Source organism: Roseicella aerolata (assembly GCF_020523605.1).
GTDB lineage: Bacteria > Pseudomonadota > Alphaproteobacteria > Acetobacterales > Acetobacteraceae > Paracraurococcus > Paracraurococcus aerolatus.
On the sequence record NZ_JAJAQI010000032.1, the window covers coordinates 1 to 57671 of the forward strand.

General features: G+C 70.6%; 44 protein-coding genes and 1 tRNA gene (1 of these 45 running past the window's edge). 22 read left to right on the plus strand and 23 right to left on the minus strand.

Translation table 11 applies throughout. The features are described 5' to 3' along the window. Window positions 1–96: 96 nt before the first annotated feature. The 9 genes from LHA35_RS18940 to LHA35_RS18980 all read right to left on the minus strand — a co-directional run bounded on the left by LHA35_RS18940 (window position 97) and on the right by LHA35_RS18980 (window position 14793). Window positions 97–648, minus strand: coding sequence for a hypothetical protein (locus tag LHA35_RS18940; protein WP_226610969.1), 552 nt, complete (start codon window positions 646–648; stop codon window positions 97–99). 35 nt (window positions 649–683) lie between these two features. Further along, window positions 684–2726 carry a protease Lon-related BREX system protein BrxL gene (gene brxL, locus LHA35_RS18945; protein WP_456316087.1) on the minus strand — a complete coding sequence of 681 codons (2043 nt, stop codon included), beginning with the start codon at window positions 2724–2726 and terminating at the stop codon, window positions 684–686. Window positions 2727–2731: 5 nt separating this feature from the next. Beyond that, window positions 2732–5032: a BREX-1 system phosphatase PglZ type B gene (gene pglZ, locus LHA35_RS18950; RefSeq protein WP_226610972.1), complete on the minus strand. Its 2301-nt coding sequence runs from the start codon at window positions 5030–5032 to the stop codon at window positions 2732–2734. After that, the gene (locus LHA35_RS18955; RefSeq protein WP_226610974.1) at window positions 5029–6159 is read right to left on the minus strand and encodes a hypothetical protein; all 1131 of its coding nucleotides are present in this window, start codon (window positions 6157–6159) and stop codon (window positions 5029–5031) included. Before LHA35_RS18955 ends, pglZ begins: the two co-directional genes overlap by 4 nt. Further along, window positions 6146–9472, minus strand: coding sequence for a BREX-1 system adenine-specific DNA-methyltransferase PglX (locus LHA35_RS18960; RefSeq protein WP_226610976.1), 3327 nt, complete (start codon window positions 9470–9472; stop codon window positions 6146–6148). The genes LHA35_RS18955 and LHA35_RS18960 overlap by 14 nt, the downstream gene beginning before the upstream one ends. Window positions 9473–9479: 7 nt before the next feature. Beyond that, window positions 9480–12914 (minus strand): BREX system P-loop protein BrxC, encoded by a 3435-nt coding sequence (brxC, locus tag LHA35_RS18965; RefSeq protein ID WP_226610978.1) that lies wholly within the window; start codon window positions 12912–12914, stop codon window positions 9480–9482. Window positions 12915–12948: 34 nt separating this feature from the next. Then, window positions 12949–13482, minus strand: coding sequence for a BREX protein BrxB domain-containing protein (locus LHA35_RS18970; RefSeq protein ID WP_226610980.1), 534 nt, complete (start codon window positions 13480–13482; stop codon window positions 12949–12951). Further along, window positions 13469–14299 (minus strand): hypothetical protein, encoded by an 831-nt coding sequence (locus LHA35_RS18975; protein ID WP_226610982.1) that lies wholly within the window; start codon window positions 14297–14299, stop codon window positions 13469–13471. The genes LHA35_RS18970 and LHA35_RS18975 overlap by 14 nt, the downstream gene beginning before the upstream one ends. A gap of 403 nt (window positions 14300–14702) precedes the next feature. Further along, a tRNA-Ser gene (locus LHA35_RS18980) sits at window positions 14703–14793 on the minus strand. A 172-nt stretch (window positions 14794–14965) separates the two neighbouring features. On the opposite strand from LHA35_RS18980, the gene LHA35_RS18985 reads away from it, so the two are divergent. Further along, window positions 14966–16057: a TRAP transporter substrate-binding protein gene (locus LHA35_RS18985; RefSeq protein WP_226610984.1), complete on the plus strand. Its 1092-nt coding sequence runs from the start codon at window positions 14966–14968 to the stop codon at window positions 16055–16057. A gap of 40 nt (window positions 16058–16097) precedes the next feature. On the opposite strand, the gene LHA35_RS18990 is transcribed toward LHA35_RS18985, so the two are convergent. From LHA35_RS18990 to LHA35_RS19020, 7 genes are all read right to left on the minus strand, one after another. After that, window positions 16098–17486, minus strand: coding sequence for an HlyD family type I secretion periplasmic adaptor subunit (locus LHA35_RS18990; RefSeq protein ID WP_226610986.1), 1389 nt, complete (start codon window positions 17484–17486; stop codon window positions 16098–16100). Beyond that, window positions 17470–19167, minus strand: a complete 1698-nt coding sequence (locus LHA35_RS18995) for an ATP-binding cassette domain-containing protein (RefSeq protein ID WP_226610988.1) — start codon at window positions 19165–19167, stop codon at window positions 17470–17472. Before LHA35_RS18995 ends, LHA35_RS18990 begins: the two co-directional genes overlap by 17 nt. Further along, entirely contained in the window at window positions 19164–20894 is a 1731-nt protein-coding gene (locus LHA35_RS19000) for an ATP-binding cassette domain-containing protein (RefSeq protein WP_226610990.1), read from the minus strand. Before LHA35_RS19000 ends, LHA35_RS18995 begins: the two co-directional genes overlap by 4 nt. Before the next feature lie 5 nt (window positions 20895–20899). Then, window positions 20900–21610, minus strand: coding sequence for a hypothetical protein (locus LHA35_RS19005; protein WP_226610992.1), 711 nt, complete (start codon window positions 21608–21610; stop codon window positions 20900–20902). 112 nt (window positions 21611–21722) lie between these two features. After that, on the minus strand, window positions 21723–22979 hold the full coding sequence (locus LHA35_RS19010) for a glycosyltransferase family 4 protein (protein ID WP_226610994.1): 1257 nt from the start codon (window positions 22977–22979) through the stop codon (window positions 21723–21725). Further along, complete coding sequence (locus tag LHA35_RS19015) at window positions 22979–25192, minus strand: glycosyltransferase (protein WP_226610997.1); 2214 nt, start codon at window positions 25190–25192, stop codon at window positions 22979–22981. Before LHA35_RS19015 ends, LHA35_RS19010 begins: the two co-directional genes overlap by 1 nt. A 67-nt stretch (window positions 25193–25259) precedes the next feature. Next, window positions 25260–26261 carry an NAD-dependent epimerase/dehydratase family protein gene (locus LHA35_RS19020; protein WP_226610999.1) on the minus strand — a complete coding sequence of 334 codons (1002 nt, stop codon included), beginning with the start codon at window positions 26259–26261 and terminating at the stop codon, window positions 25260–25262. A 163-nt stretch (window positions 26262–26424) separates the two neighbouring features. On the opposite strand from LHA35_RS19020, the gene LHA35_RS19025 reads away from it, so the two are divergent. Continuing rightward, window positions 26425–27807, plus strand: a complete 1383-nt coding sequence (locus LHA35_RS19025; RefSeq protein WP_226611001.1) for a nucleotide sugar dehydrogenase — start codon at window positions 26425–26427, stop codon at window positions 27805–27807. Between the two features lie 101 nt (window positions 27808–27908). Here the strand turns inward: LHA35_RS19025 and LHA35_RS19030 are convergent, their stop codons facing one another. After that, on the minus strand, window positions 27909–28289 hold the full coding sequence (locus LHA35_RS19030; RefSeq protein WP_226611003.1) for a nuclear transport factor 2 family protein: 381 nt from the start codon (window positions 28287–28289) through the stop codon (window positions 27909–27911). A gap of 133 nt (window positions 28290–28422) precedes the next feature. On the opposite strand from LHA35_RS19030, the gene LHA35_RS19035 reads away from it, so the two are divergent. Next, window positions 28423–28734 (plus strand): DUF1244 domain-containing protein, encoded by a 312-nt coding sequence (locus tag LHA35_RS19035; protein ID WP_226611005.1) that lies wholly within the window; start codon window positions 28423–28425, stop codon window positions 28732–28734. A 134-nt stretch (window positions 28735–28868) separates the two neighbouring features. Further along, a complete protein-coding gene (locus LHA35_RS19040; RefSeq protein WP_226611007.1) occupies window positions 28869–29168 on the plus strand; it encodes a DUF2312 domain-containing protein in 300 nt (99 codons plus the stop codon). 96 nt (window positions 29169–29264) lie between these two features. Here the strand turns inward: LHA35_RS19040 and cysK are convergent, their stop codons facing one another. Next, on the minus strand, window positions 29265–30179 hold the full coding sequence (gene cysK, locus LHA35_RS19045) for a cysteine synthase A (protein WP_226611010.1): 915 nt from the start codon (window positions 30177–30179) through the stop codon (window positions 29265–29267). A 605-nt stretch (window positions 30180–30784) separates the two neighbouring features. Between cysK and LHA35_RS19050 the strand changes: the two genes are divergently transcribed. From LHA35_RS19050 to LHA35_RS19060, 3 genes are all read left to right on the plus strand, one after another. Then, a complete protein-coding gene (locus LHA35_RS19050; protein WP_226611012.1) occupies window positions 30785–32404 on the plus strand; it encodes an NADH-ubiquinone oxidoreductase-F iron-sulfur binding region domain-containing protein in 1620 nt (539 codons plus the stop codon). After that, complete coding sequence (fdhF, locus tag LHA35_RS19055; protein WP_226611014.1) at window positions 32401–35289, plus strand: formate dehydrogenase subunit alpha; 2889 nt, start codon at window positions 32401–32403, stop codon at window positions 35287–35289. Before LHA35_RS19050 ends, fdhF begins: the two co-directional genes overlap by 4 nt. Window positions 35290–35391: 102 nt before the next feature. Beyond that, on the plus strand, window positions 35392–36288 hold the full coding sequence (locus LHA35_RS19060; RefSeq protein WP_226611016.1) for a sterol desaturase family protein: 897 nt from the start codon (window positions 35392–35394) through the stop codon (window positions 36286–36288). A gap of 199 nt (window positions 36289–36487) precedes the next feature. On the opposite strand, the gene LHA35_RS19065 is transcribed toward LHA35_RS19060, so the two are convergent. The 3 genes from LHA35_RS19065 to LHA35_RS19075 all read right to left on the minus strand — a co-directional run bounded on the left by LHA35_RS19065 (window position 36488) and on the right by LHA35_RS19075 (window position 39384). After that, a complete protein-coding gene (locus tag LHA35_RS19065; RefSeq protein WP_226611018.1) occupies window positions 36488–36709 on the minus strand; it encodes a hypothetical protein in 222 nt (73 codons plus the stop codon). Window positions 36710–36782: 73 nt separating this feature from the next. Beyond that, window positions 36783–37244 carry an MgtC/SapB family protein gene (locus LHA35_RS19070; protein ID WP_226611021.1) on the minus strand — a complete coding sequence of 154 codons (462 nt, stop codon included), beginning with the start codon at window positions 37242–37244 and terminating at the stop codon, window positions 36783–36785. A gap of 364 nt (window positions 37245–37608) precedes the next feature. After that, window positions 37609–39384, minus strand: a complete 1776-nt coding sequence (locus LHA35_RS19075) for an AMP-dependent synthetase/ligase (RefSeq protein ID WP_226611023.1) — start codon at window positions 39382–39384, stop codon at window positions 37609–37611. 85 nt (window positions 39385–39469) lie between these two features. Here LHA35_RS19075 and LHA35_RS19080 point away from each other — a divergent pair, with 85 nt between their 5' ends. The 5 genes from LHA35_RS19080 (at window position 39470) to LHA35_RS19100 (ending at window position 46093) form a co-directional block, all read left to right on the plus strand. Next, on the plus strand, window positions 39470–41362 hold the full coding sequence (locus tag LHA35_RS19080; RefSeq protein WP_408902360.1) for a M3 family oligoendopeptidase: 1893 nt from the start codon (window positions 39470–39472) through the stop codon (window positions 41360–41362). Beyond that, window positions 41359–42720: an ABC1 kinase family protein gene (locus LHA35_RS19085; RefSeq protein WP_226611026.1), complete on the plus strand. Its 1362-nt coding sequence runs from the start codon at window positions 41359–41361 to the stop codon at window positions 42718–42720. Before LHA35_RS19080 ends, LHA35_RS19085 begins: the two co-directional genes overlap by 4 nt. A 378-nt stretch (window positions 42721–43098) precedes the next feature. After that, on the plus strand, window positions 43099–44256 hold the full coding sequence (locus LHA35_RS19090) for a Re/Si-specific NAD(P)(+) transhydrogenase subunit alpha (protein ID WP_226611029.1): 1158 nt from the start codon (window positions 43099–43101) through the stop codon (window positions 44254–44256). Between the two features lie 12 nt (window positions 44257–44268). After that, the gene (locus tag LHA35_RS19095; protein WP_226611031.1) at window positions 44269–44682 is read left to right on the plus strand and encodes an NAD(P) transhydrogenase subunit alpha; all 414 of its coding nucleotides are present in this window, start codon (window positions 44269–44271) and stop codon (window positions 44680–44682) included. A 4-nt stretch (window positions 44683–44686) separates the two neighbouring features. Further along, a complete protein-coding gene (locus LHA35_RS19100; RefSeq protein WP_226611033.1) occupies window positions 44687–46093 on the plus strand; it encodes an NAD(P)(+) transhydrogenase (Re/Si-specific) subunit beta in 1407 nt (468 codons plus the stop codon). Between the two features lie 52 nt (window positions 46094–46145). On the opposite strand, the gene LHA35_RS19105 is transcribed toward LHA35_RS19100, so the two are convergent. Continuing rightward, window positions 46146–46832, minus strand: coding sequence for an isochorismatase family protein (locus LHA35_RS19105; protein WP_226611051.1), 687 nt, complete (start codon window positions 46830–46832; stop codon window positions 46146–46148). Window positions 46833–47116: 284 nt separating this feature from the next. Between LHA35_RS19105 and LHA35_RS19110 the strand changes: the two genes are divergently transcribed. From LHA35_RS19110 to LHA35_RS19135, 6 genes are all read left to right on the plus strand, one after another. Next, entirely contained in the window at window positions 47117–48301 is a 1185-nt protein-coding gene (locus tag LHA35_RS19110) for an ABC transporter substrate-binding protein (protein ID WP_226611053.1), read from the plus strand. A gap of 217 nt (window positions 48302–48518) precedes the next feature. Beyond that, on the plus strand, window positions 48519–49379 hold the full coding sequence (locus LHA35_RS19115) for a branched-chain amino acid ABC transporter permease (RefSeq protein WP_226611056.1): 861 nt from the start codon (window positions 48519–48521) through the stop codon (window positions 49377–49379). Continuing rightward, a complete protein-coding gene (locus tag LHA35_RS19120; protein WP_226611058.1) occupies window positions 49376–50308 on the plus strand; it encodes a branched-chain amino acid ABC transporter permease in 933 nt (310 codons plus the stop codon). Before LHA35_RS19115 ends, LHA35_RS19120 begins: the two co-directional genes overlap by 4 nt. Further along, window positions 50305–51060, plus strand: coding sequence for an ABC transporter ATP-binding protein (locus LHA35_RS19125; protein ID WP_226611060.1), 756 nt, complete (start codon window positions 50305–50307; stop codon window positions 51058–51060). The genes LHA35_RS19120 and LHA35_RS19125 overlap by 4 nt, the downstream gene beginning before the upstream one ends. Beyond that, on the plus strand, window positions 51053–51766 hold the full coding sequence (locus LHA35_RS19130; RefSeq protein ID WP_226611064.1) for an ABC transporter ATP-binding protein: 714 nt from the start codon (window positions 51053–51055) through the stop codon (window positions 51764–51766). The genes LHA35_RS19125 and LHA35_RS19130 overlap by 8 nt, the downstream gene beginning before the upstream one ends. A gap of 11 nt (window positions 51767–51777) precedes the next feature. Then, window positions 51778–52869 carry a 5-methyltetrahydropteroyltriglutamate--homocysteine S-methyltransferase gene (locus LHA35_RS19135; protein WP_226611067.1) on the plus strand — a complete coding sequence of 364 codons (1092 nt, stop codon included), beginning with the start codon at window positions 51778–51780 and terminating at the stop codon, window positions 52867–52869. A 40-nt stretch (window positions 52870–52909) separates the two neighbouring features. Here the strand turns inward: LHA35_RS19135 and LHA35_RS19140 are convergent, their stop codons facing one another. Beyond that, the gene (locus tag LHA35_RS19140; RefSeq protein ID WP_226611069.1) at window positions 52910–53176 is read right to left on the minus strand and encodes a hypothetical protein; all 267 of its coding nucleotides are present in this window, start codon (window positions 53174–53176) and stop codon (window positions 52910–52912) included. A gap of 362 nt (window positions 53177–53538) precedes the next feature. On the opposite strand from LHA35_RS19140, the gene LHA35_RS19145 reads away from it, so the two are divergent. From LHA35_RS19145 to LHA35_RS19160, 4 genes are all read left to right on the plus strand, one after another. After that, complete coding sequence (locus LHA35_RS19145) at window positions 53539–55485, plus strand: elongation factor G (protein WP_226611071.1); 1947 nt, start codon at window positions 53539–53541, stop codon at window positions 55483–55485. Between the two features lie 198 nt (window positions 55486–55683). After that, window positions 55684–56883 carry a CaiB/BaiF CoA transferase family protein gene (locus LHA35_RS19150; RefSeq protein ID WP_226611073.1) on the plus strand — a complete coding sequence of 400 codons (1200 nt, stop codon included), beginning with the start codon at window positions 55684–55686 and terminating at the stop codon, window positions 56881–56883. Window positions 56884–56990: 107 nt separating this feature from the next. Further along, complete coding sequence (locus tag LHA35_RS19155; RefSeq protein ID WP_226611076.1) at window positions 56991–57242, plus strand: hypothetical protein; 252 nt, start codon at window positions 56991–56993, stop codon at window positions 57240–57242. A gap of 139 nt (window positions 57243–57381) precedes the next feature. Continuing rightward, window positions 57382–57671, plus strand: partial view of an FAS1-like dehydratase domain-containing protein gene (locus tag LHA35_RS19160; RefSeq protein WP_226611078.1) — the start only. 559 nt of this gene lie beyond the right edge of the window; only the first 290 of its 849 coding nucleotides appear in the window; the start codon lies at window positions 57382–57384; the stop codon falls past the right edge of the window.

Here is a 57671-nt window from a genome sequence, read left to right on the forward strand (position 1 = left end):
CGCCATGTCCAACACTCCCACCGCCCCCGACCAAAGGCCCGAGGCTAGCGTCCGAACATGGGTCAACTCTCAGTGGCAACTTAACCCCAAACCGGGTCAGCTCTCAGTGGCAATCAACAGCACCGGCGTCTGAACCTCGGATGGCGCATTACGGATGTAGCGAAGAGCGTCTGCTCTCTGATCGGCATTCAGCTCTTCCAGGTACCGAACGGCCGCTGCCGTGGAGAACGCCTCCCCTCGGGCCGATCTCTCCGCGAAATTGCTTTCCAGGGCTGTCCAAATCACCGCACCGTAGTGATGCTCGACGGCCCACTCGCTGATCTGGTCGACAAAGCTAGCGTGCCGCTGCTTCGCAGCGTTGCCACCGTCACCCCGAAGATCGACGATACCAATATTGGCTCTCGTAGTGACCTCGCGCATACGCAGGTCCGCGACGGCTGAAGCGAGATCGCCAAAGGCACTGACGGCCGAATAAGTCACGGAGCGCGTGCCGAAGTCCTCGGTCAGCACGAGAGTGAGGCGGCCGTCGTTGGAAATCCGACAGAACTCGACTGGCAACCGCGGGCCAGTTGGCGTGAACGCTTCGCTTGTCTTCAGAGTGCCGGGGTTCCAGATGAGCGAGCCCCAGCCGAGTACGGCAATCCTCATCGCAGCACTTCCAGACTGAACGGCATCAGATTCGGCTATCCGTCATGCAGGGCTTTCCGCAGTGCATCAGCGGGATCGAGGTAGAACACGATCTGCACTCGTGCGGCGGCCTCGTCAGACAGGTCGACAAGTTGGCGCCGGCACGCCACCGGCATCAGTATGGTCGCCGCTCCCTTTTCCATGGCAAGTTCAACCACGTCGATTGGGTTGTGGACGGTCTCGACCGAGCCGCCGAGATTCAGTCCGCCAATGATGGCGAGGCCGCCCTTCAACGGACGAGCGAGCAATGCCGAGCACAGCGCTACAAGCGCGGCGATGCCTAGGTCCGCGCCGCTCTTGCTCGCATCGAATGATCGAAGCTGAACGGCGAACTCATGCTCACGAGGATTTCGCTCTCCAACTAGGTCGCGAGCACGGCCATAGAGGTTCTGCTCCGCAAAGCGGATGCTCTCGCGGAATGGCGCAGGAGGCGACTGGTTCAAGATCCGCACGCCACTGCCGGGCCCTTCTGTGACCTCGATGCGGTAAAGACCTGCCGCTTCATCCTGCCCGCCTGGGCTCAGCGCCCAAACCTGGCCCGCAGGAAGAGGATCGCCTCCGATGCTGTCTTCGCTCTGGAGTTCGGGCGTCGCCACGAAGTGCTCAACGCCATCGGGGCCGATCGAGTAGCTGAATTGCGTGTTGCGGAACTCCGCCGAACCGATCCGCTTCTGCTGCTCCTTCACTCGCCGGCGGACCTCCAGCGCCAGCCGCACAGCCCATTCGAGATCCTCGTCGTTCACGGGCGCCTGAGCGTCCGGGTGCATCAGCTTCAGAAGACCGCTGACCGTCTTGTTCACCGCGTTCTGGTCGCGACCCGACAGCGCGCCGCCGAAATGCACGCGCCCGAGCAGCACATTCGCGCGCGTGCCGTCCCGCAGGCGTGTGAACGCCTCCGCCAGCACATCGCTGACGAGCCCAAAGTGATGAGTGAACAGCGTGCGGCTGACCTTCGGAATGTCCCAGCCTGGCAGATAGGAGTGGATGCGGTCCATGAAGGCGGTGTCGTTCCGCATCTCCGGAGGCAAGGGGCCAAAGAGATGGCCCACACGCTGCTGATGCTGAACATCGACATCGAAGTTGCCGACGAGAACGATGCTGCCCTCCGCGCGGATGCTCTCTCGTCCCCGGGAGAACTCGCCGCTCTCCATATAGCCCTTCATGATGTTCACGCCGTCCTTCTGGTCGAAGGACACGCCTGACACCTCGTCGAAGCAGACGACATCGTATTGGCAGACCAGACCGCGCTGCCCGTTCGCCATGTTCACGAACATTCGGGCCACGGTGGCCTTACCGCCCGACACCAGGTGGGCATAGGGCGAGACCTGCTGGAACAGGTGGCTCTTGCCCGTTCCGCGCGGACCTAGCTCCACCATGTTGTAGTTCCGCTCTACGAACGGGATCATGCGCAGGATCGAGATGTCCTTCGCGCGCGCGCTGAGCTTGCTCGGCTCCAGGCCCACGCTGCGGAGCAACAGGTCCTTCCACTGCTCCGTCGTCATCCTGGCGCGGCCCTCGATGATTCGGTCGAGAATACCGCGCGTCGAAAGCTGAATCGGGCGAACCGCGTTCACCTGGAAAGGCCGGCCGCCTCGCTCCTGCGCGATCGTCGCGTCGTAGCCGAGGTCCACCTCGGCATAGAACCCACCAGTCAGCATCCGCTCGTTCTCGCGGACCAGCTCATCGGCGATCCGCACGTCTGTGAGGCGGAGGCTGGGCAGGGTGGCGAGGTAGCTGTCCGACTTCGCGTCGAGCCGGGCGGTCACGATATCAATCACGCGAACAGCGCCAGTCTCGCGGGCGCGAGACTTCAGCAGTTCATCTTCGCCCGCCCGCACCGTCCGGGATGTAAGCTGGCCGCGGACCAGCTCTACGCCTTCGGCGATCTCTTGCTCATCGGTGGTCGCACAGTACCGGCCGAGCATGAATTCGACGACGTAGGTGGGCACCGGAAACTGGCCCCGAAACTGGCGGACCAGGTCCTTCCGAACGATCAGGCCCTTGAAGGCCTCAGCCGCCAGTCTGTCGAGCGCGTCCAACTCCATCACGAGCCCCCAATCACGACGGGCCGACTCGTAACGACCGTTCCGCCGTCTCCTCGCAGAACCAGCAGCGCAGGCTTACCCTCCAGAAGATCGTCGGGCACCAGCAGCGCGGTCTTACCATCGGCATCGAGCGGCAGGGCCTGCTTGACCACGGATCCGCCTTCGCCATCGGCGCCGAGCAAGATGTCGGCAATCAACCCGTCGCCGCCGTCAGCCTGAATTCGCAGCCTCAACCCAGACCACTCTGCCGTCACGATGGCGGCACGACGTGCGCCAGCCAAGGGAGCGACCAGAATCTCAGGGACGATGGACTCCTGAGGGCTAACCCCGCCATGGGCATAGTCCTGCCCGCCACGGAAGGCGTGCGCGCCTGGCGCCGTCGCCACGGACACCGTGGGGTTCCAACTCCACGGGAGGCGGCGCGCCGTGGTGGCAGCGCCATCCTTGATCACAGCGCAGCGCGACCACTTCGTCTCCGTTAGTCCGGCCTCAAGCTTCGCGATGGGCAGGCCGCCGGGCAGCAATAGCCATCCGTGATCCGTGGCAATGCGCACGCGCCGGCCCGACCGCGCCAGCCGCAGTACGTGACCCGCAAGCGACGCGAGCTCGCTTTCAAGGCGATCGACCATGCGGGCCTGCTGGTCATGCCCATCCCGATCGAAGTGGCCCCGCTCGATCCACCCCGGCTCGCTTCCCACCAATACCTCTTCGGCACGCCATCCGAGTTCGGCCATCTCGCGCAGCAAGATAGGCTGCTCGGCGAGCTTGCCGTCTGCCGAGGCCGGGTAGAAGTCGGTGGTCTGCGCGTTTCCCTTGAAGCGGCTGGCAGCTGGGCTCGCGAGCGGCTTGCAGGTCGCGGTCACCGTGGGGAAGCCCGCCCATCTCCAAGAGATATCCGCTGTGGCGCCCTGCTCACGCACCATCGCCGCCAGGCGCTGCGCCAGGTCCATGCGAAGCCCGTCGACGAATAGGACGATGTCCGCCGGCGTGGCTGGAGACGAGCGGGGCACGCCATCGCGCAGCATCGTCTGGAGCGCCTCGGCATCGCGGTGCAGTCGGGGCGCATAGACGGCGCGAAGCGCGGCGGTGACGGCCGCCCGGTTCTCTACTGCGTGCAGCGCAGCACCGGTGCCGGCGGGCGCAGTGGCTGCCAAGGCAGCAAGCGCAGCCCAATCCGCCTGCCAGCCCTCCGCCGAGTAGGCTGCGGCCAGCCCGTCCGCATCCGCAACCGGCAAGGGCGGCGTCGTGGCGAGCGTGGCCAAGTGTGCGACAGCGAAAGCTAGCGGCGACTGCCCGCGCACAGCCCATGGGCCAGAACACCGCACAGCGTGTTCCTTAGCGAGGGCACAGATCTCGTCGCGCGCTGTGGCAGCGGGCTTGTCGGCGAGAGCCAGCAGCGCTGCCCGCAACCTATCCTCCGCCCGCGCATTCGCTGCGGCGTAGACAGTGGGATCGGCGAAGAGCCCGTCCGGCGCCTCCTGCGCAATCAGCAGCGCCGCGGCGTCCTCGTGGAAGCCGGAGCCGCCCTGCGCGAAGCGGTTCCAGATCGCGTCCCAGCCCTTCTCACGCTTGAGCAGCCGTTGTGCGGCGACGCCCGGCTTCACCTTCGCAGGGTCAATCTTCAGCTCGGTCTTCGCCCGAGCGCAGAAGGCGGCGAAGCGCGCCGGATCCGTTGTCGCGTCAAAGCGCCCGCCAAGCCAGGCCAGCGTGTCCTCTGCCAGGTCTGGCGCAAGCAGGCTGTGCAGCCATGGCGCGTCCAGCCGGCGGTCCCGCAGCTCGGCGAGCGACATCGCGAATAGCTTCGGTGCGGCGGCGAGAAGGGCGAGGCGCGTTGGCTCGTCCTGCGCCACATCGAGACCGAGACCGCCATAGGCCGTCTTCGCCGAAAGGAAGCCGCGCAGAGTCCAGTCACGGCCGTTGGGGTGGCCAAAGGTGCTGCCGCCCACCATCAGCCAGGCGAGGAGCTGGAGGTGCGTTGGGCACTCCTCGGCGGCGCGCAGCGTCTCCCGCGCGACGCCGGGTAGGTAGAGGATGGCGGGCTCGTCGCCCTCCCAACTCACGCCAGGCACGGCGCGGCCGGCGGCGGTGCGCAGCCAGATCGCCGGGCCCTGACGCAGTGCCGGATCGTGGTCGCCGAAGGTAAGCAGATTGGGCAAGGCGCGGCGAAGAGCGGGCAGCAGAGGGGTGAAGTCCCGCCCAGGATCGCACCAAAGCAGGGCCTCGGGCGGCGCTTCGGCGCGCGGGTCGTGGTCGCCGGCGGCGCGAAGGGCGGCGACCAGGGCATCGAGCGGCGTGGTCATGCGGCAGCCTGCGCCTTCGATCGGCTTACTGGCGGCTTACGCGGTTTGCGGGCGGGCATCGGCTCGGTGGCCATCTTCTCGATGTGGCCCGCGACTTTAGCGATGAAGTCCAACGAGACGGTCTCCGGGATCGCGCCATCTTTGGTGTAGCTGGAGAGGTAGCCGGCGCTATGACCCGCCAAGCCGAAGCGCGTGGTGACAATGTGCGCGATCGCCTCGACCTCGATCTCCACCGTCCGGTGGGTGAGGTTCGAGCGAGCGGGCCACCAACCATCATAGTCGCTACCGAGGTGGCCGAGCAGCACATGCGCGATCTCATGGCACAGGATGCCGAACCGGCTCGGGGCGTCGAGCCCCTCATGCACGGCGATCCGCATCTTCCAGTCGCCGCCTGTCAGGTGCCGGGTGGCGAAACCGGCATGGGTGGAAGACAGAGGCAGGAATGCGACGCGGATTCGATGCCCGGCCGCGTTGGCGATGAGTTGCCGCAGCCACTCCTGGTCGAAATCCCCCGTGAACTGCGCGAAGTCGGCGAGCTTCGCGGGCAGGGGCGGGCCATCCGTATCGTCCAGCGCATAGACGAGCATGACCGGGTGCATCGGCGCGAGGATGAGCATGGGGCGGGCGTCTACCTTCACCCACCGCTTGAAGCGATCCGTCCAGGTCTTTTCGGTCGCGTAGAACCCGCAGCGCGGGTTCTGAATGCGCACGAGCATGTTGTTGTAGGCTGAGTAGCGACGGAACTTGCCCATGAAGTCGACCATCTCGCAGAACGAGGCGGAGGAGCGGTAGACAGCGCTCTGCCGCAACAGGGCATCCACGGTGGAGACGACATCATGCTCCTTGGCGCCTTCGCCACGGAGCGCGGCGTCCAGGCTGCCATCATCCTCCATCACACGCAGGTATTCGCGATCCGCCGCCAACAAGCCGACCGAGCCGGCGTTTGCATTAATCGTCTTGATGGCATCCGCGATGTGCCACCGGGCGAGCGGCCCGTGCTTCGCTTCGATGGCTACAACTAACTCGCGCGCCGAGGGGCGCGCCGCGCTGTTGAGAATGTCGCGGACACATGCCCAAGCCACAGCCACCTGGCGATTAGGCAGCTCCATGAGGTCAGCGGCGCCCATCTTGTCGCGCGGCGCGGGCGGCGCGCTTCTCTGCAAGCGTCGTGTGATGGTCGTTACGGCGTTCGCCGTTGAACACGCTGTACCAGGGGGCGGAGGCCACGTCCTTGCCGCGATCCGTGCGGTAGTGAACGCCGTTCGGAACATGGGCGAGCACGCCGGCTTCGATGAAGGGGCGGATGTTGAGGCGAACGCCATCATCCAAGTCGGGGTCCCAGCCGAGCGGCTGCTCGTGCAGGGGCTTCCAGCGGACGAAGATGTCGTAGGGGGCGTCGCCCTCAATGATCTGCTCTAGCTTCCTCTGCAGGATGCGGGCCGCTTCGGCGCGCGGGTCGTCGCCGAGGCGCGCCAGGTGATCGCCCAGCACATGGAAGGCGAGGCGGGAGAGGGCATCACGGGTCAGACGGTGATAGTGGACGACCGCCATGAAGCCATCAGAGCGGCCATCGGTGATCCACCACAGAAAGGGCCGGTCGTGGAACAGCTTGGCGTGCTGGCGAGCCGCATGAGTGCGGAGCCAGGCGTCCAGGGTGAGGCTGCGTGGCGGCTTGTCCCTGGCACGCTCGCAGGCGGCGGCGATGAGGGCAGCTTCGGTCTCTGCCGTCCAGGCTTTGCCCCAGGCCGCTGCGCACCAAGCGCGCAGGCGATCAGCGAGTCCGCGTCCGCCGAGCAGCGGATTCAGGGGCACCAGGCCGTCCGCGTCGGCTGGCGGCAGCGCCGCGGCTTCGGCGATGCGAGCGCGCGCCTCGGTCGACAGTCGCATAGTGGCATCAGTCTCGGCCGGCCAGCGGTAGCCGGCGAGGCGAGCAAGCGCGACGTGGAGTTCGGTGCCTGGCGGAGCGTGCCGTGGATCGCCGTGGAAGAGCCATTGTGTGGGGTCGTCGGAGTAGGGCTCGGGTAGGCCACTCGGGTATTTTCGTTCTGCAATGCTTTGCCAGCGCGGCAGATCAAACGGGATTTGCAGAAGCGTACCGTTATTTGCCTTCATCCCTGTTTCCAGCGCTTGCTTGGCAGCGTAGAACTCAGGAGAAATGATAAACTCGTAGATCGCTGGTATCAAACTCTCATTCTCGACAAAAATCGGGCTCACATTGCTATCGAAAACTTCCGCGGACAGGATACAGCTCGGCAGGGAGCTCATCTGACTCACTGACACAGCACGACGCTGCGCTGCCATACGCTGCCCTTCTTCTCGTCGTCGGATCAAATGCGATCCGTCCAGCCCCCACCACAGCTGCAACATGGCGCCGCCATACAGCAGGCTCTTCTCCACTGTTGTTTGCATGTTACGCCAGCCGTCGCGCTGAGCTTCCATTTCCCAAAAGTATCGAACGAATCGCTCGTCATCCCCAGATTTAACACCCTGATAAGTTACAGCAAAATCTCCCAGAGTCTTCTTTGTTGATCCGGCAAGAGCTACCAGCATTATGCGCTGGCCGGGATTGCCAAGTTGTGAGGCTTGAGATTGACTCGTCACCGGAGCTTCCAACAAAAGCGCTGCTTTCGCTTCAGAATCTCGGCCAGCAGTAGCGTTGACTGACGAGAAACGGTGCCGGTCGCTCGAGACAGACCTGGATGTAGCGCACAAGGCAACATCAACCCGTTCGCCACTTATTGTCTCGAACGCGCGCGGGCCAAGCGAGGCTATAATGTTAAGTTCATCTTCCCGAAGTATATTTCGTCTAAGATCTTGGTAGCTTGGCTGTAACATCCAGCTCTGCGGCATGACCGTCGCTACGGTGCAGGCGGGCTCAGCGAGGTTGCGCAGCCGATCGAGCATCGTTGTTGAAAGGTCGGCCTTTGCCGCTGCAAAGCGCCTTCCGATTTCTGACTTCATTTGTGAATTTTGGCGACGCTCGCCGAGGAATGGCACGTTTGTTATCAGAAGAGACCAACGCCGGGACAATATAGCGGCAGCGTCCGCCATGCCTCGCGCGGCCACAACACCCTCTGCGCGCTCGGGCTCCGCGCCGCGCATCCGCTCGACCAGGGTTGCAATGCTGTCCTCGATGCGGGCCACGCGACGCGGGTCAGCCAGGTCACCGCCCACGGGCTCGATTAAGCTCCCGAGCAGCGGTGCCTGGCGGAAGAGATCGTGCAACGCCTCCAATCCACGCCGCAGTTCGGCATCGCCATTGGCAAGCGCTGCGAACTCGGTCTTCGGCAGCGGCGGTGGCGCACCCACCCAGGCCACGTTCGGCGTCGGCAGCGCGGTTCCGGGTCCACCGATCCGCCAGCCCGTCAGCGCCAGATTGAAGGCCGCGATCTGCACGCAGCGCCCATCAATCTCCAGGCCGGCAAGGTTGTCGCGCAGCACTGCCGCCACCGCCTCACCCGAAGAAAGCCCCTCCTCGGCGCGACGCAGGGCGGCGAGTGCGGAGAGCGCCTCGGTCAGGAAGTGGCCACTGCCACAGCAAGGGTCGAGCACGGCCAACGCCTTCGCCTTCGTCGGCCAGCCGCTGAAGGTGCCGGCGGCGGGGCGCCAGGTGCCGTCCTGCGACTTCACAAAGCGCAGATAGTTCCAGGCATAGCCCGGCAGCGCACAGGCCGCGCGCAGCGCCGCCTCATCTGCGGCCCCGCGCGCCAGCGCCGGCGCGGTGGCTAGGCACTTGCCTGCCCACCAGGCGCCGAGCGTGTTGTGCAGCAAAAAGCGCACCATGTAGGGCTCGGTGAAGAGCTGCGTGACCGCCGGCAGCTCCGCCGCCCCGATCTTCACCTGCGCCTCGTTGACCGCCTTCTTCTCAGCTTCACGCCAGAACTGGTAGGTCCAGCCCAGGCTGTCATCGGCCTGGAAGATGGCAGCATCGATGCCGAGCAGGCGCTGGCGCAGGGTACGCGAGTGCTCCGGCGCCAGCACCAGGCTCTCCACCGGGTCATCCGCCGGGAAAACCCCAGGCAACATGGCGGCAACGAAGCCCGCGGCGACCGACCATTCGTCGGCGCCCACGCCTTCCCCAAAGGCGATCTCTCGACAGTCGTTCAGCGAGAGGGGCGCGCCCGTCTCCTCCCGCAGAAGCTTCCGCTCGATCAGGAAGCGCGCGAAGAGCAGCCTGTGCCATTGGACATAGGCTGCCTGCTCCGTCAGCCGCGTGATGGCCTGAGTGCCATTGGCCGCGCGGGCATCGCCCAAGGCGCGGGCATGGGCGCGCAGGCGGTTACGCTGCTTGCGCTTCTCGGCGTCGAGGTGCGCGGGGGCCTCGGCCTCCGCCACGCCCAGACGACGCAGTGCGTCGGCGGCCGCTGCCTCGGCTTCCTGCCGCGCCGCGCTGATGGCGGTTCGCAGGGCGCCGCGCTGCTCGCGAGTGAGATCGGTCATGGTGGCCTCAGAAGCGCGGGCGGACGGGGCCATTGAGCAGGGCAGCGGCGATCGCCTCCCGGACCTTAGCCAGCCAGGCGTCGAGCGCGGCATCGTCGTACAGCGTGCCGGGGATCGGGACGGTGATGGGCTGCACCTTCGGCAACAGCATCTCCGCTGCTTCATCAAGCGCCGCCTGTACGCCTGCCGGGATGCCGCGCGTCAGCGCGGCCCAGCCTTCCAGGTTGCGTGCGGTCAGTGCGGCGACGATGTCCTCCGCGCTCGCCACCGACGGCCGGGCGATAGGGCGCAGGCCGTGATCGTCGCGGATCTTCTGGCGATCCTCCGGTGTCAGTTTGGGGCTCATCCAGTTCGAGTCTGCCTTGAGATCCTCCTCGGCCTTGTCCATCGCCGCCTTGAAGGCATCGAGCGCCGCGTTGAGGCGCTGGCGCAGCTCAGCCGCGGCGTCCTGGCGGAGCGGGGGGATCGGATCCGGTTCCTCCAGCAAGCGGCGCCGATCGCGGATGTCGTCCATCGCGGCCTGCTGGCCATGCGCGCCGAGCTCAACCAGGCGCAGCGTGGTGCGCCAGGCCGGCAGCCGGGCGGCGATGGTCTGGCAGGCCGCGTCCCAGGCCTTGTAGCTATCGATCAGCGCCTGCTTGCGGCTGGCCGCTTCGATCAGGCGGCGGTTGCCGTGCTCCGCCTCGATTGCGTCGAGGTCGGGCGTGGCCGGTGCGGACGGCGCGGGTGCATCACCGCCGGCAGCCTGTGCTGTGTCACGAAGCTTGCGCAGGATCTCGGAGAGCTTCTCACCCTCCTCATCCGGCGGCACGTGGACGCCGACGGTCTGACCGAGTTCGCGGATGGCTCGACGATGGACAATTGTGACGGTGTCCGCCTCGGGCAGGAAGCGGCAGAGGCTGATCTTCTGGCGCGGGAGGCTGCGGAGCGCCACCTCCTTGCCGTCTTCGCCGAGCGTGCGGATCAGGTCCGCATGGTCGAGCACGAGCAGCGCACCATCTACCGCATCCTGCGGCCATCCATAAGGTGAGCCTTCGAACTCGTCGCGGAGTTCCTTGCCCTTCCGGCCGGCGCCAAGGCGGGAGAGGACGGCCTGGCAGACGGGATGCGTCTCGGGCGTGCCGTTATGGCCGACGTGCTTGAGGGCATCAGCTTGGCCGCCCTGCGCGGCTTTCACCACGCGCTCCCAGCCTGGATCATCGCCGATGTCGAAGCGGGGATAGAGGCGGATCAGCGCCGACTGGGCTGCTGCGTGCAGGCGGTCCTTCAGATAGGTGCCGGACTGCTCGGCGCCGCCGGCGAGGATCACCTTCGCCTCGCGCACAGCGCCTTCGGCGATCTCCTTCACCGTGCGATCCGCGGCAGAGACGCGAGCGGCCAGTGCCTTCTGGGCCTGCTCGCCTTCCGCGGTACCGGGCGCGCCGCGCTGGTCGATGACGGTCTGCGCAGCCAGGCGCTGGCGCAGCGCTTCCTCGAGGCGGTCGGCCTCGGCAGCGTTGCGTTCGATGAGCAGGTGGATGGTAGCGTCCGTGTCGGGCTGCGCGCTGATGTCGGTTGTGACCTGCTTCAGCGTGTCGTCCCAGCCGTTGTAGATGCGAACGGCCAAGCCATCGCTCGGTGCCTTCTCGTTCGGACGAAGACGAACCAGCTTGCGGGCGACAGAGCTTCGGCCTTGCGCAACGCTGGCGAGACCCTTCAGGGCTTCCGACAGTGCTGCGTCGAGGGCACCGCGACGGCGAGAGGCGAGCTCAGAGGGATTGGACTGGAGATTCCGCAGTTCTGCGCGGTAGGCCGCGTCCCACTCGGCGGCTTCCTTCGTCTGCAACCGCCAGATGCCGTCGAGGGGCATGATGGCGCCCGCCTCTTCGAGGGCAGCGATGGCCCTGGGGACTGCGCCCCGGACATCGCCGCCGGCGGAGAGGTCCTCGACAAGCAGATCGGCCAGTACCTCGGTCGTGGGGCGAATGCCGTGGATGTCGGCATCGCCTTGAATGAGGCCGAGCATGTAGACAAGCATCAGCACGCGCGCCTGCAGGCGTTCGTCGGCATTCCCGTCCCGCAGCTTCGTGATCCGCGTGCGCGTTTCCTCGGGCAGCTCGCCGGCCGCGAAGGCCTCGTCGGCGAAGCGGGTGTAGAGAAAATCAGTCGGCACCGCGCTTCCGACTGGCTTGTCGGCCACGAGGCGCGCCGACTCCAGCGCGACAGCCATCTGGGTCCGCAGCGCGCCGGCCATGCCGGATTTGTCGAGCGCGCGCAGCACGCGCTCCCACACGCGGCGGCGCGACGGTAGCAGCGGCCAGTCCAGCACGGCGTCCGGACCATCCTCGGCGCGGTGAGCGACCCGGGTACCGCGCAGGTGCCGCGAAATCTCGCCGGCCCGTTCGTCCAGCATGGCACGGACCTGGTCCGCTCCCTGTCCGGTCTTGCGCAGCACGGTCTTGCGGATGACGGAGTCCATGTCCGCCTCGCCGAGGCTGATGCGGATTTGAAAGCGGCCGAGCAGCTTCTGCAGGTTGGGCAGCTCGTTCAGCGCCTGCTGGCCGGTGCAGACCAGGAGAAGCCGCCCGTCAAAGTCGGCCGCGAGGCGCTCGGCGATATTCTGCACGTCGAGGCTTCGGTTCGGGTCGTTCTTGAGGAACTGCTGCACCTCGTCGAGGACCACGAGGGTGAGGGGCAGCTCCTTCCGGTTCAGCAGCAGGGCGCGCCGAACGGTGGAGGACAGATCCGCGACGGTGATTTCGGGCGGTTGGGGGAAGTCGGCCTTCAGACGGTCCGACAGGTCCCGCGCATTCGCCGCCAGCGAGGGCTTCTCGGCGAGAACGGCCTCACGGAAGGCTGTAGAGAGCACGAAGTTGCGGATCGCGCTTTCGAACGCATCACCCAGGCGCGCACGGACGGCATCGAGGATGCCCTCGTCAGCCAGCCAGAAGGCGACCCGCGCTGCTCGGAAGTCGAGGGGGAGGCCCACGGATTGCAAGACAATGCCCAGCGTGGCGAGCTTTGGATCGTCGGAGCCACCGCCAAGCGTACCGCCGGCCGCGTGCAGCCCGCCGGCGCGCTCTCCCGCCGTGCGGAGCGCGCGGAGCTCGGACAGCAGTTCGGCGGAGGGTTCTGGTAGCAGCGTGCTCGGGCGCGATCCGTCCTCGAAGGGCTGGTCCGTCCAGAGGGCGCAAAGCATCTTCGCCAGGTGCGACTTGCCGGACCCGTAGAAGCCGCTGATCCACACACCCTTCTGGCTGCCCTGCGCCAAACCGGACCGAAACGACTCCAGGATTCGCTGAAGGCCGCGGCCGAACTCGCCATCGGTGATGAAGGTACGGAGTTCGTCCTTCAGCGTCTGCGTCGGGCTGCCGGCACCCGGCGGGAAGATGATCTTCGCAACGCCGTCATTAGGAATGCGGTATGAGCTCGGATCGGTTTGAAAAACCTCACGATTCAGCATTCAGACGAATCCCGGCCATGTCACTGCTGGTTGATTATGCCGGAATAGGGGTCGCTCGGTAACTCCAACCATCGCGGGCATCGAGGAGCCGATAGACTCCGCTCTCGTGCCGACCCGGGAAGAACAGAAGCAGGCGGCCGGGGATCTCGGAGGCCACTTTCTCTGCAATCGTCGAGACGCGGGTCAGGCCGAACAAAGATCCGGCACCCGAGATCGCAAGTATGTCTCGATCACTCAGTGACCTGAGCCGATCTTGAACGACTTTCACAACATGGGCCTCGAAGTCAGGCAGAAGGCCGGGTAGCTCATCAGGTTGTTCTAACAGCCCCTCAAAGAGATCGTGCGCCGCAAACCAAGTGGGGATGAACGATGCTAGATTGAGATTTTCCCATCCGTGCCCAAACTTGCGCGCAATGGCTTCGAATTCATGGAGGCGACCCTGCACGCGCCGCTCCAATGCTTTTTCATAATGCAGGATCCAGACGCGGTAATCGCGCGCGGTCTCCTTCGCCCATGGAAGCGAAGCCTGGCGCTGGAAATGGCTCAGAAGTTCGTCAACCGTTGGCAAGAGCCGTCACTCCGGTGAGCTGGGCCATCGGGCGGATGACATCGATTTGGACGACCCCTCCGCCCACGCGAATCTGGAGGAGACCTTGGGCCTCGGCTCGCCGCAGAAGGGCAATCACGTCCTGCTCCGGCCTGTCGAGCACCCGCATCCAAGGCGAGGCAAGCAGAGCTGGCCCCCCGAAGCCGGCGAGAGCGCCGAGAAGAGCGGCGTAGGCTGCAGCCTCTGCGGACGGCTCGGCCCGCGAGCGCCGCTTGGCGACCTTGCCGCGAAGGTGCCCGGACTGCGTCCACGACGAGGCGCAGTTCTGTGCCAGCGACTTAAGCATCTTGGGAGAGTAACGAGCCGGGTGTCGCTTGGCGAGCGCGGCGGCTAGGTCGGGCCAACGCAAGGCCGTTCCTTCCGGTGTTGCCAGGATTGCGGCCGCGCTATCGCGGAGGAGAGGTTCGCGAGCCAGGGCGCAGAGCAATGCCAGTAAGGGGTGCCCGGACGCCGACCGCCGCCAAAGCATCACCATGACCGACTGGATCGGGAGCGGGTCTACGACTCCGAAAAGAGTGTTGAGTCTTGATAGCGCGAGCTTTCGCGCCGATCCGGTCGGTTTGCCGAGGATGTTGTGGTCAAGGATCGCCTGCGCAACCGTCGCGCTCTGCCCGGGCTCGGATGCCCGCATGACCGCCGACAATTCGTCGAGCATCATGGTCTTGGACAGATGGACGCCGCCAGGCTCATGCCGGAAGCCGAGCGGCTTGCTTGCTCCGGCGTCTGATTCCGGCGTAAACCATTCATCGGTAAGCTGAATTTCGGCGCGTTCCAACATCAGTGTTCCGGGGGCGAGACCCCATTCGTGCCCGTTCTGCGTCCTGCAGGCCAGTGCCACAGTCGACGGTAGTTGGCGAGGGGCGCGGGTCACCGATGCCGTTGTCTGAGGCGGCTATGAAGGCCGTGGACTTCGCGATGCTTTTCGCGGCATGTCGCGGTTGCTTCCATTAAGCAGTTCGAACCACGCGCCGTTAGACAGCCCGCAGGTTCATAATTTTCTTGGATTTTTCTGGGCGTACCAGATCGGGCAGGTCAGGAGGTCCGGAGAGAATTGGCGCCCGGAGAGCGGCTCTCGACCCTCGCCGGCTCGGGCCGGTCAGCAGGTCCGCGCGAAGAACGCCAAAGAACCTGCCACTCAGCGCGGCGGTCGACCTGTCGGAGAGCGCGACGCTCAGGGCAACTGGCGGATGGGGTGGGATTCGAACCCACGATACGCTTTTGACGTATACGCACTTTCCAGGCGCGCGCCTTCGACCGCTCGGCCACCCATCCCGCGCCGCAGGCATCCCCCTCGGGGTCCGGCGAGGGCGCGGACCATAGTGGCGCGGCCCGCCCAGGGCAACCCCACCCAAGCGCAATGATGGAACCTTTTCCGCGGCCTTCTCCCGCCTCGGCTTCCATGGTTCCTGCCGCGCCGCACGAACCCCGGATGAGACCAGAATCCATGGACCGCCGCGCCATCCTGCGCCGCAGCGCGCTCGCCGCCACCGCCGCGGCGCCGCTCGCTGCCCCCGCCATCGTCCACGCCCAGGCGCCGGCCTTGCGCTGGCGGCTGACCAGCAGCTACCCCACCAGCCTCGACGCCATCCACGGCGCGGCGCAGGTCTTTGCCAAGACCGTCGCGGAACTGACCGAGGACCGCTTCCAGATCCGCGTCTTCGGACCGGGCGAGGTGGTGCCGGCGCTGCAGGCGCTGGATGCCGTCCAGGCCGGCACGGTGGAGGCCTGCCACACCACCGCCTCCGCCTATATCGGCAAGAACCCGGCCTTCGCCTTCGCCACCGGCGTGCCCTTCGGCCTCAACACCCGCCAGCAGAATGCCTGGATGTATGAAGGCGGCGGGATCGAGCTGCTGAACGGGCTGTTCCGGCAGTATGATTGCTACAGCCTGCCGCTGGGCACCACCGGCGCCCAGATGGGCGGCTGGTACCGCAAGGAGATCCGGTCCGCCGAGGACCTGAAGGGCCTCAAGATGCGCATCGCCGGCCTCGGCGGCACGGTGCTGCAGCGGCTCGGCGGCGTGCCGCAGCAACTCGCCGGCGGCGACATCTACCCGGCGCTGGAGCGCGGGACGATCGACGCGGTCGAGTGGCTCGGCCCCTATGACGACGAGAGGCTCGGCCTCAACAAGGTGGCTCCCTACTATTACTACCCCGCCTGGTGGGAGGGCGCGGCGAACACCAGCCTCGTCGTCAATCTCCAGCAGTGGAACGCCCTGCCGAAGAGCTACCAGGCCGCCATCCGGGTGGCGGCGGCCGAGGCGACGCACTGGATGGTCGCCCGCTACGACACCCGCAACCCGGATGCGCTGCGCCGCCTGATCGGCTCCGGCACGCAGCTCCGCCCCTTCCCGCGGGAGGTGCTGGAGGCCTGCTACCGCGAAACCCAGGCGCTGGAGCAGGAACTCGCCGGGCGCAGCCCGGAATACCGGAAGATCCATGAGAGCTGGTCGAAGTCGCGCGACGACATGCGCGCCTGGTTCCGGGTGGCGGAGCTTTCCTTCGACAGCTTCCTGGCCCAGGCCTCCCGGCGCTGACGCGCGCGGCCCGGCGGGGCGATCCGCCGGGCCAGTGGCCTCAATCCCGGAAGGCGCGCCGTGCCGCGTTGCGGATCGGCGTCCAGAGATAGCTCAGCGGCGTCCGCTTCTCCCCCAGTACGTAGAGCTCCACCGGCATGCCGGCGAAGAGCCGCAGCTCGGGGAAGCGCGCCAGCGTCTCCGGCTCCAGCTCCGCCCGCACCGCGTAGTAGTTGTTGCCGTTCTGCATGGTCACGATGTCGGGGGAGACATGGATGATCCGCCCCGGCAGCACCGGCAGCTCCCGCATCCGGTAGGCCGAGAGGCGCAGATTGGCCCGCTGGCCGACCGCCACCTGCTCGATGTCGGATGGCAGGATATGCCCCTCGACGATCAGCCGGTCCTCGGCCGGCACCAGATCCATGATCGGCTGGCCGGCGGCGATGCTGCTGCCGGGCGTGAACATCTGGATGTTGATGACCCGGCCGGCCTCCGGCGCCACCACCTCCCGCCGCGCCAGGATGTCCTGCGCCGCCCGCAGCTGCTGCGCCGCGCTGGCGACCGCCGCCTCGGTGGTCTGCAGGTCGGTGGCGATCTCGGCGAGCCGGGTCAGGCGGAGGGTCGCGAGCTGCTTCTCGCCCTGCGTCACCGCCTCTCGGTACTGCGCCGCCTGGGCCGATGCCGCGCCGGCCGTGGCGGCGAAGCTTGCCTCCTGCCGTTGCAACTCGAGCACGGTGAAGCGGGAGGCATAGCCCTGCACGAGCAGCCGGTTCAGCCCGGCGATCTGCTCGCGCGCCGAGCGCAGCTGCCGCTCCGCCCCCTCCTTCTGGGCAAGGGCGCCCGCCATCTGCTCCTGGAACTGGTTGACCTGCCGCTCCTGCACCGCGACCTGGCCATCGTGGTTTGCCCAGCGCGCGGCGAACAGCGCCCGCTCGGCCTCGAGGAAGACCCTGATCGCCGGATCGGCGGCGGCGGCCTTCGCCAGGTCGGCGGGGAAGTCCAGGCTGCGCCGGTCCTCCTGCTCCGCCCGCAGCCGGGCGATGCGGGCGCGGCCGCTCCAGAAGGCCGCCTTGGCCAGATCGGCCGCGGATTCGGCCTGGGTCACGTCGAGCTGCGCAAGCGGCTGGCCGGCAGCGACCAGGCTGCCCTCCTTCACCTCCAGCCGGCGCAGGATGCCCGGCTCCAGCAGCGTCACCGTCTTGCGCTTGCCCTCGGGGATGAGCTGCCCCTGGCCCAGCACCGCCCGCTCCATGGTGGTCAGCGTCGCCCAGCCACCGAGCGGCAGCAGGGTGAGGGCCAGCACCAGCAGGGCGCGGCGGGTCAGCCGCGCGACCGGCGGGGTGCGGATGGCGGCCTCCAGCTGCGCCTCCAGCGAGGGGCGGGGGAGCGGAGAGGGAAGCGGGATCGCTCCGGCGCGCCCGCCCTCGGCGCGTTCAATGAGCTGCTGCAAAGCCGGTCTCCTGCATGGCGGCTTCGGGGCGCAGGCGCTGCACCTCCCACGCACCGCCGGGGCCGAGGATCAGGCGGGTGTCGGCGACATCCGCCCAGGTCTGGGGCTCATGGGTCACCACCAGCACCACGCCGCCGCGGGCGCAAGTCCGCTCCACCGCCGCCCGCATGGCGCCGCGGGCGGCGCCGTCGAGGCCGACCTCCGGCTCGTCCAGCACCAGCAGGGCCGGCTCCCCGAACAGCGCCCGTGCCAGCCCGACCAGGCGGCGCTGCCCGGCCGAGAGGCCGGCGGTCTGTCCGGCCGGCGTCTGGTAGCCGAGCGGCAGGTGGCCGATCATGGCATGCGCGCCGGCCGCCCGCGCCGCGGCCACCACCGCCTCCGGCGCAGCGCCCGGCCCGCGGCCGATATTGGCGAAGACATCCATCTCCAGCAGCTGCACGTCCTGCGGCAGGTAGCCGATGCGCCCGCCGAATTCCTCCCGGTCGCAGCGGTGGCTGTCCTGGCCGTCCAGCAGCACCCGCCCCGCGCCCGGCTCCAGCAGGCCGAGGGTGAGGCGCAGCAGGGTGCTCTTGCCGACACCGTTCGGGCCCTGGACGGTGCAGACCGTGCCGGGCGGCAGGTGCAGGTGGATGCCGCCGATGATGGGCGCCGGCCGGCCCGGCGGGTGGAAGCGGAGGCCGTCCAGCAACAGCCCGGCCGGGGCCGAGGGGTCGCGCGGCAGCACCGCCGGCGCCGCCTCCTGCCGCATCACCGCCCGCAGCCGCTGCCAGGCGGCCACGCCGCCCGCCCAGCCCTCCCAGGACTTCATGAGGTGGGAGAAGGGCTGCAGCGCATTGGAGGTGAGGAAATAGACGATGATCAGCATGCCGGCCGTGGCCGAGCCTTCGAAGAGCAGCAGGGCGACATAGAGGAAGGCGCCCATCTGGATCAGCTCGGCGGCCAGCGCCTCGATGCCGTGCAGCGCCTGGGCACGGCGATGCGTCGCCTCCTCCGCCGCCAGCGCCGCGCCGTAGCGGTGCTGCCAGCGCGCGAGGGTGGCCGGAACGAGGCCGAGGCCGCGCACCAGGTCCGGATGCGAGAGCTGCCCGGAGAGCTCGGTCGCCGTCTCCGCCATGGCGCTGGCGCTCGCCTGCAGCGACCCGCGGGTGATGCGGTGCATCAGCAGCCCGAGCGCGGCGACCAGCACCGCGCCGCCGAGCCCGATGAGGCCGAGGCCGGTATCGAGGCCGAACATCAGCAGGATGGCGATGACGGCGCCGATCAGCTCCAGGAACAGCACGGCGGCGCGGCTGGCGAAGAGCGACTGGACCCTGGCGATTTCGCGCAGCATGGCGGCGCCCTGCGCCGTGTCGGTGCGCACCGCGTTGCGCACCGCGGCCTGCAGCGCCTCCGCCCTGAGGGTCAGCCCCAGCCGCTCCGCGATGGCGCCGAGCATGGCGCCGCGCAGATGGCCATACCAGCCGGAGAGGATGGTCAGCAGGCCGAAGAGCAGGGCGAAGCCGATCGCGGTCGCGGCGTTCCCCGTGTCCAGCACGCCGTCGCTGATATGCTTCATGACCAGCAGGAAGGCCAGGAAGGCAAGCTGGCTCGCGGCGGTCAGCAGGATGAGGGTGGCGATGAAGGCCGGCGTCACGCCGACATCGCGCAGCCGGAGCCCGGCCGGGCGCAGGGCGGCGCTCATCGCGCCACCATCGCCGGGCGGCGTGCCCGCTGTCCCTGTCCCCGGCCCTCCAGCAGGGGCTGCTCCTCGCCCGCCGGCACCAGCGCGCCGCGGCGGATCGCCAGCACGCGGTCGGCGACCGCGAGCAGGTTCGGACGGTGGGTGGTGAAGACCACCGCCGTGCCCTCTGCCCTGAGGCGCCGCAGCAGGCGCGCGACCTCCGCCTCGCCCTCGGCATCCAGCGAGCCCGCCAGCTCGTCCAGCAGCAGCAGGCGCGGCCGGCCGTAGAGCGCGCGGGCGAGGGCGATCCGGTGGCGCTGGCCCATGGAGAGCTGGTAGCCGCCGGTCAGCGGCGTCGAATAGCCCAGCGGCAGGCCGATGATCGTGGCATGCGCCCCGGCGCGCCGCGCCGCCTCCATCACCTCGGCCATGTCCGGTTCCTCCAGCCGGGCGATCGCCTCGGCGACCGTGGCGCGGGAGAGCAGGGCATCCTGCGGCAGGTAGCCGACATGCCGCGCCAGCTCCCGCCGGTCCCACTGGCTCGTCGCGTGGCCGTCCAGATAGGCGCCGCCGCCGCCCGGGCGCAGGATGCCCATCAGCAGCCGCAGCAGCGTGCTCTTGCCGCTGCCGGAGGGGCCGACGATCGCGACGATCTCGCCCGCCCCGACCGTCAGGTCGAGGTTGCGGAACAGGGCCGGCTGCGGGCCGCGGAAGCCGAAGCCCAGGTGCTCGGCGGTCAGCCGCACGGCCGGGCGCGGGAAGGCGATGCCCTCCGGGATCGCGGCCGTCGCCCGCACCATGGCACGCAGCCGCCGCCAGGCATCGACGCCCTCGGTCAGGCTGCGCAGATGCATCCCCAGGCCCATGAAGGGGCCGACCACCATGCCGATCAGCAGGATGGAGCCGGCGAAGGCGGTGTTGACGTTCTGGCCGCTCAGCATCAGCGCGGCCATGGTGAAGATGATGCCGCCGCGCAGCAGGCCGGCCAGCATCTCCAGCAGGGTGCGCAGCCGCTCCGCCCGGCGCTCGCTTTCCCAGGCCTCGGCCGAACCCTCCGCCGCCGCCTCGACCCAGTGCCGCACCAGGCGCGGCAGCATGCCCATGGCCAGCACCGCCTCGCCCGAGCGCATCGCATCCGCCGCCATGCCGAAGGCCCGCGTGCGGGAAGCGAAGGCGACCGCCGCGGCGCGCTGCGCGGCGCGGGCCATCAGCAGGCTCACCACCGCGCCCAGCACGCAGAAGATCAGGCTCATGACGAAGGCCGCCCAGTGCAGGGCGAGGATCAGCGCCAGCAGCACCGGCGCGGTGACGAGGCCGAGCGCGACATGCGGCAGGTCGCCCGAGAGCGCCCGGCGCATGGATTCGATCGCCTCCAGCGCCTCGCTGGAGAGCACTTCCGCCCGTCCGGCGCGCTGCGCGGTGCAGAGCACGGCCGGCACGGCCAGCCGCTCCGCAACGTAGCGGGAGACGGTGGCGACCGCCCGCTCCTGCAGGTTCCGCAGCGCGGTGACGGCGGCCAGCGCCATCAGCCAGAAGATCCCGGCCGCGAACAGCGTGTCGGCGCTGAGCGTCACCGGCAGCAGGCTGAACAGGCCGGTCTTGTTGATGATGATCGCGTAGGCGATCAGCAGGCTGACCAGGCCGAGGCCGAGCATGAGCGCCATCCAGCCGCCGACAACGCGCAGCGTGTCCTCGATGGCGCCGCGCAGCAGCGCATCCGCCGAGCCGGGAGGGGAGGGGCTGGCCATGCGGCTCAGGCCAGGGCGCGGAGGAGGGCGGCCGCCAGGGCGCCGGCCGAGAGGCTGGCGAGCAGGGCATAGAGCACGGCCTGCCAGGGATCGATCCCGCCGCGGGCCGGCGCCTGCGGCGGCGCGGCCAGTTCCGCGAGCCGGGCATCCAGGCGGGCCAGCCAGAGCTCCATATGGGCGACCCGCGCCTGCAGCTCCTCGCCGGCCTGCCCGGCATCGGGGTGCGATGGCTGGCCGGCGCGCTCGCGCAGCGCCACCAGCTCGCGCTTCAGCTCGCGCTGCTCGGCGATCACGCCCTCCACCATGCGCTGCAGCGCGCTGCCGGCGGGCGGCTCCTCCCGCCGGGGCAGGCGGGCGGCGATCTGGAACTCCCGGCCATCGGCGCCGAGGGCGACCACCGCCACATCCTGCATGCGGTCGCGGCATTCGGCGCGGACCGGCAGCTCGAAGGCGTGGCAGCCATCGCCGATGCCGGCCTTGGCGAGGTCCGGCCGCGCGCCATCGGCGATCGTCTCCGCCAGGGTCTCGCCGGCGAGGCGCAGCAGGACCCGGACCCGATGCGCCGGATGGCCGAAATCCCAGGCCCAGCCATAGAGCCGGTCGGGTGTCGCATTGTCGATCACGCCGCGGACGTCGGAGGGGAGGCCCGTCGCGGCGGGCGCCTCGGTCACGCGCCCGGCCTCCGGCATCGGGGCATCCGGCTTCAGCATCATCATGGGGTGGGAGTCCCTGGCTGCGGCGGCTGGGTCACGCGGCCCGCGCATCCTGCGCGGCGCGGCCCCGCCGGGGAGCATCGAACTGCAATGAAGTTATTTTGCTGGAATGCATTCAGGCGGCGCGGGCCATGCGCTGGCGCCCCAGGATCTCGCGGTAGAGGGCGTGGTGGTGCGCCGCCGCCTCGCCGATGGTCACCGGCGGCCGGATGCCGGCCACCAGCCGCTCCCACAGCCCCTCGGTCTCGATGGCCCGGCGCATGACGCGCGCGAGGCCGGCCGGGTCGGCAACCGGGGCATGCAGCCCGTCGACGCCGTCCCGCACCATCTCCGCCATGCCGCCGAGATCGCCGCAGATGACGGGGCGGCGGTGCAGGAAGGCTTCCTGGATCACCAGCGGGGCATTCTCCCACCAGATGGAGGGCAGCACGACCCAATCGACCTGGGCCATCAGCCCGGGAAGCTCCGCCGCGCCATAGGGGCCGCGGTGCCGGGCCTCGGGCGCGGCGGCGAGGCCGGCGGTGAAGCCTTCCATGAATTTCTCGGACTGGTAGGCGGCGCCGCCATGCAGCGTGAGGGCATGCCCCACCCCGGCCTCCGACAGCCGGCGCGAGGCCTCGAGCAGTACGAGGCCGCCCTTGAAGCGGTTCACATGGCCAAAGAAGCCGAAGCGGTCGCGCCGGCCATCCGGCGCGGCGCGGTGCGGCGTGGGCGCCGCGGCGGCGATGCCGTTGCGCATGACCAGGATCTTCCGCGCCGGCCAGCCGGCGGCGATGTAGCGGTCGCGGGCGAATTCACTCGGCGTCAGGATGCGGTCGCATTCGCCGAGGACGTCGCGCATCTCCAACTCGCGCATCACGAAATCGGCGCCCGGCCGGCCGGGGAAGCAGGCCTGGCAGCGGTCGAGCGAGGGGCCGGGGCAGAGCCGGCCATCCGTCGTCAGCAGCTGGCCTTCCTGCGGGCAGAGCGGGAAGAAGTCGTGCGCGGTGAAGACCAGCTTCGCCCGCGGCGCGGCGCGGCGGATCATGTCCACCGTCTCCACGCCGAATTGCAGGAGGTGGTGGATATGCACCACCTCCGGCCGCAATTGCCCGATCACCGGGGCGAGCGATGCAAGCCCATAGGTGTCGGGCTGCGCCAGGCCGAAGCGGTCGAAATGGCCAAGCCAGACCAGCGCCTCGTCCGGCGCGTCGCCGATGCCCTGCAGCAGCGTGCCGGGGCGGAGTTCGCGATGCGCGCCGGTGACGGCGGCGAGGAAGAGGCCCTCCACCCCATGCTGCTCGCGCAGCGCCCGGAACAGGCCCCGGGCAAAGACCTCGGTGCCGCCGGGCTGCAGGCCGGGATGGTTGTGGCAGAGGAAGAGAACGCGCATCAGCGGCCTCCCGCGCCGGCATGCCGGGCCATCAGCGCCGCGATGTCGGGCGCCCAGCGGCGATGGTGCAGGCCGCGGTTGTAGGTGGCGGCCAGGCTTTTCGCATAGCCGCCATGGTCGCGGATCGACTGCCGCTCGAAGTGGAAGAGCTCGGCGGTCGGGACATAGCCGATCTCGCCGCCATCGGCGCGGAGCCGGAGGCAGAGGTCGGAATCCTCGTAATCGCCGATGACGTAGTCGGTGCTGATGCCGCCCACCGCGCGCCAGGCCTCGGCGCGGACACAGAAGGCGGCGCCGGTGATGCCGGGCACGCGGCGGGCGACCTGCGCCGCCGGGAAGTGGCGCGGATGGCCCTTGAAGTAGTGGTCGTTGAACCACTCCGCCTCGCCCGGCATCTGCAGGAAGTAGAGCCCGGCATGCTGCAGCGAGCCGTCCTCGAAGAGCAGCTTCGGGCCGACCGCGGCGAGCTTCGGCTGACGCCGCAGCGCGGTCAGCATCGGCTTCAGCCAGCCGCGCGCCGCTGGCACCACATCCGAGTTCAGCAGCAGCAGCACCGGCGCGCGGGCCTCGGCGGCGCCGGCATGGCAGGCGGCGCCGTAGCCGTAATTGCGCGGCTGGATCACCAGGGTGAGCGGCAGGTCGTGCAGCCGGTGCAGGCCGCGCAGCAGGTGCTCCACCTCGTCGCGCTGCTCCGGGCTGTCCAGCACATAGATCAGCTCGACCTCGCGCAGGCCGGGGTCGCGGGCGAAGGCGCCAAGCTGGGTGCGCAGGAAGCGCAGGTTGCGGTAGAGCGGCACGATGACGGCGGCGGCCGGGTCGCGCACCGGCAGGCCCATGCGGATCACCTCCGGCGCGCCGCGGCCGGCCATGACCAGCGCATGCAGCCGCCCGACCGGCGGGGCGATGGCCTCTGCCATCAGCACAGGCGTCGCATGCGCGGGCGCGATGGCGGAGAGGATCGCCTCCCGCGCCGCCTGTGGGTGCAGGAGTCCCGGCGGGGCCGTCAGCGTGACCTGTTCCCCGGTGGTGAGGCCGAGGCGGAGGCGCCATTGCGCGGCGGGGTGTGGCGCGCCTTCCGGCAGGTGCAGGGCGAAGCCGGCGCGGGCATCGGCGCCGCCATGCGGGGCGCCGGCATACTCCTTCACCAGGTCCGGCCGTGGGAAGCGCAGCAGCGCGGCCTGCGGCAGCCGCTGCTCGCCATAGGGGCTGCAGAGGGTGAGGCTGGCAATGAGGCCGAGCGGGTCGCGCAGCCAGCCGCGCAGGAAGAGCCCGCCGGCATGGTCCGGCACGGCTAGGTCCAGCCCGGCGCCGAAGGGCTCGCCGGGCGCCGCGTGCTGGCGGATGCGGGCCGGCGGCGCCAGCAATTGCTGGTCCCGCAGCAGGCGTCCCATGGCCGGCTCCGCCGGGGCGCGGCGGAGCAGCTCGGCCTGGGCCGCGGCGTGCAGGGCGCGGGCGCGCGCATCCCTGCCACGCGCGAGCTGGACGAGGCCCGGCAGGCGGGCCCTGACCGCGGGCAGCAGCACCAGCGCCTCGCCCTGGGGCGGGACCAGCCAGGCCTCCGACGCCCCCGTCTCCGGCAGGATGGCGGTTTCGCCCGCCAGCGCGACGCGCCGGAGGCGGCGCGGCCCGAGCAGGAGATGCGGCCCGGCCGGGAGGCCCGGGGGCAGGGACCAGAGCAGCGCCTCCGGCCCGCATCGCGCGGCGGGCTCGGCCGGTCGCGCGGCGGCGCGGGCGGCGGCGGCGGCCAGCCTTCCGCAGGCGGCGGCCAGCGCCGGATCCTCGCCGGCGCGGAAGATGCCGAGCGCCTTGCCGGCGATGAAGCGCAGCAGGGCCAGCAGCGGCCCGGGCTCGGCGGTGCCGAGCAGCGCGACGGCATCCGCCGTCTCCCGCAGCCCGACCGCATGATGTCCGCGGTCGGGGCCCAGGAGCGTCAGATCGGCCCCGGGCGCCAGGCCCGGCTGGGCGCGCGCCAGCAGGAGATGCAGCCGCTCCTCGCCGACCGTCAGGCCCTGCCAGGAGAGTGGCGGGCGCAGCGCACCGGCGGGGCCGTGCAGCACCGCCTCGGCTGGGCGCGCGAGGCCGGGCACCTCGGGCATGGCCAGCAGCACCAGGCCCGGCGAGAGGGGCAGCATCCCGGCCATGGGCTGCGCCGCGGCTGCCAGGGATGCCGCCGGCAGCCTGTCCGCCGCGCCGAGAAGGAGACCCGCCGTCATACGGATCAGCTAGGCGGCAGTCCTTGCCAGTCTCTGGATGGGCTGAACCGATCGCGAGGCGGGAGGGTCAGATCCCGTAATGCTCCCGGAACCAGGCGACGAAGGCGGCGGTGCCGGTTGCGACATCAGTGGCGGGGAGATAGCCGGTCAGCGCCTGCAGCAGCGAGGTATCGGCCCAGGTCTTCAGCACCTCGCCCGGCTGCATCGGCAGGTAGCGGCGGTCGGCCTGCCGGCCGCAGGCCCTTTCGAGCGCCGCGATGAAGTCCAGCAGCTGCACCGGCTGCGCATTGCCGATATTGACGATGCGGAAGGGCGCGACGGGGCTGATGGAGTCGCAGTCCGCGACCTTGCGCCCGGCCTCCGGCGCGCAGGCGACCAGGCGCAGGATGGCCTCCACCAAGTCATCGATATAGGTGAAGTCGCGCTCCATCCGGCCGTGGTTGTACACCTCGATGCTGCGGCCCCGGAGGATGGCGTCGGTGAATTTGAAGAAGGCCATGTCCGGCCGGCCCCAGGGGCCATAGACCGTGAAGAAACGGAACATGGTGATGGGCTGCTGCCACAGCGATGCGTAGGAATGGCCCATCTGCTCGGTCGCCAGCTTGGTGGCGGCGTAGATGTTCAGCGGCGTGGCGACCGCATCCGTCTCCTTGAACGGCATGGCGGTGTTGGCGCCATAGGCAGAGCTGGTGGAGGCCATCAGCAGGTGCCGCACCGGCCGGGCCTTGCAGGCCTCCAGCAGCGTGAAGGTCCCCTGGATATTGGCGTGGATGTAGCTCTCGGGATGCTCCAGCGCGTAGCGGACGCCGGCCTGGGCGGCGAGGTGGACGACCACCTCCGGCGCCTCGGCCGCCATCACCTCCGCCAGCCGCGTCGCATCGGTCAGGTCGAAGAGGTGCGGGGTGAAGCCGGCATGGCGCGCGAGCTGCGCATGCCGCGCCTCCTTCAGCCGCACGTCGTAATAGGGAACCATGGCGTCGATCCCGGCGACGGCGTGGCCGGCGGCCAGCAGGCGGCGCGCGACATGGAACCCGATGAAGCCGGCGCTGCCGGTGACCAGAACCTTCATTGACCGGCCTTCCCTCCATTCGGCGCCCAGATAGGCCAGAAGCTGTTGCGGCGAAATGGAGCGGGCGACGGGCTGCGTCGATCACGAAAATGTAAACACAATATCGACGGCGGAGTATCTACCTCAGGTTGCAACAATCAGGAATTGCCTGATCCTGCAGGCCATGCCGGATTCGAATCGACAATCGGATTTCGCCTGTCTGGCGGCCACCAGTGCGGCGGGCGCCTGGATCGGCGGCCTCGCCGACCGCTTCCGCACGCGCCGCGCCAGGGTGGCGGTGATCGGCCTCGGCTATGCCGGGCTGCCGCTGGCGCTGGCCCTGGCCGAAGCCGGCTTCGCCACCCTCGGCATCGATGCCGACCCCGCGCGGCTCGCCTGCCTCGCGGCCGGGGAGACCGGCATGCGCCATGTCGCCGCGCCGGCCCTGCAGGCCGCCCTCGGCGCCGGGCGGTTCGAGGCGACGGCGGCCTGGGCGCGGCTGGCGGAGGTGGATGCGATCCTGATCTGCGTGCCGACGCCGCTCGGCCCCGAAGGCCAGCCCGACCTCTTGGCGGTCGAGGCCGCCGCCCGCTCGGTCGCCTGGCACCTGCATCCGGGCCAGCTCGTCGTGCTCGAATCCACCACCTGGCCCGGCACGACGCGGGAGGTGGTGCAGCCGATCCTGGAGGCCACCGGGCTCCGCTGCGGCCAGGACTTCTTTCTGGCCTATTCGCCGGAGCGGGAAGACCCCGGCAACCCGCATTTCCACACCACCGGCATCCCCCGCGTGGTCGGCGGCGCCGATCCCAACGCCCTCCACTTGGCGGAGGCGCTCTATGGCGCCGTGGTGGACCGGGTCGTCCCGGTCGGCTCGCTCGACGCGGCCGAGGCGGTGAAGCTGACGGAGAACGCCTTCCGCGCCGTCAACATCGCCCTGGTGAACGAGCTGAAGCTCTGCCTCGGCGCGCTCGGCCTCGATGTGTGGGAGGTGGTGGCGGCCGCCGCGAGCAAGCCCTTCGGCTACATGCCCTTCTGGCCGGGCCCGGGCGTGGGCGGGCACTGCATCCCGGTCGATCCCGCCTATCTGGCCTGGCGGGCGCGGGCGGCGGGCGTGCCGGCGCGCTTCGTGGAACTCGCCGGCGAGATCAATGCCGCGATGCCCGGCCACACGGTCGCGGCGCTGGAGGCGGCGCTGCGCCGGCGAGGCCGGGATATTCCGGGCAGCCGGATCCTGGTGCTCGGCGCCGCCTACAAGCCGAATATCGAGGATGTGCGGGAGAGCCCGGCGCTGCGGCTGATCGAGCTGATCGAGGCGAAGGGCGGCACGGCGCCCTATCACGACCCCCTCGTGCCGGCGCTGCCCCGCCTGCCGGAGCATCCGGCGCTGGCCGGCCGCCGCTCCGTGCCCTGGGCGGAGGCCATCCGCGGCTGTGACGCCGCCCTGATCGTCACAGACCATGACGGGGTGGACTATGCCGGGCTCTGCGCCGCGGTGCCGCTGGTGGTGGATACGCGCAATGCCTGCGCCCGGCGCGGGCTGCGCGGGCCGGGCATCGTGAAGGCCTGATATCGGCCGGCACAGGTCCCGACCTGCCGCCGGGCGCGCCCATCGGTGCCATGCCCGGGGTCGCGCCAGCCGGCCTGCCTCCCGGTGGCGAGCGGGGAGGCTCAGCCCTGCTCCGCCGCGCAGCCCAACTCGTCCCAGGCCTGCACGGTCAACTGGCGCGCGATCCGTCCGTCCCGCAGTTCCAGGGTCATGGCGGAGACCACATGGCAGCCATCGGGGCAGGTGCAGCGCTCGACCAGGGCGATGCGGTCCGGCCCGACCACCTCCTCCACCACCGCGCGGGCCATGGGGCGGCTGCAGACATCCTGCCAGAAGCCCTCGATGGCCGCGCGGCCCAGCAGCCGCATCGGCGCGCTCGGCGGGCGGTTGCGGTCGACGATCGTCAACTCGGCATCCTCGGCATAGAGTGCCGCGAGCATCGCCGCGTCGCTCCGCTCCAGCGCCCGCCGCAGGGCGGCGAAATCGAACCCGCCACTCGCCATACCTGCCTCCCCCGGTCCAGACGGCAGGGCCGTCCGCAGCGGGAAACGCCGCGGAGGCGCGGATGTGGCACGGCCCCTGGCGGCGAGGGGGCCTCTGCCCCACATTGCCGGCGAACCGCCGGAGGGACCCACCATGGCCGCACCCGAGATCGACGAGAAGACCCGCACCGAGCTGGAGGCCGCCGCCTTCCGCAAGCTGGTCGAGCACCTGCGCAACCGGACCGACGTGCAGAATATCGACATGATGAACCTGGCGGGGTTCTGCCGGAATTGCCTCAGCCGCTGGTACCGCGAGGGCGCGGCGGAGAAGGGCATCGCCCTGGCCGATCCGGATGCGCGCGAGATCGTCTATGGCATGCCCTACAAGGAGTGGCAGGCGAAGTACCAGAAGGACGCGACCGCCGAGCAGAAGGCGAAGTTCGCGGCGGCGAATCCGGGCCACTGATGCGACGGGGGCCGCGCCCCCTCCCGCCTGCCCGCCGGATGTCAGGCGGCCCCGGGGCCCGGCCCGAGATTGGCGTTGCTGATCCGGCCTCGTCCCGGTAAACCCGCCGCCCTTCGAGTAGGGGGCCGCAGGGGATGAGCGACGTGGAAGAGGAAGCCCGGGCGAGCCGCGCCCGGCAGGAAGCCGACCCGGATCCGGAGGTCGGCGGAATCGCCGTGGACCGCCTCCGCAGCATCATTGAGCGCGTCGAGCGGCTGGAGGAGGAACGCAAGGCCCTCGCCAGCGACATCAAGGACATCTTCGCCGAGGCGAAGAGCGCGGGCTTCGACGTGAAGGTGATCCGGCAGATCATCTCGATCCGCAAGAAGGAGCCGGCCGAGGTGGAGGAGCAGGAGACTCTGCTCGACCTGTACCGGCGCGCGCTGGGCATGTGAGCCGTGGCCGGCGATCGCCCCCGGTGCCGGCGCCGGGGGGGCGGAATCGCCGGCGCGAGATCCGGCGGGCGGGGGTGGGACCCCCGCCCAGGCGCGTCAGGCCGGCAGGAAATCCGGCACCGAGAGGTAGCGCTCGCCGGTGTCGTAGTTAAAGCCCAGCACCCGCGCGCCCTTCAGCAGGTCGGGCAGCTTCTGCGCGATCGCCGCCAGCGTCGCGCCGGAGGAGATGCCGACCAGCAGCCCCTCCTGCGCCGCCGAGCGCCGCGCATACTCCTTCGCGTCATCCGCCGAGACCTGGATCACGCCATCCAGAAGCTGCGTGTGCAGGTTGGCCGGGACGAAGCCGGCGCCGATGCCCTGGATCGGGTGCGGGGAGGGTGCGCCGCCCGAGATGACCGGGGAGGCCGAGGGCTCCACCGCGAAGACCTTCAGCCCGGGCCACTTCGCCTTCAGCACCTGCGCGCAGCCGGTGATGTGCCCGCCGGTCCCGACCCCGGTGATCAGCGCGTCCAGCCCTTCCGGGAAGTCGGCCAGGATCTCCTGCGCCGTCGCCTGCACATGGATGTCGATATTGGCCGGGTTCTCGAATTGCTGCGGGATCCAGGCGCCCGGCGTCTGCGCCGCCAGCTCCTCGGCCCGGGCGATGGCGCCCTTCATGCCCTTCTCGCGCGGCGTCAGGTCGAACGTCGCGCCATAGGCCTGCATCAGCCGGCGCCGCTCGACCGACATGCTCTCCGGCATCACCAGGACCAGCCGGTAGCCCTTCACTGCGGCCACCAGCGCCAGGCCGATGCCGGTATTGCCCGAGGTCGGCTCGATGATGGTGCCGCCGGGCTTCAGCCGGCCATCCTTCTCTGCTGCCTCCACCATGGAGAGCGCGATGCGGTCCTTGATGGAGCCGCCCGGATTCGCGCGCTCCGACTTGATCCACACCTCGGCCTCGCCGAAGAGCCGGTTGATGCGGATATGCGGCGTGCCGCCGATGGTCTCGAGGACGCTCTGGACTTTCATACGACGCCACTCCGTGGAATTTTTGTGCTGCAACCGATAATCCACCTGTTCATCGCAGGGAAGGGCGGTTCGCAGGATCGGATCGCGCGACCGGCGGACTCCGGAGCGGCCCCGCTGTCCCGACCATCCGGGAGGCATGCCCCGGGCAGAACCGGGAATACGGGCGGGGATGTGGATCATCGCGGCCTTGGCGATCGGACCGACTGTCGGCGATGCCCGCACGAGAAGGGCCATCTGCCACCCGCCTCGCGGTCCCTGCCGGCCGGTCGCGGGTGGCCGGACCGGGCCGGGGGCCGCCCGGCGGTCCAGGGCACGGGCTGACGCCACGCCCTGACATCCGGCCCCGCCGCGAAGGCGCCGCCCCCCGTGATCCGTCCTCGCCGCGATCCGTTGATTGCGGCCTGCACAGGCGCGGGCGACACTGCGCCGCTTCCCCTCCCGAAGGGCACCCGGACCGGGGCCCGGCGTTGGGGGAAGGGACCGTGCCCGGACGACAAAGGGTGTGGCAGGGGGAACGCGGAATGGCTGATGGGTCTGGGCCCGCGACCGGGGCGCCAGGGCCGGGGGTGCGACGAGTTGCGCCGCGCACCGGCCCGCGGGGCCGCGTGGCAGAGGAAGCGGCACGCGAGGCCGTCCGCGCCGCGATCGGCGCGCTGCCACTGCGCCGCGACCTGCTGATCGAACATCTGCACACGCTGCAGGACCGGCATGGATGTCTGCGGGCCGGCCATCTGGTCGCGCTCGCCGATCTGCTGCGCCTGGCGCCCGTGGAGGTCTTCGAGGTCGCCAGCTTCTACCACCATTTTGAGGTGCTGGAGGATGCCGCGCCGGCGCCGCCGCCGGTCACCATCCGGGTCTGCGGGAGCCTGCCCTGCGCCATGGCCGGTGCGCAGCGGCTGCTGGATGTCCTGCGGGCCGCGCCCCCCGCCGGCGCACGCATCCTGGCCGCGCCCTGCATGGGCGCCTGCCACCGCGCCCCCGCCGCCGCATTCGGGCATCACCTGATCGAGCATGCGACGCCGGAGCGCCTCGCCGATGCCGTCGCGCATGGCCCGCCCGCGCTGCCGTCGCCGCCCGGCCTTGCCGCCTACCGGGCGCGCGGGGGCTATGCCGTGCTGCGGCACGCACAGGCGTCCGGCGCGGCGGGGCGGGAGCGGATGCTGGAGGCGCTCGCCGCCGCCTCGCTCCGTGGCCTCGGCGGCGCCGGCTTCCCCGCCGCGCGGAAATGGCGGCTGGTGATGGCGCAGCCCGCCCCGCGGCACCTGGTGGTGAATGCCGATGAGGGCGAGCCCGGCACCTTCAAGGACCGGTACTGCCTGGAAACCGAGCCGCACCGCGTGCTGGAGGGCATGCTGATCGCGGCCGAGGCGATCGAGGCGGAGGCCTGCTGGATCTATCTGCGCGACGAATACCCGCATCTCCGCCGCGTCCTGCAGCAGGAGATCGCGGCGCTGCAGGCGGCCGGCCTCGCCCGCATGCCCATCCATCTCCGCCGCGGCGCCGGCGCCTATATCTGCGGGGAGGAGACGGCGCTGCTGGAGAGCCTGGAGGGCCGCCGCGGCTATCCCCGGCACAAGCCGCCCTTCCCGGGCGAGCACGGCCTCTTCGGCCGGCCGACACTTGTGCACAATGTCGAGACGCTGTGGTGGCTGCCGGAGATCCTGGGCGACCCGGACGGCGCCGCGCGGCTTGCCGCCATGGGCCGGCGTGGCCGGCAGGGGCTGCGCTTCTTCAGCGTGTCGGGCCGGGTGCGGAAGCCCGGCGAGAAGCTGGCGCCAGCCGGCGTCACGGCGCGCGAACTGGTGGAGGAATTCTCGGGCGGCATGCTGCCCGGGCACCGCTTCGCCGCCTATCTGCCCGGCGGCGCCTCGGGCGGCATCCTGCCGGAGCGGCTGGCGGACCTGCCGCTCGATTTCGGCACGCTGGACGCGCAGGGCTGCTTCGTCGGCTCGGGTGCCGTTGTCATCCTCTCGGACCAGGACGACCTGGCGGAGGCGGCACGCAACCTAGTGCATTTCTTCCGCGACGAGAGCTGCGGGCAATGCACGCCCTGCCGCGTCGGCACGGCGAAGGCCGCGGCGCTGCTGGGGGCGCCGCGCTGGGACCGCGCCCTGCTGGAGGAGCTGGCATCGGCCATGGCCGATGGCTCGATCTGCGGCCTCGGCCAGGCAGCGATGAACCCGGTGCGGAGCCTGCTGCGCCACATGCCGGAGGCGGTGCCGTGAGCAGGAGCGATCCCGGGACGGCGCCGGCGGGCGGCATCCGCTTCACCCTGGACGGCCGCTCGGTTTCGGCGGCACCGGGTGAGAGCCTCTGGGATGTCGCGCGGCGCGAGGGCACGGAGATTCCGCATCTCTGCCACCGGCCGCAGCAGCCCGGCTACCGGCCGGACGGCAATTGCCGCGCCTGCCTGGTGGAGGTCGAGGGCGAACGGGTCCTCGCCGCCTCCTGCATCCGGGCCCCGCGCGAGGGCATGGTGGTGCACACTGCGACGGAACGCGCCGGACGCGCCCGCCGCATGGTCTTCGAGCTACTGCTGGCCGACCAGCCCGGCGCCGAGGGACGCGATGCGAGTGCCGGCTTCGCGCGCTGGACGCAGCGGCTCGGCCTCGAGATCTCGCGCTTCCCGCCCGAGCCGGCGCGACCGATGGCCGATCTCTCGCACCCCGCCATGGCGGTGCAGCTCGATGCCTGCATCCAGTGCGGCCTCTGCGAGCGCGCCTGCCGGGAGGTGCAGCACAACGACGTCATCGGCCTGGCACGGCGCGGCATGGCGGTGACGGTCAGCTTCGACCTGCTCGACCCGATGGGCGCTTCCTCCTGCGTCGCCTGCGGCGAATGCGTGCAGGCCTGCCCGACCGGCGCGCTGCTGCCGAAATCCGTGCTGGACGAGGCCGGCCACCGCGCCGCGCCGCCGGCGCGGGAGGTCGCCAGCGTCTGCCCCTATTGCGGCGTCGGCTGCCAGGTCGGCTTCCGGGTGCGAGACGGCGCGATCGAGGAGGTGGCCGGCCGTGACGGCCCCTCGAACCAGGGGCGGCTCTGCGTGAAGGGCCGCTTCGGCTTCGACTATCTGCGCCATCCGGACCGGCTCACCCGGCCGCTGGTGCGCATCGCGCCGAAGGACCCGGCGGACTGCCTCGATCCCCGCCGCGCCCGCGCGAAATTCCGCGAGGCGGGCTGGGAGGAGGCGATGGCGCTGGCCGCCGAGGGCCTTGCCCGCATCCGCGACGGCCACGGGCCGGATGCGCTCGCCGGCTTCGGCTCGGCCAAGGGCTCGAACGAGGAGGCCTATCTCTTCCAGAAGCTGGTCCGCACCGGCTTCGGCACCAACAATGTCGATCACTGCACCCGGCTCTGCCATGCCGCGAGCGTCGCCGCGCTGCTGGAGGGCATCGGCTCCGGCGCCGTCACCGCGCCCTTCATGGCGGCGGCGGAGGCGGAGGTGATCCTCGTCATCGGCGCCCGCCCGACCGAGAACCACCCGGTCGCCGCCACCTTCCTGAAGGAGGCCGCGGCGCGCGGCGCGACGCTCGTCACGCTCGACCCGCGCGGCAGCGCGCTGGATCGCTTCGCCACGGAGGTGGTGCGCTTCGCCCCCGGCCGCGACGTGCCGATGCTGAACGCCATGCTCCACACGGTGATCACGGAGGGGCTCTACGACCGGCAGTATGTCGCGGCGCATACCGAAGACTTCGAGGCGCTGCGCGACCATGTCGCGGCGCTGACGCCGGAGGCGATGGCGCCGCTCTGCGGCGTGCCGGCGGAGCAGCTCCGCCGCGTCGCGCGGCGCTTCGCGCGGGCGCGCACGGCCATGATCTTCTGGGGGATGGGCATCAGCCAGTCCACCCATGGCACGGACAACACCCGCTGCCTGATCGCCCTAGCCCTGCTCTGCGGCCAGGTCGGCCGGCCGGGGACCGGGCTGCACCCGCTGCGCGGGCAGAACAACGTCCAGGGTGCCTCGGATGCCGGGCTGATCCCGATGATGTTCCCGGACTACCACCGCACGACGGATGACGCGGCACGCGGGCATCTGGAGCGGCTCTGGGGCGCGACGCTCGATCCGAAGCCGGGGCTGACGGTGGTCGAGATCATGCATGCCATGGCGCGGGGCGAGATCCGCGGCATGTATGTCATGGGCGAGAACCCGGCGATGTCGGACCCGGATGTGGCGCATGCCCGCGCCGCCCTGGCGCGGCTTGACCACTTGGTGGTGCAGGACCTCTTCCTGACCGAGACGGCGGCGCTGGCCGATGTGGTGCTGCCGGCCTCCGCCTGGCCGGAGAAGGACGGCACCGTCACCAACACCAACCGCCAGGTGCAGATGGGCCGCGCCGCCGTGCCGATGCCGGAGGGGGTGCGGCAGGATCTCGACCTGATCACCGAGATGGCGAACCGCCTCGGCCTGCGCTGGGACTACCGCCACCCGCGCGACGTCTTCCCCGAAATGGCAGCGGCGATGCCGTCGCTCGCCAGCATCACCTGGGAGCGGCTGGAGCGCGAGGGCAGCGTCACCTATCCCTGTCCCGCGCCGGACGCGGCAGGCCAGGCGATCGTCTTCGGCGACCGCTTCCCGACCGCGAGCGGCCGCGGCCGCTTCGTACCGGCCGGCTTGCGCGACCCGGACGAGATGCCGGACGAGCGCTACCCCTTCGTCCTGACGACCGGACGGCAGCTGGAGCACTGGCACACCGGCACCATGACCCGCCGTGCCGGTGCCCTGGACGCGCTGGAGCCGGAGCCCACGGCCTCCCTCGCGCCCGTCGATCTCCGGCGGCTCGGCCTGGCCCCCGGGCAGCGGCTGCGGCTGGAGACGCGGCGGGGCGCCATCGAACTGGCGGCGCGCGAGGACCCGGCGCTGCCGCAGGGGCTGGTCTTCGTGCCCTTTGCCTACCGGGAGGCCGCGGCGAACCTGCTGACCAATCCGCAGCTCGACCCTTACGGGAAGATTCCCGAGTTCAAATACTGCGCGGTGCGGGTCGAACCGGTGCGGGAGACCTGGCGCGGGGCGGCGCGGGCCGGCCTGCCGGAAGCAGGCCCGGAGGACCGGATGCGCGGGGCCGGGGGATCACCGCCGGCGCCATGGCCGGACCGCGAGGCCGGGCCATGACGGGGCAGGTCCGGATCCTTCGCAGCCGCCCGACGGTCCTGCCGCCAGGGCCACGGCCGGGCCAGGCTGGCGCGACGGCCTGGCGGGGCCCATTCTCCGGCCATGCTGCCGCATGAACCCGTTCTCCGCCTCGGCATCTTCCTCGGCGTCCTGCTCGCCCTGCTGGCGCTGGAGCAGCTGATTCCCTGGCGGCGGGCGCGCCCGCTCGGGCGCCGGCGCTGGCCGGCCAATCTTGGTCTCGCGGTGCTCGGTGCCCTGCTGGTCCGCGCGGTGATGCCGGCCGCGGCGGTGGGCGCGGCGCTCTGGGCGGAGGCGCGGGGCTGGGGGCTGCTGCCGGCGCTCGGCATGCCGGGCTGGGTCGCCATCCCGCTATCGGTCATCCTGCTCGACCTGCTGATCTACTGGCAGCACCGGGTGACCCATGCGGTTCCGCTGCTCTGGCGCCTGCACCGCGTGCACCATGCCGATCCGGAACTGGATGCGACCAGCGGGCTGCGCTTCCATCCGGTGGAGATCCTGCTCTCCATGGCGCTGAAGATGGTGGCGGTGGTGGCGCTCGGGGCGCCGGCCGTGGCTGTGCTGGTCTTCGAGGTGCTGCTGAACGCGACCGCCATGTTCAACCACGCCGCCATCAGCCTGCCGCCAGGGCTGGAGCGCGCATTGCGCCTGGTGCTGGTGACGCCCGAGATGCACCGGACCCACCACAGCGAGGCCCGGGCGGAGACGGACAGCTGCTATGGCTTCTGCCTGTCCTGGTGGGACCGGCTCTTCGGCAGCTACCGCGCCGCGCCGGCGGCAGGGGAGGGGGTGGTGATCGGCGTCGCCGGCTGGCGGGCCCCGGAGCAGCAGCGGCTGGACCGGTTGCTGCTGCAACCGATGCGCGGCGGGGCGGGGCCGGCCGAGGCTGCGGTTCCACCCCTCGTTCCACCCCTGGCGGCCGGGAGGCCCGTGCTGTCAGCCGCTCCGCCGCAGCCTGGAGCCGATCGCTCCATGGCATGAGGACCCCGGAGTGGAAGCCCGCTCCATGACCATCGGCCTGCAGCCGATGGGCGTTCAGTCCTGGGCACCATCCGCTGCCTGGGCTCCGCACCACGCCCCGGCGCCGAGGCGAGACGGCCAGCGCGCCCGGCGAGCGATGGCCCGGCTGTGTCCAGGGCGCGGGGCCGGCCGATCGGGTGCGGCCGTGCCGCCTCCGGTCTCAGGCCGTCCAGCCGCGGCGCCGGAATTCCTGCCGCAATGGAACGCCGTTCTGGAAGCGCAGCCAGACCACCGCGGCGGCGGCGGCCCAGAGCGGCAGGGTCACGATCAGCCCCCACCAGCCCAGGGCGCCGAACAGGCTCGCGCCGAGCGCGAACAGGGCGACGCCGGCAATCAGGTGCGCCAGCTTGCTGTCGAACCAATCATGCGGCAATGCCTGCATGCCATCCTCCTGCCTTTCCCGCACAACGAACGGCCATGCGACCCGTTGCGGCTTTTGGTGCGCCCGGCCTGTCTCAATCCGATGAGGGCGGGCGCGGCTTGAGACGGCTGAGCGCGGAAAGCGTCACCACCGCGAAACCGCAGATCACCAGCGCCACGTCATAGGCCCCGAGCCCCGCCGCGACGCCGATGGCGCCCGTGGCCCAGAGCGCGGCGGCGGTCGCGGTGCCATGGACCTCGCCGCCGCTCTTGAGGATGGCGCCACCGCCGATGAAGCCCATCCCGGTGATCACGCCCTCGACGATCCGCGCCATGGCCTCGGGGCTGTCCTCATGCCCCATCAACCGCTCGGCGGCCTGGATGAAGCCGCAGGCGGCAATCGCGACCAGCGGGAAGGTCCGGAGCCCAGCGCTCCGGTCCTCGCGCTCCCGGTTCCAGCCGATGAGGAAGGCGAGCGCATAGGCGATGGCGAGGTCGCGGATATGGGGAAGGAAGGCAAGGCCGCGCAGGTTCGGGAGGAGATCGTTCGGGTCCATGCATGATGAACCGGCCCCGGCCGTCGCGGTTGCGGCACGTCTTCGCCCCGCGCGGCCCGGGATGACGCCCGGCCGGTCACATCCGCTGGGGGGACGCACGGCGCCCGGAGGCCGGGCGGGAATGCCGTATCCAGCGCCCCCGCATCGCCCGTTCGGCGCCGCAGGCGCACGCGGGCCTCGCCGGGACCTGGCGCAGGGCGGATTCCGGGTTGGTCTCGGCGACGAAGGCCAGGCGCCCGCCTCGGCGGGAAGGGCCAACAAGCCTCCGCCACGGAAGGCCGCCCGCCGCACCCCCGGGCCGGCATCCCGGCATGCCCCGACGGCGCTGGCAGTCGCCCCATGGCCAGACCGGCCGCGGCTCCGCCTAACGGGAGAGCGAGGCGAGTTCCCCCTGGTAACGCTCCAGCACCGCCCGCCGCCGCACCTTCATGGTCGGCGTGAGAAGCCCGTTCTCTACCGAGAAGGCGGAGGGCGCCGGCATCCAGCGCCGGATGCGCTCGATGGTCGAGAGCTTGGCATTCACCCGCGCGACCGCCCCCGCCACCTTGTCCTCCATGCCCTCGGCCGCGACGAGCAGGGCGACGATGCCCGGCTGGCCCTCGCCGGCCACCACCGCCTGGGCGATCTCCGGCTCCGACATCAGCAGGCCTTCCAGCTTGGCCGGGCTCACCATGTCGCCGCCGAGGGTCTTGATGAAGTCCCGCTTGCGGTCGGTGATGACGATCCGCCCGTCCTCGATCCGGCCGACATCGCCGGTATGCAGCCAGGTCTCGCCATCCGGGCCCGCCCGCAGCGCATTCTCCGTCGCCTCCGGGTTGTTCCAGTAGCCATCCATGACCAGGTCGCCGCGGATCAGCAACTCGCCATCCTCGGCGATGTGCGCCTGCACCCCCTCGAGCGGCGGGCCGACGGTGTGGCGGCGATTGGCCCAGGGCAGGTTCACGCTGATCACCGGCCCGGCCTCGCTCTGGCCATAGCCCTGGATCAGCGGCAGGCCGAGGGCGAGGAAGAAGCCCGAGAGCTCCGGGTCCAGCCGCGCCCCGCCCGAGACCAGCGCCTTCAGCCGCCCCCCGAAGCGCGCGCGCACCTTGTCCCGCACCAGCCTGTCGAGGAGCGGGTCGATCAGCCGCTCGCCAAGGCCGAGCGGCGGGCCGTCCATCCGCCGCAGCCCCTGCGACAGCGTCCGCTCGAAGAGCCGCCGCTTCAGCCCGCTCTCCTTCTCGATCTGCGCCAGCATCTTCGCGCGCAGCACCTCGAACAGCCGCGGCACGGCCGTCACGATGGCGGGCCGGATCTCCTGGAATTCGGCGGCAAGGCGGTCGGCGCCGCGGGAATAGACCACCTCCATGCCCATCGACGGCAACAGGAAGCAGCCCACCGTGTGCTCATAGCTGTGGGAGAGGGGGAGGAAGGAGAGATAGGGCTCCCCGTCCACGCCCAGGCGCTCGATCAGGCCGCGCACGCCCTCCCGGTTCGCCAGCATGGCGCGGTGCGGCAGCATGACCCCGCGCGGCGTGCCGCCGGTGCCGGAGGTGTAGATCAGGCAGGCGAGCCGGCCTGCGGGGATCTGCTCGGCCTCCGCCATCAGCATCGGCAGGTCCGCGGGGCAGTTGGTGGCCTCCGCCCAGGGGCGCGCCGCCAGGCCCTCGGGCATGCCATCCATGCAGACCAGCAGGTCGAGCCCGCCGGTCGCGGCGGCGGCCTCCGCCACCCGGGCCGCGAGCGCCGGGGTGGAGACGATGGCGGTCCGTGCCCCCGAATCCCGCAGGATATGGGCGTGGTCGGCAACGGTGTTGGTGGTGTAGGTGGGCACGGTGACCGCGCCGATCGCCATGATGGCGCAATCGGCGACGTTCCATTCCGGCCGGCTCTCGCTGACCAGCAGGATACGGTCGCCCGGCATGATGCCCCGGCCACGCAGCCAGGCCGCGACATGGCCGACCTGCTCGGCGAACTCGCCCCAGCGCAGCCGGCGCCAGGCGCCGTCCCGCCAGTAGCGCAGCATCGGCCGGTCCGGCCGCTGCCGCGCCAGGGCGAAGAGCATCCCCGGCAGGCTCGTCCAGCCGCTCGTTCCGCGGTTCTCGGCCCTGTGGCCGGCCCTTGCCTCATCCGGCATGGCGAGCGCCTCCGTCTCCGACATTGCCCCCTTCGTTCCCCTGTCCCCAACGTGCCTCGTCGGGCCGCAGCGGCTTGGCCGCGACCCGCGCGGCCTTATATGGGGAGATGTGACCCGATCCGAGCCCAATCCGACCCCGCCCCGTGCCGCCGCGGATCTCGCTGCGGCTGCGGGCCTCCGCCCGGTTCTCCGCTCGCCGCTCGATGCCGGTGCCCCGCCCGGCGGCGCGCCGCTGCCGGTCTGGGACCTCTCCGACCTCTATGCCTCGGCCGAGGATCCGCGGCTTGCCGCTGATCTCGACCGGGCGGAGGCGGATGGCAAGGCCTTCGCCACCCGGCTGGCCGGCAAGCTCGCCGGCCTCTCCGGCGAGGCGCTGGCCGCGGCGATCGCGGAGTATGAACGGATCGAGGAGGTGCTGGGCCGGGCGATGAGCTACGGCCAGCTCGTCTTCGCCGGCGACGCCCAGGATCCGGCCAATGGCCGCTTCTACCAGACCCTGCAGGAGCGGGTGACGGCCATCTCCTCGCATCTGCTGTTTTTCACGCTGGAGCTGAACCGGCTGGAGGATGCGGAGCTGGAGCGGAAGCTCGCCGGCAGCCCCGCCCTCGCGCGCTGGCGGCCCTGGCTGCGGGACCTGCGCGTGTTCCGGCCGCACCAGCTCTCCGACGAGCTGGAGAAGCTGCTGCACGAGAAGGAGGTGACCGGCCGCAGCGCCTGGAACCGCCTGTTCGACGAGACCATCGCCGGCATGACGGTGAAGGTCGCCAAAGGGACGGAGATCGAGGAGGTGACCGTCTCGGCGGCGCTCAACAAGCTCTCCGACCGCGACAGGGCGGTGCGGGAGGCGGCGGCGCAGGGCGTGTCGGAGGCCTTCGGCAGCCGCATCCGGCTCTTCTCGCTGATCACCAACACCCTGGCCAAGGACAAGGAGATCCTCGACACCTGGCGGCGCTATCCGCGGCCGGGCAGCGCGCGCAACCGCGCCAACATGGTCGAGGACGAGGTGGTGGACGCGCTGGTGACCGCGGTGCGGGCCAGCTACCCGCGGCTCTCCCACCGCTACTACGCCATGAAGGCGAAGTGGCTGGGCCTGGACAAGCTGCAGCACTGGGACCGCAACGCCCCGCTGCCGGAGGAGCAGGACCGCAGCATCCCCTGGCCGGAGGCGGTGCGGACGGTGCTCGACAGCTATCGCGCCTTCAGCCCCGAACTGGCCGCGATCGGCGGGCGCTTCTTCGAGCAGCCCTGGATCGACGCGGCGCTGCGCCCGGGCAAGGCGTCCGGCGCCTTCGCCCACCCGACGGTGCCCTCCGCCCACCCCTATCTGCTGGTGAACTATCACGGCAAGACGCGGGACGTGATGACCCTGGCCCATGAGCTGGGCCATGGCGTCCATCAGGTGCTGGCGGGGGAGCAGGGCTACCTGCTGAGCGGCACGCCGCTGACGCTCGCCGAGACCGCCAGCGTCTTCGGGGAAATGCTGACCTTCCGTGGCCTGCTGGATGCCGAGACCGATCCGAAGCGGCGGCGCCTCATGCTCGCCTCCAAGGTCGAGGACATGCTGAACACGGTGGTCCGGCAGATCGCCTTCTACCGGTTCGAGACGCTGCTGCATGACGAGCGCCGCAAGGGCGAGCTCTCGGCCGAGCAGATCGCCGCGCTCTGGATGCAGGTGCAGCGGGAGAGCCTGGGCCCGGCCTTCGACTTCACCGAGGATTACGGCACCTACTGGGCCTATATCCCGCATTTCGTGCACAGCCCCTTCTATGTCTATGCCTATGCCTTCGGGGACTGCCTGGTGAACGCGCTCTACGGCGTCTACCGGGACGGCAAGGTGCCGGATTTCGAGGGGAAGTACCTGGAGCTGCTGAAGGCCGGCGGCACGCTGCGCCACAAGGAGCTGCTGGCGCCCTTCGGCCTGGATGCCACGGACCCGCAATTCTGGCAGCGGGGCCTCGATGTCATCGCGGGCTTCATCGACGAACTGGAAAAGGCCGCATGAGCGAGCGCAACCGCGACAGCACCCTGTTCGGGGAGGTGCGGCGGATGGTCCGCACCTCGGGCGCCGTGGGCGGCATCGCCGCCCGCGTCGCGGGGGAACGCTTCCTCGGCCTCAAGACCGACAAGGGGGCGCATGCCGAGGACCTGAAGCAGATCCTGGGCGGGCTGAAGGGCCCGCTGATGAAGGTCGCGCAGTTCCTCTCGACCGTGCCGGACGCGCTGCCGGAGGAATACGCCCAGCAGCTCGCCACGCTGCAGGCCAATGCCCCGCCCATGGGCTGGCCCTTCGTCCGCCGGCGGATGCAGGGGGAGCTCGGGCCGGGCTGGGAGAGCAGGTTCTCCGAGTTCGGCCGGGAGGCGGCGGCCGCGGCGTCCCTCGGCCAGGTCCACAAGGCGCGCCTGCCGGACGGCACGCCGGTCGCCTGCAAGCTGCAATACCCGGACATGCCGAGCGTGGTGGAGGCCGATCTCCGCCAGCTCAAGCTCGCCATGCAGCTCTACCAGCGCATGGACAGCTCGCTCGACAACGGGGAGGTCTATCAGGAGCTGCGCGACCGCCTGCGGGAGGAGCTGGACTACCTGCGGGAGGCGGCGCATCAGCGCCTCTACGGCCTCATGCTGGCGGACCAGCCGCATGTCGCCGTGCCGCGGCCGATCGAGGGCTACTGCACCACCCGGCTGCTGACCATGACCTGGCTGGAGGGCCAGCCGCTGATCCGGCGGCTGGAGGAGAACCCGCCGCAGGAGGAGCGGCAGGCCTATGCCGAGGGCCTGTTCCGGGCCTGGTACCGGCCCTTCTACCGCTACGGCGTCATCCATGGCGACCCGCACTTGGGCAACTACCAGGCGCGGCCGGACCGGCAGGGCATCAACCTCTTCGACTTCGGCACCATCCGCGTCTTCCCGCCGAGCTTCGTCGGCGGCGTCATCCTGCTGTTCGAGGCTGTGCGGGACCATGACGACGAGAAGGCGGCCGAGGCCTACCGGATCTGGGGCTTCCGCAACCTGTCCAAGGAGACCATGGCGGTCCTGAACCTCTGGGCCGCCTTCCTCTATGAGCCGCTGGTGCAGGACAAGGTGCGGCCGATCCAGTACTCGGACGACATGTCCTATGGCCGCAAGGTCGCCCAGCAGGTGCATGAGGGGCTGAAGCGGACGGGCGGGGTGAAGGTCCCGCGCGAATTCCCGCTGATGGACCGGGCGGCGATCGGCCTCGGCAGCGTCTTCCTGCGGCTGCGGACCGAGATGAACTGGCACCGGCTGTTCATGGAGATGATCGAGGACCTGTCCGAACAGGCCGTGGCGGAGCGGCAGGCCCAGGCCCTGGCCGCGGCGGGGGTGCCGGCGCCGGCGGCGTGACGCGGTGAGGGAGCGGCATCCGGACGCGAGGCCGCGATGCCGCTCCTGGAACGCCCTCCGGCCCCGGGCCCGTCCGGACGGGGCGATGGATGCCAGCGGCGCCGGGCGGGCCGAAGAGTGGCCGGTCATCGCAGATCGGTGCCACCTCCGCCGGCTGCGTGATAAAGTGCCCACCTGACCACACAACGAGCCGTCGCGGCAGGTCGTGCCCCGTTCTGCCCATGATCCGGGCATGCCGCCCCCTCCTGCCGGTTCTGCCCGAGCCCCATGGTCAAGCTTTCGCGCGCTTTGTATGAGCGCGAGGCGCATGGGCCAGACCTGCGGGGTTGCCGGCCATCGCGCATCGCCGCATCTATCGGGCGGAAGAGGGGAACCCGTATGCGTCTGGCTGTCCTGAAGGAGCGCCGGCCGGCCGAGACTCGTGTCGCGGCCACACCGGAAACCGCCAAGAAATTCATCGGTCTGGGCTGCACCGTTGCCGTGGAGGCCGGCGCCGGCCTCGCTTCCGGCATTCCGGACGCGGAGTATGCCGCGGCCGGCGCCGAGATCGCGCGGGATGCCGCTGCCGCGCTCAAGGGCGCCGGCATCGTCCTCAAGATCCGGGCGCCGCTCGCCGCCGGGGAGGGGGCGGTCGATGAACTCTCGCTGATCCCGCGCGGCGCCCTGCTGCTCGGCCAGCTTCAGGCCGATGAGGCGCAGGCGAATGCCTATGCCAAGGCCGGCATCGAGGCAGGGGCGATGGAACTGCTGCCGCGCATCACCCGCGCGCAGAGCATGGACATCCTCTCCTCCCAGGCGAATCTCGCCGGCTACCGCGCCGTGGTCGAGGCCGCCGCCGCCTATGACCGTGCCTTCCCCATGCTGATGACCGCGGCGGGCACCATCTCGGCCGCCAATGTCTTCGTCATGGGCGCGGGCGTGGCCGGCCTGCAGGCCATCGCGACGGGCCGCCGCCTCGGCGGCCGGGTCTCCGCGACCGATGTCCGTCCCGCGGCGAAGGAGGAGATCAAGTCCCTCGGCGCCGCCTTCGTCGGCTATGAGAGCGAGGAGAGCAAGCAGGCCCAGACCGCCGGCGGCTATGCCAAGCAGCTCTCGGCCGAGTTCTACGCCGAGCAGGCCAAGGTCGTGGCGGCGCATATCGCCAAGCAGGATATCGTCGTCACCACCGCCCTGGTGCAGGGCCGCAAGGCGCCGACCCTGGTGACGGCGGAGATGGTCCGTTCCATGAAGCCCGGCTCGGTCATCGTGGACATTGCCGCCGATGCCGGCGGCAATGTGGCCCTGACGAAGCCCGGCGAACTGGTCACCACCGAGAATGGCGTGAAGATCCTCGGCTACCACAATTGGCCGGGCCGCATCGCCGGCGCCTCCTCCTCGCTTTTCGCGCGCAACCTGCTGACCTTCCTGACCACCTTCTGGGACAAGGAGGCAAAGGCGCCGAAGCTGCCGGCCGAGGACGAGATCGTGAAGGGCGTGCTGCTGACCCGCGGCGGCTCCGTCGTGCATCCGAGCTTCGCCCCCGCCAAGGCCGCCTGAGGAGACGCATCCATGAATCCCACCGATCTGGCCAACCAGGCCAGCGCGACGGCGCAGCGTGCGCTCGAGCTTGCGCAGCAGGCGCGCATCCTCGCCGAGACCCAGGTGGTGCCCGCCATTCAGCACGGCGCCGCCGCGGCCGACCCCTTCCTCTTCCTGCTGACGATTTTCCTGCTGGCCTGCTTCGTCGGCTACTACGTCGTCTGGAACGTCACGCCTGCGCTGCACAGCCCGCTGATGGGCGTTACCAACGCCATCTCCTCCGTCATCGTGGTCGGCGCCATCCTGGCCGCCGGCACCGCCGACAACTGGGTGGCGCGGATCTTCGGCTTCCTGGCCGTGACGCTGGCTGCCGTGAATATCTTCGGTGGCTTCCTGGTGACCCGCCGGATGCTGGCGATGTTCCAGTCGAAGAAGAAGGCCTGACGCCATGGCGACGATCTCCACTCTCGCCTATCTGGTCGCGGCGGTCCTCTTCATCCTGGCGCTGCGCGGGCTGTCCCACCCGACCACCTCCCGCCAGGGCAATCTCTACGGCATGGTCGGCATGGCGATCGCCATCCTGGCGACGCTGTTCCGGCCGGGCATGGACCCCGCTGGCGTCGTGCTGATCCTGGTCGGCCTCGCCCTCGGCGGCGGCGTCGGCGCGGTGGTGGCCAACCGCATCCAGATGACGGCGCTGCCGCAGCTGGTCGCGGCCTTCCACTCCCTGGTCGGCATGGCGGCGGTCTTCGTCGCGGCGGCCGCCTTCTACAGCCCCGAGAGCTTCGGCATCGGCACGCGCGGGAACATCCACGGCTCCTCGCTGGTCGAGATGTCGCTCGGCCTGGCCATCGGCGCCATCACCTTCTCCGGCTCGGTCATCGCCTTCGCCAAGCTGGATGGCCGGATGTCCGGCGCGCCGATCATCTTCAAGGGCCAGCACATGCTGAACGCCGGGCTCGGCGTGCTGCTGCTGGTGCTGGTCATCGCCTTCGTCGCGACCGGCAGCCAGGCGCTGTTCTGGCTGATCGCGCTGCTCTCCTTCGCGCTGGGCTTCCTGCTGATCATCCCGATCGGCGGCGCGGACATGCCCGTGGTCGTCTCCATGCTGAACAGCTATTCGGGCTGGGCGGCGGCGGGCATCGGCTTCACCATCGGCAACCTGCTGCTGATCGTGACGGGCGCGCTGGTCGGTGCCTCGGGCGCCATCCTGTCCTACATCATGTGCAAGGGCATGAACCGCAGCATCATCAACGTGCTGCTGGGCGGCTTCGGCACGGATACCAGCGCGGCGGGCGCGGCGGCCGGCGCGGGCGGCGATCGCGGCCCGGTCAAGTCCGGCAGCCCGGAGGACGCGGCCTTCATCATGAAGAACGCCTCCAAGATCATCGTCGTGCCGGGCTACGGCATGGCGGTGGCGCAGGCGCAGCAGGTGCTGCGGGAGATGGGCGACCTGCTGAAGAAGGAAGGCGCCACGGTGGAATACGCCATCCACCCGGTCGCCGGCCGCATGCCGGGCCATATGAACGTGCTGCTGGCCGAGGCGAATGTCCCCTACGAGGACGTGAAGGAGCTCGAGGAGATCAATCCCGAATTCGCCGAAGCCGATGTCGCCTTCGTCATCGGCGCCAATGACGTGACCAACCCGGCGGCCAAGACGGACAAGACCAGCGCCATCTACGGCATGCCGATCCTGGATGTGGAGCGCGCCAAGACCGTGTTCTTCATCAAGCGCGGCATGGCCAGCGGCTATGCCGGCGTGGACAACGAGCTGTTCTTCCGCCCGAACACGATGATGCTGTTCGGCGACGCGAAGAAGGTGACGCAGGAGATCGTGCAGGCCCTGCAGAAGTAGCCTGACTGGTTTCCGGAAAGGGGGGCGCCGCGGCGACGCGGCGCCCCTTTTTTCATGCCGTCTCGTTCGTTCCCAGCGCCGCCCGCAGCTCCGCCCCGCTGGTCACCCAGCCAAAGAACTGCGCCACGTTGAACTCGGTTGCCGCCTGCGCCCCCGGCCCGGCGGCCATGGTGGCGTCCGCGACCATCACCGGGAAGAATTCCCGGTGGTAGGCGTCGCGGATCGTGCTCTCCACGCAGACATTGGTGGCGACGCCGATGACGAGCAGCGTCCGCACGCGCCGGGCCTGCAGGATCTGCTCGAGGCCCGTGCCCGCGAAGCCGCTGTAGCGCGATTTCGCTACGACGATGTCGCCGGGCTCGGGCGCCAGTTCCGGCAGGATCTCGTGGTCCCAGGTGCCGTGGGTGATCAGCCGGCCAGCATGGGCCTCGTTCGTTCGCATGAATTTCAGGGCATTGGACTTGTGCCAGACCGGGGCGGTCGGCGGCGCCTCCCGCTGGTCCGGTGAGAAGCCGTTCTGCAGGTAGATCACCGGGATGCCGGCGGCGCGGCAGGCGGCGATGACGCGCGCGCATTCCTCGATCACCGGCGGCGCGCCGGAGATGTCGAAGCCGCAGAGGTCGATGTAGCCGCCCTTCGAGCAGTAGGCGTGCTGCATGTCGACCACGATCAGCGCCGTCTCCTCCGGCGCCACGCTGATTGGCTCGGGGCGGGCGGCAAGCTGGACGGTGCGGGGCATGGGCGCTCTCCTCGGCAGGTGGCGGATGGCGTGCAGGAGCCATGCCAGGACCGGGCAGAGGCGGCATTGGCCCGGTCGCTTCGCCGCGCCGACGAACAATGCGTTGCTCCTGACGTCCCGGCCTGCGGCCTGCGGAGCGGGTCGGGCGCGCGAAGCCGAGGCCCGCCGGCGTTCAAGCCAGGACATGCGTCAGCAGGTCCTGCGCCGGATATAACCGAGTTGAGGGCTTGCCCTTTGTGCCGGCTCCGGCAAAACAGCCGGCAACCACCTGGGGGGATGGACCCATGCTCGGACGAGTCTCGCGACGCGGCATCCTGGCGACGGGTGCCGCAACCCTGGCTGCGCCGGCCCTGGCGCCGGGGGCGCATGCCCAGGGCTCGGCGGCGCGCATCGGCCTGATCCTGCCGCTGACCGGCCCCTTTGCTTCCACCGGGCGGCAGGTCGAGGCGGCGGTGCGCCTCTACCTCCGGCAGAATGGCGAGAGCTTCGGCGGGCGGCGCGTCGAACTTCTGGTGCGCGACGATACCGGCACGGCACCCGAGGTGACGCGCCGCCTGGCGCAGGAACTGGTGGTGCGTGAAAAGGTGCGGGCGCTGGCCGGCTTCGGCCTGACGCCGCTTGCCTTCGCCGCCGCGCCGGTCGCGACCGAAGCCAAGGTGCCGATGGTGGTCATGGCAGCGGCCACCAGCGCCATCGTCCAGCGCAGCCCCTATATCCTCCGCACCAGCTTCACCCTGCCGCAGGTGACGGCGCCCATCGCCGAATGGGCGCTGAAGGACGGCATCCGCAACGCGGCAACGCTGGTGACCGATTTCGCCCCCGGCCTGGATGCGGAGCGGGTGTTCAAGGAGCGCTTCACGGCCGGCGGCGGGCAGATCCCGCTGGAACTGCGCACGCCGCTGCGCAACCCGGACTACGCGCCCTTCCTGCAGCGCGTGCGGGACGCGAAGCCGCAGGCGCTGTTCATCTTCGTCCCTTCGGGCGAGGGCGCGGCGGTCATGAAGCAATTCGCCGAGCGCGGCCTGCCGGAGGCGGGGGTGCGCCTGATCGGCACCGGCGATGTGGTGGATGACGATATCCTGAACGACATGGGCCGGCCGGCGCTCGGCGCCGTCACCAGCCACCATTATTCCGCGGCGCATGACAGCGCGGAGAACAAGGCCTATGTCGCCGCCTTCACCGCGGCCCATCCGAACATGCGGCCGAACTTCATGTCGGTCGGCGGCTGGGACGGCATGCACCTGATCGCCGAGGGACTGAAGGCGACGAACGGTGCGGGAGAGGGCGAGGCGCTGCTCAACGCCATGAAGGGCAGGTCCTGGACCAGCCCGCGCGGCCCGGTCACCATCGACGCCAATACCCGCGACATCGTGCAGGATGTCTATATCCGCCGGGTCGAGGAACGGGGCGGCCAGTTCTGGAACATCGAGTTCGACCGGCTGCCGCAAGTGCGCGACCCGGGGACGTGAGCGGTCGCGTGGTCCGGACGCCGCCAGGGGGCTCTGCCCCCTGGACCCCCGCCGGGGACCGCACCGGTCCCCGGACCCCGGTGTGGGTTTATCGCCGGAGGAGGGACCCCCAGCAGGGGTCCCTCCTCCGGCGATTACTCATGGGTTCCAAGGGCCTTGTGGCCCTTGGCAGGGGGGTGCAGGGGGGACAGCGTCCCCCCTGCGGCGAGCCCTCGTCATGCTGACCGTCCTCGTCGACGGCATCGCCTCCGGCATGCTGCTCTTCGTGCTGGCGGTCGGCTTGTCCGTGACGCTCGGGCTGATGAATTTCGTCAACCTCGCGCATGGCGCCTTCGGCATGGCCGGCGGCTATGTCTGCGTGGTGCTGCTGAACCGCCATGGCCTGCCCTTTCCGCTCTGCCTGCTGGCGGCGGCGGTCTTCGCCGCGGTGCTCGGGCTGGTGCTGGAGAGGCTGCTGTATCGCCGGCTCTATGGCCGGGACCATCTGGACCAGGTGCTGTTCTCCATCGGCCTCGTCTTCATCGCCGGCGCGGCGGTGGACTGGCTCATGGGCGCGCGGCAGCAATTGATCACGCTGCCGGCCTGGCTCAGCGGGCGGGTCGAGCTCGGCTTCGTCGGGATCGGCGTCTACCGGCTGTTCCTGATCGCGCTGTGCGGCATCATCGTGCTGGCGCTGCATCTCGGCCTGGTGCGCACGCGCTTCGGCAGCCGGCTGCGGGCGGCGGTGGATGATGCGGTGGTGGCGCGCGGCCTCGGCATTCCGGTGGAGCGGCTGTTTGCCGTGACCTTCGCCCTGGGCTCGGGCCTTGCCGGCCTCGGCGGCGCGCTGGGGGTGGAGGTGCTCGGCCTCGATCCGACCTTTCCGCTGAAATACATGGTCTATTTCCTCATCGTCGTGGCGGTGGGGGGGGCGAATACCGTCCTCGGGCCCTTCCTCGCCGCGCTCCTGCTCGGCGTGGTGGATGTGGCGGGCAAGTACTACGTGCCGCAGCTTGGGGCCTTCGCCATCTACACCGCCATGGTCGTGCTGCTGATCCTGCGGCCACAGGGGCTGCTGGCGAAGGCGGCGGCGCGATGAGGCTGGCCCTGGAAGCCGGCTTCTGGCTGCTGGCGCTGGCCAGCTACTGGCTGCTGCCGGACCAGCTCCCGTTGCTGAGCCAGATCGCGATCGGCGCGCTCTTCGTCCTCTCGCTCGACCTGCTGGTGGGCTATGCGGGCGTGCTGACCCTCGGGCATGCCGCCTTCTTCGGCCTCGGCGCCTATGCGGCGGGCATCCTGGCGCAGCAGGGCTGGGGGGAGCCATTGTCCGGCCTGCTGCTGGCGGCGGTGCTCTCCGCGCTGCTCGGGCTCCTCACGGCGCCCCTGGTGCTGCGGGGCGGCGACCTGCCGGCGCTGATGGTCACTCTGGGGCTCAGCCTGATGCTGGGGGAGGCGGCGAACAAGCTGCCGGGCCTTACCGGCGGGGCGGATGGTCTGCTCGGCGTCGAGATCTGGCCCATCTTCGGCCTGTTCCGCTTCGACCTCTATGGCCACACCGCCTTCTTCTACAGCCTGGCCGTGCTGTTCCTCCTCTTCCTGCTGGCGCGCCTCATCACCGCCGCGCCCTTCGGCCTCGCGCTGCGCGGCATCCGCGGCAATGCGCGGCGCATGCCGGCGCTGGGGACGCCGGTGCGGGCGCGGCTGGTCGCGGTCTATGCCCTGGCTGCCGCCTATGCCGGCGTGGCCGGCGCGCTGCTGGCGCAGACCACGCAATTCGTCTCGCTCGACGTGCTGTCCTTCCAGCGCTCGGCGGAGGGGCTGCTGATGCTGGTCCTGGGCGGGCTCGGCGCGCTCTACGGCGCCATGATCGGCGCCGCGGCCTTCACCTTCGCGCACCATGTGCTGAGCGAGATGAGCCCGCTCTTCTGGCAGTTCTGGATCGGCTTGGCGCTGGTGGCTCTCGCGCTCGCCGGCCGTGGCGGGCTGCTGGGACTCGGCGCCGCGGCGCTGCGGCGGTGGCGCGCATGATGGCGGCGCTCGCGACCGAGGGGCTGACCCGTGATTTCGGCGGCTTCCGCGCCGTGGCGGATGTCACGCTCGCGCTGGCGCAGGGCGCGCGCCATGCCGTCATCGGCCCGAACGGCGCCGGCAAGACCACGCTCGTCAACCTGCTGACCGGGGCGCTGCGCCCCTCCGCCGGGCGGGTGCGGCTGGGTGGCGAAGACGTCACCGCCCTGCCGCAACATGCCCGGGTCAAGCGCAGCCTGGTCCGCACCTTCCAGATCAACCAGCTCTTCCCGGATTTGAGTCCGGAGGAGGCGGTGACGCTGGCGCTGCTGGAGCGCGAGGGCCTGACCACCCGCTGGTGGCGCCCCGTTGCCGCCCATGGCGCCGTGCTGGCCGAGGCCCGCGCGCTGCTCGACAGCCTGCGCTTCACGCCGGCGGAGATGCGCGCCGGGACCCGCAGCCTCGCCTATGGCCGCCAGCGCCTGCTCGAGATCGCGCTGGCCCTCGCCTTGAAGCCCCGGGTCCTGCTGCTGGACGAGCCCGCCGCCGGGGTCCCGCCGGGCGAGAGCCGCGCGGTGCTGGAAGCGGTCGCCGCCCTGCCGCGCGACGTCACCGTCCTGCTGATCGAGCACGACATGGACCTGGTCTTCCGCTTCGCCGAGCGCATCACGGTCCTGGCCCAGGGCGCCGTGCTGGCCGAGGGGGCGCCGGAGGCGATCGCCCGTGATGCGCGGGTGCGGGAGGTCTATCTCGGCGAGGCCACCCATGGCTGAGCCGCTGCTCGCCCTCGAAGGCGTCACCGCCGGCCATGGCGAGGCGGTGGTGCTGCACGACATCTCCCTCACCGTCGCGCCCGGCGAGGCGGTGGCGCTGCTCGGCCGCAACGGCACCGGCAAGACCACGCTGATCACCACCGTCATGGGCGCCGGGCCGCGGCTGCGTGCCGGCTCCCTCCGCTTCGCCGGCCGGGACATCGCCCGCCTGCCGAGCGAGCGGCGCGCCGCCCTCGGCCTCGGCTGGGTGCCGCAGGAGCGGAACATCTTCCGCTCCCTGACCGTCGAGGAGAACCTGACCGCCGTCGCCCGGCCCGGCCCTTGGACGCTCAAGCGCGTGATGGGCCTCTTCCCACGCCTTGAGGAGCGCCGCCGCAACCTCGGCAGCGCCCTTTCGGGTGGGGAGCAGCAGATGCTGGCCATGGGCCGCGCCCTGATGCTGAACCCGCGCCTCGTCCTGCTGGATGAGCCGCTGGAGGGCCTCGCGCCGGTGATCGTGCAGGGGCTGCTGGCCGCCATCCGGAGCATGGTCCGGGAGGAAGGGCTTGCGGCCGTGATCGTGGAGCAGCATGCAAGGCTCGTGCTGCCCATCACCGACCGCGCCGTCATCCTGGAACGCGGCCGGATCATCCATGCGGGCGGGAGCGAGGCGCTGCTCGCCGCGCCGGAGGTGGCGGAGCGCCATCTCGGCTTGAGTCATTCGTGAGGAGAGACGTCGTGCCCAATGGCAAGCCCCCCTTCCGCGCCGATCATGTCGGCAGCCTGCTGCGCCCGGTCCCGCTGCGGGAGGCGCGGGCCGCCAAGGCGCCGGACCTGCGCGCGATCGAGGACGCGGCGATCAGGGCCGCCATCGAGGAGCAGAAGGCCGTCGGCCTGAAGGCGGTGACGGATGGCGAGTACCGCCGCGCCTTCTGGCATTTCGACTTCCTGGCGAAGCTGGGCGGCGTCGAGATGTACGAGGCCGACCGGGGCATCCAGTTCAAGGGCGGCCAGACCAAGGCCTATGGCCTGAAGGTGACGGGGCCCATCCGCTATAAGGGGCACCCCTTCGTCGAGGATCTCCGCTTCGTTGCCGCCAATGCCGGCGGGGCGGTGCCGAAGCAGACCATCCCATCGCCCTCCGTGCTGCATTTCCGCGGCGGGCGCCGTGCCGTGGACACCCACACCTATCCGGAGATGGCGGGCTTCTTCGCCGATCTCGGCGCCGCCTATGCCGCGGCGGTGCAGGATTTCGCGCAGGCCGGCTGCCGCTACCTGCAGCTCGATGAAGTGAACATCGCCTATCTCTGCGACCCGGAGCAGCTCGCGCAGCTGAAGAACCGCGGCGAGCAGGTGGAGGGGCTGCTCGAGACCTATGCGCAGCTCATCAATACCGCGATCGCGGGAAGGCCGGGCGACATGGTCGTGTCCATGCATCTCTGCCGCGGCAATTTCCGTTCCATGCACATCGCCTCGGGCGGCTACGACCCGGTGGCGGAGGTGCTGTTCAACGGCATCAATGTCGATGCCTACTTCATGGAGTATGATACGGAACGCGCCGGCAGCTTTGCCCCGCTGCGCTTCCTGCCGAAGGGCAAGACAGTCGTGCTCGGCCTAGTCACCTCCAAGACCGGTGAGCTCGAGAGCAAGGACGACCTCAAGCGCCGGATCGAGGAGGCGGCGAAATACGCCCCGCTCGATCAGCTCGCCATCAGCCCGCAATGCGGCTTCGCCTCGACCGAGGAAGGCAACCTGCTGACGGTCGAGCAGCAATGGGCGAAGCTGCGCCTTTGCGTCGAGGTGGCGCGCGAGGTCTGGGGCGAGGTCTGAGCGGGGCCTTCCTGGCCGGGCGACAGCCCGGCCGGGGTGCTCAGCGCTCGCGCGCCGGAGGCAGGCAGGGAAGCTCCGGCCCGCCATGCCGGCGGAGCTCGGCCAGGCCGATGGCCAGGATGACCGCGCCGGTCAGCCCGGCCAGGAACAGCGCCGGGCCGGGCAGGAAGGCCAGGGCCGCGATCAGGATGAGGCCGGCCAGCATGGGCAGGATGGCCTGGGGCAGGGTCGCGTCGGCCTGTAGACCAGGGACGTGCAGGTTGATCTTCACGATGCACCTCGCTGCGACGATGTTGCGGTGCAACATGGTGGTGCGGCGCAGCAAAACGCCAGCGAAAAATTTCCGGCCACGGCTTAAACCGGCCGATATCGAGCCCGAAACTCGATCACTTTTGAGTTACTCATTGCTGCCTGCCCGGGACTGCCGTCTCCGGCAGGGCCCGGTTCCCGCTCCTTGGCATGGAGCGTGGGGCATTGGTCCGCCTGCGACAGGGCTGTGGCGCCGGGCCGGCGGACCTCGCTAGGCTTCCCCCACGCGCGGTGCCCGGGTCCGTCCCGGCGGCGCCTGGACGCCCGCGGCAACCAAGGGTCCTGGATGACCCGGGCTGGCCGGCGGCGCCCGGCCTAGGCGCCGCGACGGCCTGCCCCTGCAGGGGAGGGCAGCGTTCCATGCCAGATGCCAGCGGCAGACCAGCCGGCGGGGCCAGGCCCCGTTCCGTCGCCCTCATCGGCCCCCAGGGCAGCGGCAAATCGACGCTGTTCGATGCGCTGATCGCCGCTGCCGGCGGCCCGGCCCGCCGCGGCGGGCCACGCGGCATGGGGACCGAGCTCCGCCTCGGCCATGCCAGCTATCTCGGCGATCCCTGGTCGCTGCTCGACTGTCCCGGCTCGGTCGAATTCGCCCATGACGCCGCCTGCGCCGTCACGGTCGCCGACCTGGCCGTGGTGGTGACCGAACCCGCGCCCGGCCGCGCCGCCGCGCTCGGCCCCATCTTCCGGATGCTGGACGAGGCCGGGCTGCCCGCCGTCGTCTTCATCAACAAGATCGACCAGCTCGATGGCCGCGTCCGTGACACGCTGGCCGCCCTGCAGGCCCAGACCCGCCGCAAGCTCGTACTCCGCCAGGTTCCGATCCGGGAGGGCGAGCAGGTCACCGGCTATGTCGATGTCGTCAGCGAGCGGGCCTATCGCTACCGCCGCGGCGCCCCTTCCGAGCAGATCGAGCTGCCCGCCGCCATGCGCGAGCGCGAGGCCGAGGCCCGGGCCGAGCTGCTGGAGGCGCTGGCCGACCATGACGACGGGCTGCTGGAGAAGGTGCTGGAGGATGTGACGCCGGAACTGGCCGAGATCTACCGCCCGCTTCATACCGGGGAGCTGAATGGCGCCGTCGTCTCCGTCCTGCTCGGCGCGGCGGAGCACAACAATGGCGTCCAACGGCTGTGGAAGGCGCTGCGGCATGACGTGCCGGGGCCCGAGGAGACCGCCGACCGCCGCGGCATCGCGCCGGAGGGACCGCCGCTCGCGCAGGTCTTCCGCACGGTCCATGCCGGCCATGCCGGCCGGCTCTCCTGGGCGCGCATCTGGCGCGGCCCGGTGAAGGATGGCGGCCAGCTCGATGGCCAGCGCGTCGGCGGCCTGCACCGCTTCCCGAATGGCGAGGCGCAGAAGGTGCCGGAGGCCGCCACCGGTGAGATCGTGGCGCTCGGCCGCATGGAGGGGGTGACGACCGGCGCCACGCTCGGCGCCGCCGAGCCTTTGCCCTTCCCCAAGCCGCCGCCCGCCGTGCATGCCCTGGCAGTGGTGCTGGAGGACCGCAAGGACGAGGTCCGCATGTCCGGCGCCCTGCAGCGCCTGGCGGAGGAGGATCCGGCGCTGGCGGTGGTGATGGACCCCGAGAGCAGCCAGACCATCCTGCACGGCCAGGGCGAGCTGCATTTGCGCGCGGCGCTGGAGCGGCTCTCGAACTCGGTCGGCATCAAGCTGCGCACGGTGCGGCCGCAGATTCCCTATCGCGAGACCATCCGCCATGCCGTGACGCAGCATTCGCGCCTCAAGCGCCAGACCGGCGGGCATGGGCAATTCGCCGATGTGAAGATCCAGATCGAGCCCCGCCCGCGCGGCGCCGGCTTCTCCTTCGAGGAGAAAGTGGTGGGCGGCGCCGTGCCCCGCCGTTTCATCCCGGCGGTCGGGGAGGCGGCGGAGGAGGCGACGAAGAAGGGGCCGCTCGGCCATCCCGTGGTGGACATCGCCGTCACGCTGCTCGACGGCACCTTTCATTCGGTTGACAGCAGCGACATGGCCTTCGCCACCGCGACCCGCATGGCGATGCAGGAGGGGCTGGCCAAGGGCGAGCCGGTGCTGCTGGAGCCGATCCATGCGGTGACGGTGACGGTGCCGGCCGAATACACCCCGAACGCCCAGCGCCTGCTGACCGGGCGGCGCGGCCAGATCCTCGGCTATGCCGCGAAGGAAGGCTGGGAGGGGTGGGATGCGGTGGAGGCGCTGGTGCCGGCGGCCGAGCTGCAGGATCTGATCATCGAGCTGCGCAGCCAGACTCAGGGCCTGGGTAGCTACACCCACCGCTTCGACCACCTGGCGGAGGCGCGGCATAAGTGAACTGCCCGCATCGCGGGTCCCGAGGACCGTGCGCCGCGCCGTCCTCGGGGGACCGCGGCGCCCATCCGGGTGCCCAGCCCGCCCTGCGGGGCGGGTTGCAGGCCTGATCAACATGGGTCGGTGAGGGCCGCCCCCCTCGTCGCGGCGCGGCAGGCGTGTATCCTGCCGCGCAACGCCGCTGCTTGGGGAAACGTGCCGATGCCAGGACCACTCGCGGGGATCCGCGTGCTCGACCTCACCACCGTGCTGGTCGGGCCCTATTGCACGCAGATCCTGGCGGAGATGGGCGCCGAGGTGACGAAGGTGGAGGCGCCGGAGGGCGATGTCGTCCGCCTGATCGGCCCGGGCCGCAGCCCCGGCATGGGCTGCATGTTCCTCACCATCAACCGCGGCAAGCGCAGCATCGCGCTCGACCTCAAGAAGCCCGAGGCGCGGGCGGTCCTGCTGCGCCTGGCGCAGTCGGCCGATGTGCTGGTGACCAATATCCGCCCCGCCGCCATGGCGCGGCTCGGCCTCGACTACGAGGCGGTGCGGGCGGCCAATCCGCGCATCGTCTATGCGAGCGTCCTCGGCTATGGCCAGGACGGTCCCTATGGCCCGCGCCCCGCCTATGACGACCTGATGCAGGGGGCCGCGCTGATCGCCGGCCTGAATGCGAAGGTGAATGGCGGGGAGCCGCGCTACGTCCCGCTCGCCATGGCGGACCGCATCACCGGGCTGATGGCGGCAAGCGCCGTCAACGCCGCGCTGGTGCACCAGGCCCGCACGGGGGAAGGGCAGCTCGTCGAGGTCCCGATGTTCGAGACCATGCTGAGCTTCGTGCTCGGCGACCATCTCGGCGGCAAGGTCTTCGACCCGCCGCTTGATGCCGGCGGCTATGGAAGGCTGCTCTCGCCCGACCGGCGGCCATACCGGACGAAGGACGGCTTCGTCTGCACCATGATCTACAACGACCGGCAGTGGCGGGCCTTCTGCGCCGCGGTCGGCTGGCCGGACCTGGTCTCGACCGATCCGCGCTTCGCCAGCCATGCGACGCGCACCGAGCATATCGACGAGGTGCTGGCGATGCTGGCGGAGGAGTTCCGCACGCGCAGCACCGCCGAATGGCTGGACCTGCTGGAGAAGGCGGACCTGCCGGTGACGCCGGTGCACACGCTGGAGACCGTCTTCGAGGATCCGCATCTGCTGGCGACCGGCTTCTTCGAGGCGGAGGAGCACCCGAGCGAGGGCCGCCTCCGGCGCATGGCGGCGCCGGTGACATTCTCGGCGACGCCGGGCGGCGAGCGCGCGCCGGCGCCGCGCCTCGGGGCCGACAGCGCGGCCATCCTGGCCGAGGCCGGCTATGACGACGCCACGATCGCGGCCCTGCTGGAGGCTGGCGCGGTGCGGGCCGGCTGATGGCAGTTCCGCTTCGGCCGCGGGATGGCCGGGAGTTCCGGCGGGAGCGCCTGCCCGAACCCCGGCCATCTCCGGGCGTTGCGGCAGCCTACGCATGGAGGACCGGAATGCGGTGGCGGGGAGGCTGGGTGGCGCTCGCCCTGGTCCTGCCCGGCTGCGTTCCGGCCGAGCGGGAGGCGCCGCGCCCGGCGCCGCGCGAGCATCCCGGCCCGCCCTCGCCAGCCCCCGGCGTGATCCGGCCGCCGCGCGGCATCGATCCCGGCATCCACGCGCCGGTGCCGGTGCCAGACCCGCGCACCACGCCGGTGATCCCGCCCCCCGGCTCCCCCGGGGGCGATCCGCGCATCCGGCCACGATAGGCGGGGCGCCGCGGGGCGGCCTCCACGCGCCGGAGGCCCGCCGGGGCAGCCCCGCGCTGTCCGGCCAGCGCGGGGATAAGCTGGTTTGACAGCCTCCGCCCCGCCGCGAAGACTCGCGCGCAACGGGGAGGGGAGGCCGATGGAGGAGGGCGCGCTGCAGGGCTGGATCGGCCGCGAGGAGGTGACGGAGGACGAGGCAAGCCTCGTGCTGCTCCGGCGCCTCGCCGCGCTGCTGGACCAGGACCCCGCCACGATCCGCCGCGGCGCGCCGATGCCGGAAGGCTGGCATGTGGTGCTCTTCGGCCCGCTGGCGCGGCAATCCCGCCTGGGGCCGGATGGCCATCCCATGAAGGGCGAGTTCCTGCCGCCCGTGCCCCTGCCGCGCCGCATGTTCGCCGGCCGCCGAACCTGGTTCAACGCGCCCATCCC

Bases quoted from the DNA above. Each gene is read 5' to 3' on its own strand.
- LHA35_RS18940 (WP_226610969.1), bottom strand. From the start codon at position 648: ATGAGGATTGCCGTACTCGGCTGGGGCTCGCTCATCTGGAACCCCGGC.
- pglZ (WP_226610972.1), bottom strand. From the start codon at position 5,032: ATGACCACGCCGCTCGATGCCCTGGTCGCCGCCCTTCGCGCCGCCGGC.
- LHA35_RS18955 (WP_226610974.1), bottom strand. From the start codon at position 6,159: ATGGGCGCCGCTGACCTCATGGAGCTGCCTAATCGCCAGGTGGCTGTG.
- LHA35_RS18960 (WP_226610976.1), bottom strand. From the start codon at position 9,472: ATGACCGATCTCACTCGCGAGCAGCGCGGCGCCCTGCGAACCGCCATC.
- brxC (WP_226610978.1), bottom strand. From the start codon at position 12,914: ATGCTGAATCGTGAGGTTTTTCAAACCGATCCGAGCTCATACCGCATT.
- LHA35_RS18975 (WP_226610982.1), bottom strand. From the start codon at position 14,299: ATGTTGGAACGCGCCGAAATTCAGCTTACCGATGAATGGTTTACGCCG.
- LHA35_RS18985 (WP_226610984.1), top strand. From the start codon at position 14,966: ATGGACCGCCGCGCCATCCTGCGCCGCAGCGCGCTCGCCGCCACCGCC.
- LHA35_RS18995 (WP_226610988.1), bottom strand. From the start codon at position 19,167: ATGAGCGCCGCCCTGCGCCCGGCCGGGCTCCGGCTGCGCGATGTCGGC.
- LHA35_RS19000 (WP_226610990.1), bottom strand. From the start codon at position 20,894: ATGGCCAGCCCCTCCCCTCCCGGCTCGGCGGATGCGCTGCTGCGCGGC.
- LHA35_RS19005 (WP_226610992.1), bottom strand. From the start codon at position 21,610: ATGATGATGCTGAAGCCGGATGCCCCGATGCCGGAGGCCGGGCGCGTG.
- LHA35_RS19010 (WP_226610994.1), bottom strand. From the start codon at position 22,979: ATGCGCGTTCTCTTCCTCTGCCACAACCATCCCGGCCTGCAGCCCGGC.
- LHA35_RS19015 (WP_226610997.1), bottom strand. From the start codon at position 25,192: ATGACGGCGGGTCTCCTTCTCGGCGCGGCGGACAGGCTGCCGGCGGCA.
- LHA35_RS19020 (WP_226610999.1), bottom strand. From the start codon at position 26,261: ATGAAGGTTCTGGTCACCGGCAGCGCCGGCTTCATCGGGTTCCATGTC.
- LHA35_RS19025 (WP_226611001.1), top strand. From the start codon at position 26,425: ATGCCGGATTCGAATCGACAATCGGATTTCGCCTGTCTGGCGGCCACC.
- LHA35_RS19030 (WP_226611003.1), bottom strand. From the start codon at position 28,289: ATGGCGAGTGGCGGGTTCGATTTCGCCGCCCTGCGGCGGGCGCTGGAG.
- LHA35_RS19035 (WP_226611005.1), top strand. From the start codon at position 28,423: ATGGCCGCACCCGAGATCGACGAGAAGACCCGCACCGAGCTGGAGGCC.
- LHA35_RS19040 (WP_226611007.1), top strand. From the start codon at position 28,869: ATGAGCGACGTGGAAGAGGAAGCCCGGGCGAGCCGCGCCCGGCAGGAA.
- cysK (WP_226611010.1), bottom strand. From the start codon at position 30,179: ATGAAAGTCCAGAGCGTCCTCGAGACCATCGGCGGCACGCCGCATATC.
- LHA35_RS19060 (WP_226611016.1), top strand. From the start codon at position 35,392: ATGCTGCCGCATGAACCCGTTCTCCGCCTCGGCATCTTCCTCGGCGTC.
- LHA35_RS19065 (WP_226611018.1), bottom strand. From the start codon at position 36,709: ATGCAGGCATTGCCGCATGATTGGTTCGACAGCAAGCTGGCGCACCTG.
- LHA35_RS19070 (WP_226611021.1), bottom strand. From the start codon at position 37,244: ATGGACCCGAACGATCTCCTCCCGAACCTGCGCGGCCTTGCCTTCCTT.
- LHA35_RS19075 (WP_226611023.1), bottom strand. From the start codon at position 39,384: ATGTCGGAGACGGAGGCGCTCGCCATGCCGGATGAGGCAAGGGCCGGC.
- LHA35_RS19085 (WP_226611026.1), top strand. From the start codon at position 41,359: ATGAGCGAGCGCAACCGCGACAGCACCCTGTTCGGGGAGGTGCGGCGG.
- LHA35_RS19090 (WP_226611029.1), top strand. From the start codon at position 43,099: ATGCGTCTGGCTGTCCTGAAGGAGCGCCGGCCGGCCGAGACTCGTGTC.
- LHA35_RS19095 (WP_226611031.1), top strand. From the start codon at position 44,269: ATGAATCCCACCGATCTGGCCAACCAGGCCAGCGCGACGGCGCAGCGT.
- LHA35_RS19100 (WP_226611033.1), top strand. From the start codon at position 44,687: ATGGCGACGATCTCCACTCTCGCCTATCTGGTCGCGGCGGTCCTCTTC.
- LHA35_RS19105 (WP_226611051.1), bottom strand. From the start codon at position 46,832: ATGCCCCGCACCGTCCAGCTTGCCGCCCGCCCCGAGCCAATCAGCGTG.
- LHA35_RS19110 (WP_226611053.1), top strand. From the start codon at position 47,117: ATGCTCGGACGAGTCTCGCGACGCGGCATCCTGGCGACGGGTGCCGCA.
- LHA35_RS19115 (WP_226611056.1), top strand. From the start codon at position 48,519: ATGCTGACCGTCCTCGTCGACGGCATCGCCTCCGGCATGCTGCTCTTC.
- LHA35_RS19120 (WP_226611058.1), top strand. From the start codon at position 49,376: ATGAGGCTGGCCCTGGAAGCCGGCTTCTGGCTGCTGGCGCTGGCCAGC.
- LHA35_RS19125 (WP_226611060.1), top strand. From the start codon at position 50,305: ATGATGGCGGCGCTCGCGACCGAGGGGCTGACCCGTGATTTCGGCGGC.
- LHA35_RS19130 (WP_226611064.1), top strand. From the start codon at position 51,053: ATGGCTGAGCCGCTGCTCGCCCTCGAAGGCGTCACCGCCGGCCATGGC.
- LHA35_RS19140 (WP_226611069.1), bottom strand. From the start codon at position 53,176: ATGTTGCACCGCAACATCGTCGCAGCGAGGTGCATCGTGAAGATCAAC.
- LHA35_RS19145 (WP_226611071.1), top strand. From the start codon at position 53,539: ATGCCAGATGCCAGCGGCAGACCAGCCGGCGGGGCCAGGCCCCGTTCC.
- LHA35_RS19150 (WP_226611073.1), top strand. From the start codon at position 55,684: ATGCCAGGACCACTCGCGGGGATCCGCGTGCTCGACCTCACCACCGTG.
- LHA35_RS19155 (WP_226611076.1), top strand. From the start codon at position 56,991: ATGCGGTGGCGGGGAGGCTGGGTGGCGCTCGCCCTGGTCCTGCCCGGC.